Genomic DNA, 53,127 nt, shown 5'->3' on the forward strand with positions numbered 1-53,127 from the left:
AAGGAATGACGCCCTCCTTGTTCTCCAGGATGATCTTGTTTGAGCTCTTCAGCACCGCTTCCATTGTTTCGAGGAAGATGCGTTGACGGGTGACGTCGGGCGCATTGGCATATTCCTGATAGATGGAGATGAAGCGTTGCGCCTCACCCTGAGCCTCGTTCACGACACGGTCCTTGTAGGCGGACGCTTCTTCGCGAACCTGGGCGGCCTGTCCGCGGGCTTGGCCGAGCTTCTGGTTGGCGTATTGGTTCGCCTCTTCCACGAAACGGTCTTCGTCCTGTTCGGCGCGCTGCACTTCTTCGAAGGCATCGGCCACTTCACGCGGCGGCGCCGCATCCTCGATCGGCACCGCATTGATGGAAATGCCGGAACCGTAGGTGTCCATCGTGCCCTGGATGATGCCTCGCACCTCGGTCGAGATGTCTTCGCGGTTGTCGCGGAAAATGTCCTGCGCCGGACGGCGGCCGACAACTTCGCGCATGGCGCTTTCTGCGACCTGCTGCAGCGTCGAAGCGGGGCTTTCCAGGTTGAAGAGATAGGCCTTGGGATCGGTCACCGTGAACAGCACGGAAAACTGCACGTTGACGATGTTGGAGTCGCCCGTCAGCATCCAGCCGGCATTGGAGCTCGAACCCCGCGCCGCGCCGATATTCTGCTGCTGCTCCGTGACCTTGACGATCTCGACGGACTCCAGCGGCCAGAGATGGAAATGCAGGCCCGGCATGGAGATCTCGTCCTTCGGACGGCCAAAACGCAACTCGACGCCGCGCTCGTCCGGCTGGACCGTATAGACAGACTGGAATGCAAGAAACGCCACGACGATAAGGAGCACGATGACGAAGGCGCCGCCGTTGAATCCGCCGGGCATTACGCCACGCAAGCGATCCTGGCTGCGCCGGATGATGTCCTCCAGATCAGGTGGACCACCGCTGCCTCCCCCGCCGCGTGGGCGGTTCGGTCCCTGCCCCCAGGGTCCTTGATTATTACCGCCACCGCCGCCCCACGGGCCGCCGCCGCCATTCTGATTGCTCCAGGGCATCAAAACCTCTTTGTTCGTACCACTCCCATGCCGCGACGATACCGCGTGACGGCAGCCGGGCCATGCCGTTATAGGTATCCCGCGCCCCGCTTTCAACGCAGCTTCAATAACTTCCCGTTGTTCGGTAACGAAATGTCTCAGTTTGTCGCGCTTCGGCGCCGATAGGTGACGAAATGCGTCGCATAGTTGTCCTTCTCGCCAGCCGGGACAGCAACCTCTTCCACCTTTTCGAAAACCTGCGGATCTATGTCCGGAAAGAAAGTATCGCCGTCTGAGATGTCCGCGTCGACATGCGTGACGTACAGCTTTTCCGCGAGTTTGATCGCCTGCGTATAGATTTCACCACCCCCCAGCACGTACACCTCATCGGCGCCTATCTCAGCCGCCTTCTCCTCGGCCATGCGCAGGCCACTAGAGAATGAGGGCGCGACCGCAACGCCGTCGTGCCGAAACTCCTGATTTCGGGTCACCACCACATGCGGACGTCCGGGCAGCGGCTTTCCGCCGAAGGAATCGAAAGTCTTGCGTCCGACGATGACGGGTTTGCCGAGCGTGAGCGCCTTGAACCGTTTGAGATCGGTGGAGAGCCTCCATGGCATATCGCCATCACGCCCGATTACTCCATTGCGGGAGACTGCAACGACAATGACAAGGCGTGGTTTTGCCATATAGGCCACTTTCAAAAGGCCGGCGAGAGCGCCGATTGGCAACAAGGACGCCCAGCCGTATTGAAGCCTGCCCTTATGCGCAACAGGTTTTGAAGATGAAAATCCGGTTTTCAGACGCTATTGTCCGCGATGTCCGGGCAGGAGTATCGGCCGGGGGCCCGGCACTGAGTAGGGGCTACCCCCTTCAACAAAGAAAAGTCCGGTCGGTCTTGAGATGATACATCACGCCATCGTCCCACGGCGCAGCCTCCCTGAGTTTCGCGAGGCTTTCCCAGTCCATGGAGCCGGCGGCCCAGAAGTGGATGGTTTCGACACCCGCCTGTTTTGCGCGCGATTTGGCGAGCTCGAAAAGCTGGCGGGCCACACCGTGTTTGTCGACGAGGCTGACTGCCGCAAAGATCGGAACTTCCAGCTGAGACCCGCGTACCGGATGCTCCCGGGTGAAGACGTAACAAAGCCCGCGGATATAGCCGCGCGAATCCGTCACGGTCAGCCAGTCGTGACGGGAGGCGGCGGTTGCCGTCAGGGCCTTCCACTCCTCCAGATCGATACCCGGAATTACATGCTGAATGACTGCGTAGGCGCGATGCACATCCGCCGCATCGAGCCCTCCCACATCGTATTCCATCTTCATCTTGCCGTTCCGCCAAATGCTGAACCCAGGCCTTCGCCTGTTGTTCTCAATTTCGCAGATCCAGGGACATCGGCATTGATCGGCGTCAACGGATAGCAATCCTCTCCTCATTGCGTTGCGTCAATGAAACCACGGCAAAGTTGAGGACAATCGCCGCCGGACTTTATCTTTTTGCAAAGGAGCAATTGATGGCAAGAACCATGAAAGCCGCGATAGTGCATCAATTCGGCAAGCCTCTTGCCATCGAATGCGTGCCGGTACCCGTTCCCGGCCCCGGCGAAATGCTGGTGAAGGTCATGGCCTGCGGTGTCTGCCACACGGATCTTCATGCCGCCGACGGCGATTGGCCGGTCAAGCCGACGCCTCCCTTCATCCCCGGGCATGAAGCTGCCGGCATCGTGGTCGAACTCGGCCCGGGCGTCACCGGTTTCAAGGAGGGCGATGCCGTCGGCGTTGCCTGGCTGCATGATGCCTGCCTCCGCTGCGAATATTGCGAAACCGGCTGGGAGACCCTTTGCGAGCATCAGCACAATACCGGCTATAGCTGCAACGGCGGGTTCGCGGAATATGTGATTGCCGATGCGGCCTTTGCCGCGCGATTGCCGCAGAACGTCGATTTTGCTTCTATTTCCCCGATCCTTTGCGCCGGTGTCACGACCTATAAAGGTCTCAAGGAAACCGAAGCCAGGCCGGGTGAATGGGTCGCAATCTCGGGTATCGGCGGTCTCGGTCACGTCGCCGTCCAATATGCCAAGGCAATGGGTCTGAAGGTTGCAGCGCTCGATGTCAGCGCCGACAAGCTCCAACTTGCCCGCAACTTAGGCGCCGATCTCGCCGTCGATGCTCGTGCCCTCACCGCCGTCGAGGAGGTCATGACCGCCACCGGCGGCGGCGCCCATGGCGTGCTGGTGACGGCGGTCTCGCCGCCGGCGTTTTCTCAGGCGATCCGCATGGTGCGACGCAAGGGCACCGTCAGCCTCGTGGGGCTGCCGCCCGGCGAATTCCCCACGCCGATCTTCGACGTGGTCTTGAAGCGCATCACGGTCCGTGGCTCGATCGTTGGAACGCGGCGTGACCTCGACGAGGCCATCGCCTTCGCGACCGAAGGCAAAGTCAGGACGGAAATCCACAAGGCGCCAATCGAGGACATCAACGACATCTTCACCCGCCTGAAGGATGGCAAGATCGAAGGGCGGATGGTGCTCGATTTCTCTTCCGCGGGTTGATCGAATGTGGGCGCCGGTTCAGGAGCCGGCGCCTTTTTCAGCGGCAAATGAGCTCGACGACCTCCTCCAGCGGCAGGGATGCATCGACATGCCGCCAGGAGATATCCGACGGTTTGCGGGCAAGTTGTGCTTCCAATACGCCGGCATCCGCATCCGACGGGCCGCCGACGCGGCTGCGTACTCGCTGCAGGAGGATTGCCGGAACGGCATCCAACCAGACACCCAGGAAATCCGCGCCGGCTGCGGCGCCTTCTATCAGCTTGCGGTTGGCCGGGTTGTCGAAAACGGCATCCGCCACCACGCAGCCGCCCTGCTCCAGAATGAGTTGGGAATGCCGCGCCATCTCCTGGTAGACTTTCCGCGAAACCTCCGGATCGTAGGCAGAAACAGGCAATCTCGTTTCCACCGAAACCCCGTAGAGGGCTTTGCGGATGCGGTCGCTTTCAAGAATCCGTGCGCCTGCGGGTGCTCCGACTCTCGCCGCCAGGCGGTCGGCCACGGCCGTCTTGCCGGAACCGCTCAAGCCGCCGATCGCAATCAGGCGGGCCGGCCTGTCCTGTAGCAGGACGTCGATCATATCGAAGTAGGATTTTGCCTCCGCCGTCAACCTGGAGAGATCCTGCCCCGGCTCTTCGGCCTGCGTCGCGGTGACATGCGCGCGGACGGCTGCCCGGATGGCCATGAAGAAAGGCAGCAGGCAGAAACCTTCCGCATCGCCGGTTTCGTCGAGATAACGGTTCATCGTGAGGTTGGCGAGTTCCGGGAAACCCCGGTGCCACATATCCATCAGAAGGAAGGCCAGATCGTAGAGCACGTCGATGGTGGCAATCTGCGCATTGAACTCGATGCAGTCGAAGAGGCGCGGCTCGCCCTCCAACAGGCACAGATTGCGCAGATGAAGGTCTCCATGGCAGCGGCGGACCTTGCCGGCGGCCGCCCTTCTGTCCAGCAATGCAGCGTGACGCCGCAATCGTGACCGGAACGCCTCGCCGACCGAGGCCAGCGCGGTCCTGTCGAAGACCCGGCTGGTGGCGAAACCCGCGTCGTTGATGTCCAGAACGGCTGCGATATTGTCGGCGCCGCCGCCGGCAGCAACCACCGGCGCCTTTGCGTGGTAGACGGCGATCATGCGCGCGGCGGCGCTCATGAGTCCGGGCGTCAGTTTTCCGGATACCGCCATGCGGTCGAAAAGGTTCTCCTGCTCGAAACGAACCATCTCGACGACGCAATCCACCGGGTCCCCGTCGCCGTCCCACTCGAGCGAACCGTCAGCCGCAGATGTGATCCGGCGAACTCCCAGGTAGAGGTTGGGTGCTGTCTCGCCATTCAGAGCGACCTCCTTGCGGCAGGCCTCTTCGCGGATTGCAGCGGTGGAAAAATCCACATAGGGAAGCTTCAGCGCCTTCTTCAGCTTGTATGCCCGTTCGCCGACCAGCACGACCACCGAAATATGCGTTTCGATCACCTCGACCGGACCTGTCAGGCCATAGGTGGCCGGATCTGTCAGGAAGGCGATCGTGCCGCTCTGATCTTCTGTCATCATCGTGCATTCCCTCACAGAATCGCTTCATCCAAAGAAGCCGTGCGACCCGACGCCACCTTTCATGGGTCAACTGCGAGGCTCCGCTTGCTCTACCAAGACTTCAGCGCCCGCAGCGTCGGGGTCTTCTTGAAGATATGTTCGTCCATCCGGGCGAGAAGGCTGTCAAGCAGGCTGACTGCCTCACCAACGGCAGGTCCCTTATTGAGCATGACGCATTCCGCGCGGGCAGCCATGGCTGCGTCGGTCATCTCGCCGCGGGATGGCAGGCCGTCTTTTACCAGATCCTCTAGAACCTGCGTCGCCCAGACCGTCGGCACGAAGGCGGCCTCGCAGATCCAGAGGATTTCCTCCTGCATTTCCGCCACCCGCTCGAAGCCGATCTCGGCGGCAAGATCGCCGCGGGCAATCATCACGCCGAAGGGGCGATTGCGGCAACGGGCACGTGCGATCAATGCCGGCAGATTTGTGACCGCTTGCGGCTGCTCGATCTTGGCGATGAGGCCAAGCGCATGCTCGCGCGGAGGATGTTCGCCAAGCGCCTCCTCCAGGAGGTCGATGTCGTCGGCACGGCTCACAAAGGAATAGCCGAGCATATCGGCATGGCGAATGATGGTGGCGAGATCGCTTTGATCCTTGGCGGTCAAGGGAGACAGACCAAGCGCCGTATCCGGCAGGTTCAGTCCTTTCTCTGCCTTCAACTTGGCACCGCCCGTTTTTGTATGCGTTATCCGAACGAGTGCCTCGCCGTCGCCAACGCTTTCGATCACGCCTTCCAGCTTGCCGTCATCATAGCGGATCCGGTCGCCGACCGAAACGCGTGTGACGATCTCGGGCAGCGAGACAGCCGCGCAGAAAGCGACCTCGGGCGTTGCGTAAGGCGTGCCCTTCGCCACCAACCGCAACAGATCGCCTGTCTCGATCCGCGATCCCTTTTCCGTCGCGACGGCTTCCGTGCGGATTTTCGGGCCTGCTATATCCATCAAGATCGTCAGGCGGCGACCGATGTCGGTTCCAGCGGCGTGCACGTGTCGTGCCATCTCCGTCCAGGCCTGCTCATCGTCATGGGCGCAGTTGATCCGCGCCACATCCATTCCGCGCCTGGCAAGATCGAGGATAAAGTCCGGCCGGCTCGCGGCCTCGCTTGGAAGCGTTACCATAATACGCCCTCGCCGGTTGGCGCGGGGCGGCCCGAAAAGCTCGTCCGTCGCCTGCGCCAGAAGATTTTCGCCCCGGAAGAACTCGCCCTCCGACGGCGACGCAAATTGCGGGTCGACGCCGCGCATCGCCGCAAGCGCAGCCAGAACGGCATCGATCGTCGGCAAGACCCGGCTCTCCAAGCGACCGAGCGAGGACAACCCCCGCCGCATCAGCTTTCTCTGCAGCGGCCTCAGATCATGGTGACGCAGCGAAAGATAGTGGCAGAGGTTTTCCAGCCCCGCCCGCTTGTCCCCGGCCAGTGGGTCTTCGCCCAGCAATCCGCCCAACATCGGTGCCCCTTGTTTGGCTATGTCGTGGCGCAGCGCAGACAGTTCTTCAGACAGATCGGCCAGGTCATCAGGCCTGGGAGCATTTTCCACCGCATGCTGCAGCATCGCTGTTCTCCTTTGGATGATTTCCTGCAGCCTGCATCGCGAAGAAAATTCTTCATGACGGCCGGCCGCGCCTTGCGCTGCGTCAAGGAAGCCGTGAACCCGGCATGCGACACAAAGGCCAAAGCCAGCCTCGCCTGGCGAATTCTTCGTTGGGGCCGGTAACATGCTTGCCAAACAGCCGATCTATTTTGCCGAAGCCGACGCGGCGGGACTGGTCGGAGGCGCCCGCGTTCCTATCCTTCTGACAAATCGCGCCGAGCCGGCCGAGGTTCGCACTGCATCGGCAGCTCTTGTGGCGCTCATGGCGGCCGGAAATCGCAAGACAATGGATATCCCATGACCGACAAACTCCTCCTGACCTTCAATGCCGGTTCATCGACGGTGAAGATCGGCATCTTCAGGTTGGACGGCCATGGGGCCGCTCGTGTCGGCAAGGCGGTCGTCGATTTTGCAGATCAGCCCCCGGTGCTGCATCTCAAGGAAGGTCCGGAGCAATTTGAACTGCCTTTGAAGGGCGAGGCCGGCGACGATCTTGCGGAACTCATCGGCGAAGTCTTCCGGGAACTCGGCAAGCATTTCGATCTCGAGGCCGTTATGGCCGCAGGCCACCGGATCGTCCACGGCGGCGATATATTCGACGGGCCGGTGGAACTGGAAGCAGAAACGCTCGAAAGCATCAGGAAGCTGACTGAGCTCGCGCCGTTGCATCAGCCCCAGGCACTTAGGCTTATCAGGGCCGTGAGGCATCTCCGCCCGTCGCTTTTCCAGACCGGCTCCTTCGATACGACCTTTCACGCGAGCCAGCCTGACCTCGTTCGGCGTCTGGCCATTCCGCGAGCCTATCACGACCGGGGCATCAAGCGGTACGGGTTCCACGGTCTTTCCTACCGTCACGTGAAGGGCGCTCTCGTGAAAAAGGCTCCCGACATTGCCGATGGCAAGGTGGTCATCGCGCATCTCGGCAGCGGCGCCAGCCTTTGCGCCATAGAAAACGGTGCGAGCCGCGATTCCAGCATGGGCTTTTCAACGCTCGACGGCGTTCCGATGGCGACACGTCCGGGCTGGCTTGATCCGGGCGTCCTGCTGCATTTCCTTGGCCCACTCGGCAAGTCTGTCCGGGAAGTCGAGGAAATTCTCTATCACCATTGCGGTCTTCTCGGCGTCTCCGGTGTCAGCGGCGACATCCGCGAACTTATCAATGACGGCGGCAGGGAGGCGCGCGAAGCGGTCGATCTCTTCATATTCAGGATCGCCGGAGAAATCTGCCGCCTGGCCTCGACGCTCGGAGGGTTGGACGGCCTCGTATTCACCGCCGGCATCGGCGAAAACCAGCCGATTATCCGCGAACGCGTCGCCGACCGACTGCTCTGGTTGGGTGTCGAACTCGATGCCGCAGCCAACGGCAGGAACGCCTCTAAAATCAGTACCCCAACAAGCCATGTCGCAGTCCATGTCATTCCGACGGACGAAGAACAGATGATCGCCGACGAATGTCTTTCTGTTCTGAAAGCGAACGATCGCGTGCCGGCCTAACGGCCCAGCCCAAGGAGAAGTCGATGCAGCTTAACGTGCCCCTTCCCACACAGCCCGAGATCGGCCCGCAAGAGCTGGCGCTGCTGGACCGCTATTGGCGCGCCGCCAATTATCTTTCCGTGGGGCAGATCTATCTGCTCGACAATCCCCTTCTGCGCGAGCCGCTGAAGCCCGAACACATCAAGCCTCGCCTGCTCGGCCACTGGGGCACGACGCCCGGCCTCAACTTCATCTATACCCACCTCAACCGCGTCATCCGTCACCGCGATATCGGCATGATCTATGTCTGCGGCCCCGGACACGGCGGGCCTGGCATGGTCGCCAGCACCTATCTCGAAGGCAGCTACAGCGAGATCTATCCGGATATCGGCCAAGACGCCGAGGGCATGAAAAGGCTCTTCAGGCAGTTTTCCTTTCCAGGCGGCATTCCGAGCCACGCGGCGCCTGAAACACCCGGCTCCACCCACGAAGGGGGCGAGCTCGGCTATGCGCTGGTGCATGCCTACGGCGCCGCCTTCGACAACCCCGATCTCGTCGTCGCCTGCGTCGTCGGCGACGGCGAGGCCGAGACCGGACCGCTTGCGGCAAGCTGGCAGTCGAACAAATTCATTAATCCGGCTCGCGATGGCGCGGTTCTGCCGATCCTGCATCTTAACGGCTACAAGATCGCCAATCCGACCGTGCTGTCGCGGATGAGCGACGAAGACCTCGACCATCTCTTCCGCGGCCATGGCTACGAGCCTTTCTTCGTCGAAGGGCACGAGCCGGAAAAGATGCACAGGCAGATGGCTGCCGTACTCGATCAGGCATTCGACCGCATCAGGACGATCCAGAGCGAAGCCCGCGAAGGCAAGGCCGGCGACCAGTGCCCGCGCTGGCCGATGATCGTGCTGCGCAGCCCCAAGGGCTGGACGGGGCCAAAGGAGGTGGACGGCAAGAAGGTCGAGGACTTCTGGCGGGCCCACCAGGTACCCGTCGCCAATTGCCGCGGGGACGCCGGGCACCGCAAAATCCTCGAAGACTGGATGCGGAGCTACAATCCGGACGATCTGTTCGATGCGGACGGGCGACTGAAGGAGGAGTTGAGGGCGCTGGCACCGAAAGGCGAACGCCGGATGGGCGCCAACCCGCACGCCAATGGCGGTCTCCTGCGCAAGGAGCTCGCCCTGCCGGAGATCCGCGATTACGCGGTGCCGGTGACCGAGCGCGGCGCGCTGATGGTGCAGACAACGGAGATCCTCGGCAAATACCTGCGCGACGTGCTGAAGCTCAACGACGCCCACTCGAATTTCCGCATCTTCGGCCCCGACGAAACGGAGTCCAACCGGCTAGGAGCCGTCTTCGAGGCCACAGATCGTGTCTGGATGGAGAGGATCGAGCCTTATGACGTGCACCTTGCGCGCGACGGCCGGGTGATGGAGGTGCTCTCGGAACATCTTTGCCAGGGCTGGTTGGAAGGCTACCTGCTGACCGGCCGGCACGGCTTCTTCTCCTGCTACGAAGCCTTCATCCATATCGTCGATTCGATGTTCAACCAGCACGCCAAGTGGCTGAAGGTTTCCCGGGAACTGCCCTGGAGAAAGCCGATCTCTTCGCTTAACTACCTGCTGACCTCGCATGTCTGGCGGCAGGACCATAACGGCTTTTCCCATCAGGACCCCGGTTTCGTCGATCTCGTCGCCAACAAGAAAGCGGATATCGTGCGCATCTACCTGCCGCCGGATGCCAATACCCTTTTGTGGGTCGGAGACCATTGCCTGAGGACCTGGGACCGCATCAACGTCATCGTTGCCGGCAAGCAGCCGGAGCCGCAATGGCTGACGATGGACGAGGCCGTTGCGCATTGCGAGGCCGGAGCCGGTATCTGGGCCTGGGCCGGTAACGAGGACGGCGCAGTCGCGCCCGACGTCGTCATGGCATGCGCCGGCGACGTCCCGACCATGGAAACGCTCGCGGCCGTCGCCCTCCTGCGGGAGGCGATACCGGAACTCAAGATCCGCGTGGTCAATGTCGTCGACCTGATGGCCCTGCAATCGAAGGAACACCACCCGCACGGCCTTGCCGACGAGGAATTCGACCGCCTCTTCACCACCGACCGGCCGGTGATCTTTGCCTATCACGGCTATCCTTATCTCATCCACCGGATGACCTATAAGCGCATCAACCACGGCAATATCCACGTCCGCGGTTTCGTGGAGGAAGGTACCACGACCACGCCCTTCGACATGACCGTGTTGAACGAACTCGACCGGTACCATCTTGCGATCGAGGCGATCGAACGCGTCCCGGGCCTCAAGGCGAAAGCAGGTCACGTCGTGGAAGTCCTGCAGGCCAAGCTTGACGAACACCATCACTATGTCAGGGAATACGGCGAAGACATGCCGGAGATCCAGAACTGGAGATGGAAACGTTAGGCGGCGCATCCGAATTGATGGATGTCAATGGCCGGTGATTTGCGTCAGGTATTGTCTTCAGAAAAGCCGCTCGGACCCGCCACGGGTTCGAGGTCGGTTTTTGCTGGAGCCCTTATATGTCCGTCCCGTCTCTGCGATTCAGTGATCCTCCTCTCCATGAAAGCTGCTTACGGGGATTATCGGCCGAGGAGGCGGAGGCGCGGCTCGCCGAGCATGGCCAGAACCTATTGCCGGCCCCGCAAGCACCGTCGCTGTGGGTCATTTTCCTGCGCCAGTTCCGCAGCCCGCTGATCTATATTCTGCTGCTGGCAGCCGCCGTATCCCTGGCGGCGGGCGAAGCGGAAGATGCCGCCTTTATCGGCGCCGTGCTCCTCCTGAACGGTATCATAGGAACCATGCAGGAATACTCCGCGGGCCGCGCCGCAGCGGCGCTTCGCGCGCTTGAACAGCCGTATGCCGTTGTTTTCAGGGACGGCCAGGTGCAGGAAATCGAAGCACGCCTTCTCGTCCACGGCGATCTTGTGCAGCTCGAGGCGGGCGGAAGGGTTCCGGCCGATGTCTCGCTGGTCGAAGCCAGTGATCTTCTCTGTGACGAATCGCTGCTGACCGGCGAGTCCCTTCCCGCGCGAAAGAGACTTCCCCTGCCGGGCACGCCGCCCGAAGGTCGGGAGGCCGCGATGGCATTCGCGGGAACCCTGATTACGCGCGGTCGCGGCAAAGGCGTCGTCACCGCGACGGGACTTTCCACCGAGATCGGGCGGATCGCTTCCGAGATCAGCAAGGCGTCCATCTCGCAACCGCCGCTGATGATCCGGCTTGCCCGCTTTTCGAATATCATCGCCTGGACGGTGGGGATTGCCTCAATCGTGCTCGTGGCCGTCGGGCTTTTGCGCGGCATGGCCTGGAGCGACCTGTTCCTGATGTCCGTCGGCCTCGCCGTCAGCGCCATTCCGGAAGGGTTGCCGATCGCCATATCGATTGCGCTCGCAATCAGCATGCGTCGCATGGCCAGGCGAAATGTCATCGTCCGACGAATGCCGGCGGTCGAGTCGCTTGGATCCTGCACGATGATCGCAACCGACAAGACCGGAACATTGACCCTGAACGACCTGACGGTGACGGATATCCGCCTGCCCGACGGCACCGACCTGCTGCTGGATGCCGGACAGGATCTCGACGCATGCGAGATCCGGGGCTCCGATCTGAGTTCTTCCGAAGCACGCAACCGGGCCGCGAGACTGCTGCAGGCGGCATTGTTACCGAACGAAGGCTCGCTCTCACGCGATGGCGACGGCTGGAAAGGCGTCGGCGATACGGTCGACGTCGCGCTGCTGGCGGCCGCCCATAAAGGCGGTCTTACCCAGGATACGATGGTGGAAACCTATCCCCTCGTCGGCCGCATTCCCTACGAGCCGGATCTCAAATATGCGGCGTCCTTCCATCGAAGCGGCGAACGCATTCGCATTTTCGTCAAGGGCTCGGCTGAAATCCTGATTGACATGGCCGATCGGATGGATACGGGCAAAGGCGTCGTGCCGATCGAACGTCTAACGCTTCTACGGCAGAAGGAAAAAATGGCGGAGCGCGGCCTGCGCGTACTCGCCTTTGCCGAAGGAGAAATCCGAAGCGGCGCGGACGAGACCTTTGGCCACCACCACCTCGTCGATCTTGTTTTCCTTGGTCTGGCAGGTATGCAGGACCCCATCCGTCCGGAAGTTCCCCAGGCGATCCGCGACTGCCACGCGGCGGGAGTCCAGGTCGCAATGGTGACAGGCGACGATCCGAAAACGGCAGCGGCCATCGCCGCCGAAGCCGGATTGGCTTTCAGGCAGGATCAGGTGACGACGGGTGAAGAGGTAGATCGCGCCGAAGCGGCGGGACAGGCCGCCCTCGACGAGTTGACGCGCCGCGTCCGGATTTACGCCCGCGTCGCCCCGGCCCAGAAGCTGTCGATCGTCCTTTCGCTGGCGCGCAACGGCCATTTCGTTGCCGTCACGGGAGATGGCGTCAACGACGCGCCGGCGCTCAAACATGCCCATGTCGGCGTGGCAATGGGCCGGAAGGGTACGGAGGTCGCCAAAGAGAGCGCCGACATCGTCGTCACGGACGACAACTTCGCCTCCATCGTCAGCGGGATCCGCGAGGGTCGCACCGCCTATTCGAATATCCGCAAAGTTATCCTGATGCTGGTCGCCACGGGTGCGGCCGAAATCCTGCTCTTCCTGCTGGCGATCCCGCTCGGCCTGCCGATGCCGCTGCTGCCGGTGCAGCTCCTGTGGCTCAATCTCGTTACAAACGGCATCCAGGACGTCGCACTGGCCGGAGAGAAGCCGGAGGGAGACGAGCTCGCCCGGCCGCCGCGGCGCCCGAAGGAGCCGACATTCGACCGCCTGATGATCCGCCGCATCCTCCTGTCCACCCTCGTGATCGGCGGTGGCGGTTTCGCCGCCTTCTATTGGCTTCTCGAACAGGGATACGAAGTGTCCGCAGCGCGCAACATGCTGCTTCTGCTTTTCGTCATGTTCGAGAATGTTCAGACCTTTACCTGCCGATCGGAACGACGCTCGATTTTCTCGTTCAACTTTTTCGGCAATCCGCTGCTCATCTTGACCGTCGTCGCAGCGCAGGCCCTGCATATCTCGGCGATGTATATCCCCTGGTTTCGGGATACGCTCGAGCTTGCCCCGATATCCCTTTCCGAATGGGCCTTGATGCTGCTTGCCGCATCGTCAATCCTGCTGGTGAGCGAACTGGACAAATGGCGTTGCCGCAAGGCAGCATGAGCGCTCGATCGTCCGGGAGTTGCATCTGATGCCGAAGCGCAGCGCAGGTCTCTTGATATTTCGACGACAGGGTGAGGATCTACAGGTTCTCCTGGTGCATCCGGGAGGACCGTTCTGGGCGCGCAAGGACGATGGCGCCTGGTCCATTCCGAAGGGCCTTGTGGAAGACGGCGAGGACGAACTTGGCGCCGCCATCCGCGAGGCGGCGGAGGAAATCGGAACCACCATCGAGGGCTCCTTCGAGCGACTGGGGGAATACAGGCAACCCGGCGGCAAGAGGGTTCTGGTCTGGGCAGTCGAAGCCGATCCCCCGATCGATGAAGGCCACCTGGTCAGCAATCTGTTCTCGCTGGAATGGCCACCGCGCTCGGGTGTCTTTAGACAATTCCCGGAGGTGGACCGGGCCGGCTGGTTTTCCATTGCCGAGGCAAGGCAGAAAATCTTGAAAGGACAGGAGCCGATCCTCAACGATTTCATGGATCCGGCCACGACCGCTCGGCAACATTGATCCGCATCAATGTCGTCTGGATGGTGACGGGCGATCAGATAGCACCGCAAGACGAAGCCGAGAGCGTCGACAACAGCAATCATACTCAAGGCTTTCGCGCCTGCCGCAAACCCCAGATGTCCGATGGAGCCATACAGTGAATCGCACCGGGAAAATTGCCATCGTCCTCGCCATTGTCGGGTTGGCCGCAGGTTCTGCCTGGAAATATCTACAGGACCGCAGCGCCGAACAAGCGCTGCGCGGTATCGCCAGCGGCAATGGACGCATTGAAGCCACGGAGATCGATATAGCCGCACGGACAGCCGGCCGCCTTTCGGACGTGCTCGTCAAGGAAGGCGATTTTGTCGAAGTCGGGCAGATTCTGGCCCGGATGGATATCGAACAGCTGACCGCCGAGAAACGGGAGGCCGAGGCGCAGCTTTCAAGGGCGAGGATCGGCATCGACACGGCCCGAAGCTTCGTCACCCAAAGGGAAGCAGAAAAGGAGGCCGCGGCCGCGGCCGTTGCACAAAACGAGGTGGAACTCCAGTCGGCTCGAAAGAGGCTTGCCCGCAGCGAGCAGCTTTCCCGCAGCGGCTCGGTCTCGGAGCAGGTTCTTGACGACGACCGCGCTCGCGTCGACACATCGGTCGCAACCGTCGCAGCCGCTAGGGCGAGGCTTGCGGCAACCGACGCAGCCATCGGTTCGGCCAGATCCCAGGTGATTGACGCAGAAGCATCAGTCGAAGCGGCGCAGGCGACGATCGCCAGGATCGAGGCGGACCTGCGCGATTGCGAACTCAAGGCGCCGCGCAGCGGCCGGATCCAATACCTGGTCGCCCGGCCCGGCGAAGTTGTCGCCGCCGGCGGACGGGTTCTCAACATGCTGGATATCGGTGATGTCTACATGACCTTCTTCCTGCCGACTGCCGAGGCCGGGCGGACCGCCATCGGCAGCGAGGCGCGCATCGTTCTCGACGCCGCACCCCAATACGTCATCCCGGCCAGGATATCCTTCGTTTCGGACATCGCGCAGTTCACGCCCAAGACGGTCGAGACGGAGGAGGAGCGTCAGAAGCTGATGTTCCGCCTGCGCGCCCAGGTCCCGCGGGAACTCCTGCAGAAATACGTGGCGCAGGTGAAGACCGGACTTCCGGGTCGGACCTATGTCAAAATCGATTCCAACGCCGCATGGCCGGCCGCGCTAGCTCAACCGCTTACGCCTTGATTTGGAGCAGTCAGCCATGGTTGATCCCGCGGAACCAGCCTTCGTCGCTCGTCTGATGGGCGTCAGCCACACCTACGGCACTACCCTCGCGCTCGACGGGATATCGCTGGATATACCGCAAGGGCGGATGGCCGGCTTCATCGGCCCGGACGGGGTCGGCAAGTCGACGCTTCTTTCGCTGATCGCCGGCGCTCGTTCGATCCAGCGGGGCGATGTCCAGGCGCTGGGCGGCGATATGCGCGCCGGCCGCCACCGCCGCCGCGTCTGCCCGGCCATCGCCTATATGCCGCAGGGCCTCGGCCGCAATCTTTATCCAACCCTGTCGGTCTTCGAAAACGCCGACTTTTTCGGAAGCCTGTTCGGCCAGAACAAGGCCGAACGCCAACAGCGCATCCGCACGCTCCTGAAGCGCACGGGCCTTGCCGGATTCGAGGATCGGCCTGCCGGCAAGCTTTCCGGTGGCATGAAACAGAAGCTCAGCCTCTGCTGCGCTCTCCTCCATGATCCTGATCTCCTTATTCTCGACGAACCCACAACCGGCGTCGATCCGCTGTCGCGGCGTCAATTCTGGAACCTGATCGACGACATCCGGGCAGCGCGGCCGCAGATCAGCGTCATTGTCGCAACCGCCTATATGGAAGAGGCCGCACGCTTCGACTGGCTGGCAGCCATGGATTCGGGAAAAGTCCTCGCAACCGGCTCTCCACAGGAGATCCTGGCGCACACAGGCGCCGCTACACTCGATGACGCCTTCATTGCACTGATGCCCGAGGACAAGCGATCTGCGCATCACGCGGTGGAACTTCAGCCGCCGCCCTCGTTTGATGAGGCGGATTTTGCCATCGAGGCGCAGGATCTGACCATGCGTTTCGGCGCCTTCACCGCCGTCGACAATGTCAGCTTCCGTATCCGTCGCGGCGAGATCTTCGGCTTTCTCGGCTCCAACGGATGCGGCAAATCCACCACCATGAAAATGCTGACCGGGCTGTTGCCGGCAAGCGAAGGCACGGCCAAGCTGTTCGGCAGGCAAGTCGACCCGCGGGACATGGATATCCGCAGACGGGTTGGCTACATGTCGCAGGCATTTTCACTCTATACCGAGCTGACGGTGCGACAGAACCTCGACCTGCATGCGCGCATCTTCCGGCTCCCGCCCGAGACAATTCCGACGCGCATCGAAGAAATGGGGCGACGGTTCCAGCTGCTGGAAGTCATGGATACGCTGCCCGACGCGCTACCGCTCGGTATCCGGCAGCGGCTGTCGCTCGCCGTCGCCCTAGTCCATTCGCCCGAGGTTCTGATCTTGGACGAACCGACGTCCGGGGTCGATCCGATCGCCAGAGATCAGCTCTGGGCAATGCTGATCGAACTCTCCCGCAAGGAGAAAGTGACGATTTTCATCTCCACCCACTTCATGAACGAGGCAGAGCGCTGCGATCGCATCTCGCTGATGCATGCCGGCAAGGTATTGGTGAGCGATACACCCGCCGCAATCCAGGAGAACCGCCAGGCGGCCACGCTTGAAGAGGCCTTCATCGGTTATCTCGAAGACGCCACGATGGAGACACCCGACGTGGTGGCGACGGAATCGGAGGAAGGCTCCGACACGCCGGTGCCTGCCGCCCCGCCGCATCGACGGCTTTTCGACCTGCGCCGGATCTTGAGTTTCAGCCGCCGTGAAGCCCTTGAGCTGCGCCGCGATCCGATCCGCGCCACACTGGCGCTGATCGGCAGCGTGATCCTGATGTTCGTCGTCGGTTACGGCATCAACATGGATGTGCAGAACCTGACCTTCGCCGTGCTCGACCGAGACGATACGGTCGCCAGTCGGGACTACGTCGCCAATATTGCCGGTTCCCGCTACTTCATCGAAGAGCCGCCACTTCAAGACTATGCCGATCTCGACGGGCGCATGCGAGGGGGAAGGCTGAAACTTGCAATCGAGATACCGGCAGGTTTTGCCGAACGCGTCGCGCGGGGCAACGACGTGGAGATCGGAGCGTGGATCGACGGGGCGATGCCGCAACGGGCCGAGACCATTCGCGGCTACGTCCAGGGAATGCATGCGGCCTGGCTTGCCCGGCATATGCGGGAAACCTACGGTGACGCGGCGGCTGCGTCGTTCTCGATCGAAACCCGCTTTCGCTACAATCCCGGCATCGAGAGCCTGGTTGCCATGGTGCCTGCCGTCATACCGTTATTGCTGCTGTTGATCCCGGCGATGCTCACGGCCTTGTCCGTCGTTCGGGAAAAGGAACTCGGTTCGATCGTCAATTTCTACGTGACGCCGGTCACCAGGCTCGAATTTCTTTTGGGCAAGCAGATTCCGTATCTCGTCCTCGGCTTGGCGAATGCCGCCCTGCTCTGGCTGTTCGCCGTCCTCGTCTTTCAGGTGCCCTTTACCGGCAGCCTGCTGACATTTGCGGCCGCCGCCCTGCTCTACGTCGCCTTTTCCACCGCCTTCGGCCTCCTGGTTTCCAGTTTCATATCGAGCCAGATCGCCGCGATATTCGGAACAACGCTGATGACTATCATTCCGGCGGTTCAGTTTTCCGGCATGATCGACCCGGTCTCATCGCTGCAGGGTCTCGGCGCGCTGATCGGCAAGATCTACCCGACCACCTATTTCAACATCATCTCGCGCGGCACTTTTTCAAAGGGACTGGCGTTCGAAAACCTCGGCAGCGCCTTCCTGCCGCTCGTCGTCGCAGGCCCTCTGCTCATCGCTGCGGCAACCGTCTTTCTCAAGAAGCAGGCAAGGTGAAGCATGCGGCCCGGAACAATCTTTTATCTCGGGATGAAGGAACTGCAGGGACTGGTGCGCGATCCGATCCTCATCGGACTGATCATCTATGCCTTTACCATCGCCGTCTATACCGAAGCAGAGTCGGTACCCGAAACCCTGAACAATGCCCCAATCGCCCTCGTCGACGAAGACAATTCGCCGCTCTCGCGACGGATCGGCGATTCCTTCCTGAGCCCCTATTTCAAGCAACCGGTCATGATCACGGCGGGCGAAATGGATGCGCGCATGGATGCCGGCACCGATACTTTCGCGCTCGACATCCCGCCGAATTTCCAGAGCGACCTCATCGCGGGCAAGGCACCGGTCATCCAGCTCAATGTCGACGCCACGCGGATGACCCAGGCCTTTTCCGGCTCCGGCTACCTGCAAAGCATCGTGACTACGGAAGTCTCGGATTTTGCACGTGCGAGCACTGTCGAGCAGGCCCCCAACGTCGAGCTCACGCTTCGGTCCCGCTTCAATCCGGAGCTGAACCAGAGGTGGTTTGCGTCGGTGATGAGCATCATCGACAACGTGACCATGCTGTCGATCATCCTGACCGGCACCGCCCTTATCCGCGAGCGCGAACACGGCACGATCGAGCATCTCTTGGTCATGCCGGTGACGCCGATCGAGATCATGCTGTCAAAGGTTTGGTCGATGGGCATCGTTGTCTTCTGCGCCACGTTGTTTTCGCTGATCGTCATCGTACAGCTCATGTTGCAGGTTCCGATCGAGGGGTCGCTGGCGCTCTTCATGGCGGGAGCGGCGCTGCATCTTCTCGCAACCACCGCCATGGGGATCGCGCTTGCGACGATCGCGGGATCGATGCCGCAGTTCGGGCTTCTGATCATGCTCGTCCTCCTGCCGCTGCAAATCCTTTCGGGAGCGACGACCCCACGCGAAAGCATGCCGGCAATGATCCAGACGATCATGCTCGCGGCCCCCAACACACATTTCGTCCTGATGGCGCAGGCAATCCTCTATCGCGGCGCCAGCCTATCCGTCGTTTGGCCGCAGCTCATCTGGCTTGCGGGGATTGCAACGATCCTGTTCACGTTTTCGCTGCGCGGCTTCCGCCGTTCGCTGAAGTAACCGCACCTGCCTGCGTCCGCATCTGGGATCTCAAACCGCGACCGGCGCCTCGATGGCGGGATGCGGATCGTATCCCGTCACCTCAAAGTCCTCGATGCGGTATCCATCAATGCTATCCGGCCGCCGCAGCAGGCTAAGCTTCGGAAACGGCCTCGGCTCTCTCTCAAGCAAGGTGTTCGCCATGTCGATATGATCGAGATAGAGGTGAACATCGCCCCCGACCCAGACCAGTTCGCCAGGCACCATATCCACCTGCTGCGCGACCATAGCGAGCAGGGCCGCCTGCTGGCAGACGTTGAAGGGGTTTCCGAGCCCCATGTCGCTCGATCTCTGAAGAACGAGAAGCGAAACCTTTGGGCGCCCCTCGCCCATGCCGGAAACGTAGAACTGGTACGTCATGTGGCAAGGCGGCAATGCCATCTGGTCCAGTTCTGGAACATTCCAGGCATGGAACAGCATCCGGCGGCTTGACGGATTCTTTCGAAGCGTTTCAATCACTCCCGAGATCTGGTCGTATTCCTTGCCGTCTGCGCCCTTCCAGCGACGCCACTGCTTGCCGTAGACAGGGCCGAGATCGCCCCATTCTTCAGCAAAAGCGTCGTCGGCCAGAATCTTGTCCTCAAAATCCTTCTGCGAAATCTCGGAGCCCGTTGCCTTGCGATATGCGGCGAGCGGCCAGTCGGTCCAGATGCGCACGTTTTCCTTCAGAAGCGACTGGATGTTGGTCTGTCCCGTCAGGAACCACAACATCTCCTTCACCGCGGTCTTCCAGAACACCTTTTTTGTCGAATAGACGGGAAACGTTCCGTCCGACAGGTCGAAACGCATCATCGCGCCGAACATGGAGAGCGTGCCGACACCCGTGCGGTCGATCCGCTTGTCCCCCTTTTCGAGAAGGTGGGTCAGTACATCGAGATACTGGTATTCCGGGTGTCTCAACGTCAAGGCGATGTCCTTTCGCGATGATCCACCGCCATGCGTCCGTTCGCGCGAGGGCCGGTGAGAACCGCCGATTCTTTAGCCAGAGATCTACATACTAGCACGGCAAGCCGGGGCCAATCTCGTTGCACCGCTTTCCCCGGCATTTCACCAGAGGCCTAATATGGTTCACCTGGGCACGTAATTGCGCCAGTTGTGCTTCTCGGAGAAGTTCAGAACCTCGCGGATCTTGCGGTTGCTGATCGGAGCTTCGAATTCGTCCAGCTCGCGCGTGATCGGCGTATTGGCGGCCCATCGCTCAAGGAATGGCCGCGTCGGCTCCCAGGCGGTGATCGTGTCGTTGACGGCGTTGAAGACCTGGAAGCCGAGGCCGTCCTTTTCGACGCAGAGATGGACGATCTGGCCGAGATCGCGGGCGTCGATATAGCTCCACGCATTGCGTTTGCGGGACGGCGGATCCGCAAGGAAGGCGGGAAAGCGGGCATAGTCTTCCGGCGAGATCACGTTGCCGATCCTCAGCGCATAGATATCCGCGCCGTAGCGCATGGAAAAGGCGCGTGCCGTCTTCTCGTTGACGACCTTGGAAAGACCATAGCTGTCCATCGGGTCGACGTCATAATCTTCCGTCAGCGGAAAGGAGCGATAATCCTTGTCTCCCTCGGCAAAGCAGACGCCGTAGGTCGTTTCACTGGAGGCGATGATCACTTTGCGGATGCCGAGTTTCATCGCCGCTTCGATGACATTGTAGGTCGATATCGTGTTGGCCGCGAATGTCGTATTGTCCGGCCGCATCAAGATTCTGGGAACCGCCGCGAAGTGCACCACCGCATCGACCGGCGCCGGCCCCTTCCCGGTCTGAAGCCCTTCGAACCCGAAATGCATGGAAAGCGCGTTGAAGGTCTCACCGCTGTCCGTCAGGTCGGTGATAAGGGTATTGACGCCCGGGCAATCCAGCGGCACGAGATCCAGGTTGAAGACCTCGTGTCCTTCGCCGACCAGATAAGGCACCGCATGCCGCCCGGCCTTGCCGCTGCCCCCGGTGAATACGATCCGCTTGCCCATGATGCCGCCTCCTCAAATCCCGTCCGGCCCGCCGCGTCTGTCGACATCGCCTGCCTGCTGCGACGAGGCATAGTCGAAACGACGTAACCAGTCCGATGATGAAGCATGGCACCGCCTGCCCGTCAATGTCGATCGCGGCAGCCGATTGCCGCTCCGCTTCGCAAGGAAGTGCGGTCAAGCGCTTCCCTTGGGCGTTGCCCGAACGAAAACGTGCCTCACGAACTTCACAAATCGACGAGGAGGAGCGCGCTCCATCGCTTGCCTCCCTGTAGGTTATCGGCCTGTTGAGTCCTGTTCAGCCAATCGCGAATCGGGCAGAAAAAGACCATTCCTCAGCCCGGAGCCTCGACATGCGTTTCCGCCACGCCCTTGCCGTCATCGCCTCTTTCGTGATCGCGGGGCCAGCTTTTCCGCAGGACCATCCTTCGGCCTTCGTCGGTTCGTGGGAGGTGGAAACAGGCAGCGCGGCCGGCAAATGCAACGTCGAACTCAAAAGCACGAGTTTCGCAGGCAAGCTCTCCGCCCGCAGCATCATGTGCCTGGGCCCTTTGGGCTTCCTGAACGGATGGACGCCGAGCCGAGAAGGCGTCACGCTGCTCGACGCCGGCGGCAGGGAGATCGGCAGCTTCGGACCGTCCCGCGGCAACCTCGTCGGACGTCTGAGCGACGGCAGCATTGTCACCATGAGACCGACGAGCGGCCAGCGTTTCGGCGGCAGGCGCGACGATGATCGCTGGCGGCCCGGCCGGGACGGAAACGATCGCGCGGACTGCTATCTGCGCGAAGATACCGGCCGTTGCGCCGATCCCGCCGACATTCCGCCGCCGCGGGAACGCCGTCTCGTCCGCTCGATCGGTCCGCTCAATGTCCGCAGGCAGGAAGATATGAGCAGTCCGGTCGTGACCCACACCGAGGCGGGCGAATGTTTCACCGTCTACGGCTGCCGCGATACCCGGTGGGGGCCCCGTTGCGAAGTCCGCTGGGGCAAGAACCAGATCGGCTATACGGTCAAGTATTTCGAGAAGAACGGGAAAAACTATATCGGGTTTCTGAACCGCTGCTGAAAACCCGGCCGCTTTCCCACGCCGTCGTCTGTTTCGAGGGGCCGGTCTTCATCACCACGATGGGCCGTGGGGAGGATTGCGGCGCGAGACGCGAAAAGTCTCAGCAGTGCGCAACCAATGCGAAGCATTGCCCGCCGATGCTTTGCCCGACCCTCCTATCCCGCCTTTGACTGTGTTGCCGTGCCACACAAACGACGTGAAATGGTGGTTGGAGAAGGCGGCGGTTGACAAGCATCAAGGCTCTGGCGATCCTCACAGATATGAGCGGGATGTATCGAATCACATCTAAAGCGATGGCACTGATGTTCCGACTGGTGATGATCTTGTCACTGGCTGGCTACAGCTTTTCTGCCGTCAGCGCCGCGATGCATCCGGAAAGCTCCGCCCAGATCGCGCAGATCGAAGAGGTCTATTCCTCTCACCATGGCGACGACCACGTCGCGATGGCCGATACCGATCACCACGGCAACCAGCACGACCACAGCAGCCCGGAGAAGTCCAAGAACTCCTGCTGCAAGGATTATTGCGGCATTGCGGCCATCACATGCTCCGGCTCTTCGTTGAGCCATCCGCGCGTGGTTTCCATTCGCGAGTTCATCAACGACACGGACCCCCGGGGCCAGCCGCCGAGCCTGCATCGTCCGCCCAACATCTGAGAACGCGCACCCGCACGGGCGGGTATAGCCGTGCTGCGAGCCTTATCGGTCGACAGCGCGATCATGCATTCATTCTCGGAATTTCATTATGAAGCACCTGTTTCTGGTGGTCGCAATGCCGCTGTTCGTCAGCGGATGCGCAGCCACCCTTCCAGAGGTCGTCGCCTCCACGGATCATCCTGATTCCGCAACGGATATCAGGCCTGTACGTTATCAAAATCCGGTTGGCGCCTACATCCATCGCCTGCCTCTCGACCCTAAACCCTGGCGTGGTCTCAATGATGCGCAAGCTCCGAAGGGAGGCGCATAATGATGCCTCGGACGATCAGGCTGATCTCCTCCATCGTGTTTCCGCTGGTTACGGCGGGCTGTGTGACGACCGACTACGCGGTCAGCGATGCCGGGTTCACCAACGCTTCTCTGAAGAGCAGCGAAGCGACCGGCAAACAGACTGTCTGGGTGCAAAACCAGCAGCAGGCGCAAGCGGTTCGGGAGCGCGTGAAAACGCTGATGGCGAAGAAGACCATCGACGTGGAGACCGCCGTCCAGGTGGCGCTCCTCAACAACAAGGGCCTGCAGGCGGCTTATGCCGATCTCGGCGACAGCGCAGTCGACGCATGGCAGACGCAACTGTCGGTCTTTCCGACCTTCTCCGTCGGCCTTTCGGGCGTCGGCACGCCCGGCCTCGAAGCCTATCGCGTGCTGGAAGGGGCGATCGCCGCCAACATACTGGCGCTTGCCACCTTCGACAAAAACATCAGGCTTGCCGACACCCGCTTCCGGCAGGCCCAACTCAATGCCGCGCTCGCGGCGATCTCGCTGGCTGCGGAAACCCGCCGCGCCTGGGTCAACGCCGTCGCCGCCTGGGAGAATGTTGCCTATCTCAACCAGGCGAAAGCTGCGGCCGATGCCTCATCCGAACTCGCCAAGAAAATCGGCGAAGCCGGATCGCTGACGAAGGCCGATCAAGCCCGGGAGCACGTCTTTTATGCCGAGCTGACCGGCGAGACGGCCAAGGCGCGGCTGGAAGCAAAGCTTGCCAAGGAGGAACTGATCCGGCTGATGGGCCTGTCGGGGACAGCCATCGATTTTCAAATCCCGAATCGCCTGCCCTCGCTGCCGAAGGCGTTGATCAAGCGTGACGATATTGAAGCGGAAGCCATCCACAAGCGGATGGACTTGCAGGTGGCGCGCCTGGAGCTTCAGGCAACCGCGCAGTCCTACAAGCTGGAGGACGTAACCCGTATCGTCACCGACATCGAGCTTGCGGGCACTTACGAAAAGGAACGCGAGCGCGAAGACGGCAGGATCCTGTCGGACGTCTCGAAGACCGCTTCGCTGGAGTTCACGATCCCGATCTTCGACTCCGGCCAGGCGCGGCTGCGAAAGGGCGAACTCGCTTATATGCGGGCCGCCAACCGGTTGGCCGAGCTCGCGGTCAACGTCCGCTCGGAAGCCCGCTCGGCCTACCTTGCATACAAGTCGAACTACGATATCGCGCGCCACTACCGGAACAACGTGCTGCCGTTGCGCAATGCCATCGAGGAACAATCGCTCCTCACCTACAACGGCATGATCACCAGCACATTCGAACTGATCGCCGACACGCGCGAGAAGATCGACTCCACCATCCTCGCCGTCAACGCCAAGCGTGACTTCTGGCTCGCCGAAGCGAACCTCGCCCCCGTCATCTACGGCGGCAGCACAGGTTCGGCCTCGGCGCAAACCGAGGTTGCGTCCGCTGAAGAAGCGACACGTGGCGGTCATTGAGAAAGGAAACGAGAATGTTCAATAGAAGACAACTTCTTGGAGCAGGTGCCGCCGGTGCCGCGCTCGTCTCCTCCCAGACATGGGGCCAGACTGCGAATATGGGTCTGCCGGAGGCGGCCGTCATGGACACCGCCGCAACCCAGACGCCGGTGCGTCCATCCGTCGGACCGGACTATAATCCGGTCGTCACCCTGAACGGGTGGACCCTGCCCTTCCGCATGAACAACGGCGTCAAGGAATTCCATCTCGTCGCCGAACCGGTCGAACGCGAGATGGCGGAAGGCATGACCGCCTACCTCTGGGGCTATAACGGCCAGTCGCCGGGCCCGACCATCGAGGCGGTCGAAGGCGATCGGGTCCGCATCTTCGTGACCAACAAGCTGCCGGAGCACACGACGGTCCACTGGCACGGCATGATCCTTCCGTCGGGCATGGACGGCGTCGGCGGTCTGTCGCAGCCGCACATTCCGGTCGGCAAAACCTTCGTCTACGAGTTCGACCTCGTGAAGTCCGGCACCTTCATGTACCACCCCCACTCGGACGAGATGGTCCAGATGGCGATGGGCATGATGGGTTTCTTCGTCGTTCATCCGAAGGACCCGAAGTTCATGCCTGTCGACCGCGACTTCGTCTTCCTGCTGAGCGCCTACGACATCGATCCCGGCACCTATGTGCCACGCGTCATGGAGATGACCGACTTCAACCTCTGGACCTGGAACAGCCGCGTCTTTCCAGGCATCGATCCGCTGGTCGTTTCCAAGAACGACAAGGTCCGCGTCCGCGTCGGAAACCTGACCATGACCAACCACCCGATCCACATGCATGGCTACGATTTCGAAGTGACCTGCACCGACGGCGGCTGGGTCCGGCCCGAGGCGCGCTGGCCGGAGGTCAGCATCGATATTCCGGTCGGGGCGATGCGGGCCTACGAGTTCGACGCAAAACATGTCGGCGATTGGGCGATCCATTGCCACAAGTCGCACCATACGATGAACGCGATGGGTCACGACATTCCCACCTTCATCGGCGTCGACAAGAAGGAGGTCGCCAAGAAGATCAGGCAGTTCCGTCCCGAATATATGCCGATGGGCACCGCCGGCATGGCGGATATGGGTGAAATGTCGATGGAAATACCGGAAAACACCGTTCCGATGATGACCGGATGGGGTCCGCACGGCCCCATCGAGATGGGCGGCATGTTTTCCGTGGTGAAGGTTCGCGAGGGTATCTCGGCGGGCGATTACACCGATCCGGGCTGGTACGAGAACCCGCCCGGCACACAGGCCTGGGAGTGGACGGGAAGTCTTCCCGACGCGCCAAAGGCAAAAGACGCAAAGACTTCGATCATGCCGGGACACCCCGATCACGGCTGATTGCCAACTTTCGAAACAAATAAAGGACCTGATCATGAAAACTGCAATTCTCGGCCTATTGCTGGCCACCCTTGCTACGCCCGTTCTGGCATCCGGCAGTCATGCTGGCGGTCATGGCGAAATGGCCGTTGGCGAACCGGGCGACAAATCGAAGGTCAGCCAGACCATCCGCGTCAGCATGAAGGAGACGCCGGACGGCAAGATGATCTTCACCCCGAACGACTTCAAAGTCCGCAAGGGCCAGACCATCCGCTTCACCATCAAGAACGAAGGCGAACTCGATCATGAATTCGTCCTCGACCAGGAAGACAAGGTGATGGAGCACAAGGCAGTCATGGAGAAATTTCCGGACATGGAACATGACGACCCGAATGCGGTCCGCCTTGCTCCCGGCAAGTCCGGCGAGATCGTCTGGAAATTCACGAACGACGGCGTCTTCAAGATCGCCTGCCTCGTTCCCGGCCACTACGACGCCGGAATGCACGGCGACGTCACCGTCGCCAAGAAGTAAGGAGTAATCCATGAAAACCGTTTTCAAACTTGCTCTCGTTACAGCGCTCGCCCTGACCTCGGTGTCTGCCGCGTTCGCCCAGGAATTCACCAAGGGGACGGTCAAGAAGGTCGATGCCAAGGCCAAGAAGGTCACGCTCATCCACGAGGAGTTGAAGAGCCTCGAAATGCCCGCCATGACCATGGTCTTCAACGTCTCCGACGACGCATTGCTGGCAAAGCTTAAGCAAGGCGCGAACATCCAGTTCGTGGCGGAACGCGTCAACGGCAAGCTGACCGTCACCCAGGTGAAGTGACAACGACGCCCCGCTTCCCCGGAAGCGGGGCCTCCCCTCAAGAGACGGGTTGAAGGCACAAGGCCTTCCACAGGTCCTCTTTCCAGTCGCCCATCACGGGTGGGTCATGCAGCCTGTAAACCGTAGCGCCGATCAATACCGTTCGTGGCGCCTGACACCGGATGCGCATGAGGTGGGTGCCGTTGTCGACAAAGATGGGTTCGCCGCCGGTCTTGTGCTCGGTCAACCCGATTGCGACGTCGTAATCATATTCGATATCTTCCGATATCGCCGCCGACGTGATCGTGAGGCTCACGGTCCGGCTGTCGGGGAACTGCGCAATGTGAAACGGCTGACGTTCCTGGGCTTCCAGACCCGAGGCCACGATGACGAATGCTACCACAGATAAGCAGAGACGGCCCATCGGCCCCTCCCAAGGCACGATACTTTAATAGTTTAGCATCGATTGGACTGGCGGGACAGCGATTGTCAGATACTGCGACGGCGGGTTGTTATTTGCACGAAGAAACCGGCGGATTGCGCCGATCCTGCCCGCCTGCCCATATCCCTGTTGACCAGCGGCAAAAGTGACCGATGGCCGATTTATAGGAGCCTTCACGCTTGTCACCCCTTTTCACCGGGGGTGGAAACGCCTATATCACGGTTGCCGGACTTCGGTCCGGCTATGGCAATAAACGGTCGGTGTAATAAACCTATTGGACCCGGGGGCGGTACCCGGCGCCTCCACCAAAAACCGGTCGGTCGCATGGGAAATCGCTGCGGACCGGCTTTTGATGGGGGCGAAATAGGATCGACAAGGGTGTAAAGATCGAACTTTTGCTCGGCATGATACCACCGTTATCGGGTCAAAAAGTGTAGTTGCAAACGACAACAACGCTAAGGGTTATGCTCTCGCTGCCTAATGGCGGTGCGGGAAATCCGAACTAAGTCCTTGGAGGTAGCACTTTAAGGCGGGGTCCGAAGGCACCTGGCAACAGAAGCCTTCACCTTCACGCCTCAGTCGAATATTATGAACTCTGACTCGGAAAACTTGGACGGGACTTCCCCGTGCCGAGCCGACATGGCATAACACGTCTGACTAACAGACGAGAGAAATGGAAAGACAGGACCGTATGGGGCAGGATCACATCCGTTACGACATTCTGGCACAGGACGCCTTGCGCGGCGTCATCCGCAAGGTTTTGTCAGAGGTTGCGGCGACCAGCCGGCTGCCGGGTGATCATCACTTCTTCATCACCTTCCTGACCGGTGCGCCGGGGGTGCGGATTTCGCAGCATCTGAAGTCGAAATATCCCGAACAGATGACCATTGTGATCCAGCACCAGTTCTGGGATCTCAAGGTCTCGGATACGCAGTTCGAAGTCGGCCTTTCCTTTTCTGATACGCCGGAACGTCTCGTCGTGCCTTTCAATGCCATCCGCGGCTTTTACGACCCCTCGGTGAATTTCGAACTGGAATTCGAGGTGCCGCTCGCCGATGAAGACGACGAGACCTCCGCAGAGATCACCGCGATCCCGGTCGAGGCCGTTTCGAAACCAGCCGACGGGGAAGCCTCGGCCAAGCCGAAGACGGACGAGGAAAAGAAGCCCGGTTCCGTCGTTTCGCTCGATTCATTCCGCAAGAAGCAATAGCGGGGAGGCGCTGCCCATGAGCGCCGACATCGTCAACCTGCGCCAGTTCCGCAAGGACAAGGCGAGGCTCGAAAAAGAGAAGGAGGCGGAGCAGAACCGCCTCACATTCGGCCGCGCCAAGGCGGAAAAATCACTCACCAATGCGCGGAACGAGAAGGCCGAGAAGACCCTTGATCAGGGCCGGCTGGACCAGCCGCCACGCGGCGATGAAGGCCCTCCGGACCATTAACCTCCCGCTAACCAACACCCGGCCCATGCGCTTGACGTTACAAGCGTCGCAGTCTGTATAGGCGAACCTCGTACCGTCTATCCCGGAGAGCTTCGTGATCCGAAAACATTCCGCGACGCTTCACGGTCATCGCACCAGCTTTTCTCTTGAAGACGAATTCTGGCTGGAATTGAAGGCGATCGCTGCGCAGCGGGGCATTAGCCTCGCCAGCCTCATCGCCGAGATCGACGACCAGCGCTCACCCGAAAGCAACCTCTCCTCGGCCTTGCGGCTGCACGTTTTGAAGTGGCTGAAGGCGCCGCGACGTTAGCAGCGCTCCCACCGGCTATCGTTGAACGCCGGGCAGGCCCGGCAAATCGGACGGCGGCATTGCGGGGAGGTTCTCCCGAAGCATGTCTTCGGTGGGCGAGACGATGAACGGCGTCCGGTCGATCTGCCGCTGCCGCTCTTCCTCGGCGGCGCGGGCCGCGGCTTCGGTCGCCTGTCGCTGACGCTCCTCTTCGGCGGCCCGCTGGCGCGCCCGCTCCTCGGCGGCCGCCTTTTCGCGTGCTAGCTGCCGTTCTGCGGCCTGGAAATTGTAGAGCGCCACTTCACGGCGAAGCCGCTGTTTCTCAAGAACGCTCGCCTGCAGCGTCTCGACGCGCCGCCGCTCCTGCTCGAACGCGCGCTGGGACAGGAAGTTGCCGATCGCGGTGATGTCGATCCGTTTGGTCGGCCGCGTCAGCCGGCCGGAATAGTCGAGCCGAACGGTCGGATCGCCGCCGGCGAGCGCCTCCTCGCCGGCATCGTAGGTGATGGCGAGGTCCGCCGACAGGGCGTCCTCCAGAAAATCGAAGCGGCCCTCGCCGGCGAGCTTCGTTGTGCCTACGGCCGCAACAACGTTCTGCGCTCTCGCCTCTCCCGCCGTAATCGTCATCGGAATGGTGAGACTGCCGATCCTGGCATTTCCCTGATGCACAAGACCAGTGACGATGGGCCGAACCTTCTCCTCCGTCACCTCGCCGCCGAGCTTGTCCACCTGCGCCATCAAGGGCTTCATCGCGTCGGAATTGAGACCGGCAACGGTCAGATCGCGGAGCCTCAATTCGGCCGAACCGCTCACGCCACCGAGCAATTCGGCGAAGCTTCTGCCGGTCGATTCCGCAGAAAGATCGAAGTCCAACTTTCCTGTTGCGACCGGCTTTTCCTCGACTGCCCAGACGAGCGGCCCAAGATCGGCATTCTCCGCCGACGCCTGGGCCTGCAAAAGTCCTATCCCGTCTCCGGTGGACATCATCAGGCGACCCGCAAGCCTGCCCCCCTGCCAGGCGCCTGCCGCGTTCTCGACGACGATGCCGCCGCTGCGATGGGTGATCCGGCCGGAAAAATCCGCAACGTCACCCAAGGCATCGGTGCGGAATGCGCCAGCCTTCACATCGAGAGCGATGTCCAGGTCGCCGAAGATCGGCCGCGCAAAAGGTTTTGACGAAAGTCCCCCAGTCTGCGGATTGCCGAGCGGGCCGAAGATTGCCTCTCCCAACCACGCAAGATCGAGGGTATCGACCTGGAGCGTACCGATCGCCGGCATTCCCGGCGCCTTGCGGTCCACCGTGATGCCACCGCTCATCGAGTTGCCGTCGACGTCGCCCCTGATCGCGGCGACTTCGACGGCGCCGGGCGTCATGCTGATATCCGCATCCAGAGTGACCGGCAAACCGGTCCCAAACTGCGGCAGGCCGATGCCGTTCATCAGCAGATAGGGTTCCAGATCGACGCTTTTCAACGTCACATGGCCGCGGCCCTCCCCGAAGCTCTGATCACGGATGTCCACGTCACCAGCCAGGTACAAGGAGGTCTTGCCGGTCTCGAAGGCGAGATCCGCTTTCGCAAGTCCCTCGGGACCTTGCCTGAGGTCGAGTGAGAGCCGCCCCGGACCATCGCCATCGAAAGGCAGAGGTTCCAGCCCCGCCTGCCCGAAAAGCACCATCGGTTCGGTATTCTCGAGAGATGCATTGAGCGTCAGCGCCGTATCGCCGGTAAGGTCGAAGAGACCCGAAAGCGTCAAGGCACCCAGGACCGCGCTGCCGTTCGATGTTCCGCTGACACTCACATCCACGCCGCCCGTCTCGCCGCCCACGGTCAGATTAGCAACCAAACTCGTATTGGCGAACCACGTGGAGTTCCGGGAAAGCCGTTGCAAAACCGGATGCGGCGGCAGCCGGTCGCGCAGCATGGCAAGGAATGCCGCGGGATCGGCGGAATGGAAATTCAAGGTGCCGTTGCCGGAATAGGAGAGCAGGGAGCCTTCCACCCGGCCCTTGGCCGAGATCGTCGCACCTTCGAGATTGCCGACCGTCAGCCGCTCCAGCGACAGCGCTCCGCCCGCCACCGTAAAGGCGGTGTCGACATTGTTTGCGGCGACGCCGAAGGCGGTGAATCGGTCCGCCTTGAGCGTCGCGGCAACCTTGTGATCCAGGACGTCCCGTCCCGCATCCTCACCGGTCACCAGCGAGGCAAGCGCACGCATGGCATCGATATCAATCTCGTTGCCGGCAAGGCTGACGGAAAGGTTCGGCGTCTGGTCATTGGGCGACTGACGCTCCAGCCGGCCCTTGAGCGTTGCCGGACCGATCGCCAGTTCGAGATTATCGAAGCGCTGCAGCTCCGGCGTCAGATTGACCGCCGCTGAAAAACCCGTCGAGCGGAGCTGGCGGATCTCCGGTGCGACATTGCCCGACAGCCAGTCCGCAAGCCCGGACGGCTGGTTGGAGGCGACGAGCATGTTCCCGACAAAGGAAATCCGGTCGCGCAGAAGAAGATTGCCCTTCGCTTCGAGATGCGTGCGGCCCGGCAAGGTCGCCACGACATTGTCGACCGTCCAGCCCCGTCCCGCCGGGCGGATATCGAGCTTGATATCGCGGATGGTGGTGTCGTTTGCCACGATCGCCGGCAGCCTGAGACTGGCCCGCCCCGGCACCTGCGGGATCGGGATCGATGCGGCCATGCGGATGAAATTGTTGATGCGGCGTTGCGCCGAGGCCGCCGGGTCGCGGCCGGTCTTTGCCCGGACGCCCTCACCCAGCCGGTTGACATCGATCTGCTGGCCATCGGCCGTCAGCAGGAATTCCGGCTTCTGGCCGGTGTCGAGCGTCGCCTCGCCGGTGACGACGTAAGGATTGTCGAGGGCGCCGACCTCCAGCCGGTATTGCGGGATACGGATGCGATCATTGGTAAGCTCGAAGCCGCCCTTCACCCGCGGCCCAGGTGGCGGTGCGATCACAGGTTCGGTCTCGTCTTCCTCCTGCAGGACATCGAGGGTGAAATTGCCGTTATAGGCCGGTCTATTGTCCGCGAGCGTCAGTTCGCCGTCGAGATTGATCTCGACCGGCTGTGCGTCCGGCCACAAACGCAGGCGCAGCGGCATCCGCTTGGCCGCGACATCCGCGGTGCCGCTGGAGACGTTGAACCGCGCCTCGTAACCATCCAGCGCTGCATTGCCCTCGCCCCGCCAGGGGCCATTCAGCGAGGCTGCGGAAAGATCGGCTGAGAGATCGGTTATCTGCCGCGAGCGGCCGGACTGTTCATCGATCAAATCGATCTCGCCGCCCGTCACGTGGATGCCTTCGATCACGACGGTTCGTGCGGGAATAGCGGCGCGACTGCCGCGCATCCAGTCGAGCGTACCGTCCTGCAGAAGGCGGATGCGGGCCTTGGGTTCTTCGATGCGCATGTCGAAGATCCTGGCCTCGCCGGAGAGAAACGGCGCCAGCTCCATATCCATGGAAAACCGCGCCACCTGCACCAGCGGCTGGCCGTCCGTATCCGCACCCACCCGCACGTCGTGAAGGGTGACGGAGGGAAACGGCAATATACGCGCATCGACGGCGCCGTGGACGGAAACCTTCTTCCCGAGGATGCGGCTCGCCTGCTCCTCGAAACCGACGCGGAAGCTGGACCAGTCGACAAAGAACGGCGCCAGCAGTGCCGTGAACAGCGCCACCACCACCAATCCGCCGAATGCCAAAAGGATGCGACCGAGCAACAGGTATCTCCGTGATCTCGACTAGAAGAGTAGTTCCATCGGGTGCTTAAGCAAGTCAAGCTTCAGGGAGCGTGTCATTCGCCATTCCGGAAGATCTTGCCGGGATTGAAGATATTGTCGGGGTCGAGGCTCTTCTTGATGGAGCGCATCAGGCCCACGGCACTTCCCAATTCCTCCTCCAGGAAGGCCATCTTGCCCTGGCCGATGCCGTGTTCGCCGGTGCAGGTTCCATCCATGGCGAGCGCCCTCCGGTTGAGACGCTCGATGAAGGCCTCCACCTTTTCGACGGAAGCCTGTTGCTTGCCGTCGAAGAGCACCAGCACATGGAAATTGCCATCCCCGGCATGGCCGACGATCGGCGCGAGCAAGCCCTGTTCGGCAATGTCCGCCTGGGTTTCGGCAACACATTCGGCAAGCCTCGAGATCGGCACGCAGACATCGGTCGACAGACCATCGAGTTCCGGCGCCAGAGCCCGGCTCGCCCAATAGGCATTGTGCCGGGCGTCCCAGAGTTTTGCGCGCTCCTCGACATTGGCGGTCCAGCGGAACTCGTCGCCGCCGCACTCGGCCGCAATCTCCGAGAACTGTTCCGATTGCAGGGCGACGGTTTCTTCCGTGCCGTGGAATTCGAGGAAGAGCGTCGGCTTTTCCGGATAGGAGAGTTTGGAATAGGCATTGCAGGCGCGCATCTGCACGTCGTCGAGCAGCTCGATGCGGGCAACGGGAATGCCCATCTGGACGGTCATAATGACCGCGTCGCAGGCGGCTTTCACGCTTGGAAAGGCGCAGACCCCGCCGCCCACCTTTTCCGGAATGCCCTGCAGGCGCAAGGTAACGGAGGTGATGACGCCGAGCGTTCCTTCCGAGCCGACGAAAAGCCGCGTCAGATCGTAGCCTGCGGAGGATTTTTTGGCGCGCTGTGCCGTGCGGATCTCTTCGCCATCGGCGGTGACGACCGTGAGCGAAAGGACATTGTCCTTCATGGTGCCGTAGCGGACCGCATTCGTGCCGGACGCCCGTGTCGCCGTCATACCGCCGATCGTGGCATTGGCGCCGGGATCGATCGGAAAGAACAGGCCCGTGTCGCGAAGCTCCCGGTTCAGTTCTTCACGCGTGATGCCCGGCTCTACCGTAACGTCAAGGTCGGCCGAGCTAACCCGAAGAACCTTGTTCATGCAACTGAAATCAATTGAAATTCCGCCGGACGGCGCATTGACCTGGCCTTCCAGGGAAGAGCCGATGCCGAACGGGATGATCGGTACCCGATGCGCCGCGCAGGCTTTTACGACCGCCCTCACATCCTCTGCGGTTTCTGCAAAGACGACGCCGTCCGGCAACTGCGCCGGAAGATAGGTGGTCGTGTGCGCGTGCTGCTCCCGAAAGGACTGCCCGGTCTGGAAACGCTCGCCGAGGGACTGTTTCAGGATGCCGAGGACAGTCTTGATACCTTCCTCGTTGCGAAGGCCCGCCTTCACGTCCTTGACCGCCATGCTCAACTCCCACCGATTTCAGAGATTGGTTAGGCGACGGGTCCTGCTTTGTCCAGAAGAATAGCATCGGGAGATGGTCTGCGGAGACAGACTCCTCCCTTGGTGATGCTCGGATTTTTCGTTCGGACGGGGCGCTGGGAGCTGCCTCGTAAGTTTTAGTTTAGGCGGCACCTCTCAGCGCCCCGTTCGGCGGTTTTTATCCGCGACTCCGGTCCCTCTGCAGTGGCCTTTCCGGATGGTGTTCGTTTGACCCGCAGCACCCGTCCGGACCAACTTACCGGCAAGGGTTACTGTGGGCCGCCGCCGGACTTTCCGGATCCTCGGCGATCCTCGGATCAAGTCCGAGGACGAGGTCGGACGGACTTCAAACAGTCCGGCGAAACCATCCTTCGGGCCACCATGTGTGCCGCACAGGCACGCCCGGCGCGCTCTTTCGGGCCTCAAGAGACGAAGGCTCGGTCCGTGTGCCTTCACCTCTCCCCGTGTCGCCGGAGGGAGACCATTTTCCGCAGACCCCGATGATGAAGGTTTACGTCGTCCCTCCGCCACCAGCGCCGGCCCCGCCTCGCCGGAACGCCTTCCGGTGTATCCGATGCGGGACGGGGAATTGTAGGCATGAGGTGAGAAGGCGGGGATAAACGCCTTCGGAATTTCTCCTAACCGATTGATTTTTGGTGAGGCGGAGGCGCGCAACTTCCCCAGCCTGTCACCGGCCGGAGACCCAGGTGGGCAGATGTCGCGGCCCCGTGCCCTTTCTACTCGGCGGCGAGCAGCGGGCGTTCCTTGTCCTTCTGGTCCTCGTTGGCCATTTCTTCCTTGTGCCGGACAGCATGCGCAAGTTCCTGGTGGAACCGCTGTTCCTCCTGGACATGAGGTTTGGCAAAGCGGGCGACCAGGAGATAGGCGACAGGGGTGATGAACAGCGTGACAGCGGTGGCGAGACCGAGGCCGCCAACGATGACCCAGCCGAGCGCAATTCGTGCTTCTGCGCCGGCACCCTGAGCCAGCACCAGCGGAACGCCGCCGATAATCGTTGCGATCATCGTCATCATCACCGGACGCAGTCGTGTGGCGCAGGCCTCTTCGATCGCCTCGCGGACGCCGGCCCCGCGATCGCGAAGCTGGTTGGCGAATTCCACGATCAGGATACCGTTCTTCGCCATGACACCGACCAGCAGGACAAGGCCGATCTGGCTGTAAACGTTAAGGCTCGATCCGGTGAGCACGAGCGCGATCGCCGCGCAAGCCAGGCCCAGCGGCACGGTCGACATGATGATGATCGACGACAGCACGCTTTCGAACTGGGCAGCCAATACCAGGAAAATGATCGCGATCGCAAAGCCGAAGGTCAGCAGCATCGCATTGGAGTTTTCGCCGAGCGTCTTGGCTTCAGCCATCGGGATAAGGCGCACACCGGCCGGCAGCAGCGGCTGAGCAAGCGCTGTCACCTCTTTCACGGCATCCCCAAGCGCCACCCCGTTGGCGAGGTTGGAGGAGATGGAGACGGAGGCGAGCTGCTGCTCGCGGTTAAGCTGCGGTGCGACCGCCCCTTCCTTCAACGTCGCAATGGTCGACATCGGGACGATCTTTCCGTCGCCGGCCTTCAGGAAGATGTTCTCGAGATCCGTCGGATCGTCGACAGGCCGGGTGGTCGAGGTCAGCTTAACCGGAAGAGCGTCGCCTCCGACGAAGACATCCACCACCGAGCGTCCCTCGAGCAGCGCCTGCATGGCAGTGGACAGGCCGGTGATATCGATGCCGAGATCGGAAGCCCGCTCGCGGTCGATCGAGACCGACAGCTGTGCCTGGGTCGGCTCATTGGTGAGACGCGGCGTATCGAACAGCCGGCTCTGCTCCATCTGCGACACGAGCTTCTGGGCGGTGGAGGTCAGGACATTGTAGTCATTGCCGACCAGCGCCATCTGCAATCCGTTGCCGGCGCCGCGGATCTTCAGGCTGTTCGATTGCATGGCGAAACCACGCAGCGCCGGAACGCGTTGCGCCGCTGCGTTGATGTCGGAGGCAATCTCGTCCTGGCTCCGCGTCCGCTCATCCCACGGCGCCAGCGTCAGCACCATGAAGCCGCTGTTTGTGCTGCTGCCGAAGCCGGAAATCGAGAAGATATTGGTGATTTCGCCGGATTGGCGAAGCGGCTGCAGATTTTCCTCGATCCGCTGCATCTGGTCGCGGGTGAAGTCCAGGCTGACGCCTTGCGGCGCCGTCACCCGCAGCATGACGGAGGCGCGGTCCTCGCGCGGCGTCAGCTCGCTCTTGACGAGACCGAAGACATTGTAGGCCGCAACCGCGAAGATCACCGAAAAGACAATGACGACGAGGGGCGCATTGAGGCAGGCCCTCAGCGCCCGGGCATAGAGACCGGCAAACGCATTGCCGAACGAGCCGAGAAGTCCGTGATGCTCCTTGATCGGCTTCGTCAGCATGCGCGAGGCCAGCATCGGGCAGAGCGTCAAAGCGGTGACGGACGAGAGCGCCACCGAAAAGGCAAGCACGAAGCCGAATTCCTTGAACAGGCCGCCGATCTGGCCCGGCAAGAAGGAGAGCGGGATGAAGACGGCGGCAAGCGTTGCAGTCGTCGCGATGACCGCGAAGAAAACCTCCTGGGTGCCGAGCACCGCCGCCGCACGCGGACCCATGCCCTCGGCCCGTCGGCGGACGATGTTTTCCAGAACCACGATGGCATCGTCGACCACGAGACCGGTCGCCAGCACCACGGCGAGCAGCGTAAGGATATTGATCGAGAAGCCGACCAGGTAGATCGCCACAAGCGTGCCGATCAGTGCCACCGGCATGGTGAGCGCCGGGATGAGCGTCGCCCGCCAATCCTGCAGGAACAGGAAGATAACCACGACGACGACGACCGCTGAAAGGATCAGCGCAATTTCCACCTCGTGCAATGCCCCCTTGATGAAGGTCGCATCATCGCTGCTGACGGCGATGCGCGTGCCTTCCGGCAGAGTTTTTTGCATCTCCGCAACGGCATTCCTGACGCCTTCGGAAATGTTGAGGGTGTTCGACTGCGCCTGGCGGATGATGCCGAGGCCGACGCCCTGCACCCCGTTCGAGCGCAGCACGGTGGTGCCGTCATCGGGGCCGAGCGAGACGGTCGCCACGTCGCGGATCCGCACGTTCGGCGCGATCAGGACATTCTCGAAATCCCGCGGCGTCGTAAGGTTTGCGGTGGCACGCACGACGATGTCCTGAGTGGTGCTTTCGATCGATCCCGCCGGCACGTCGAGTGCGGCGCTGTCCAGCGCCTTGGAAACGTCGGCCACCGTCAGGCCCCGGCCGGCCAGCGCCGCCTGATCGACGTCGACGCGGAACACCTTGTCCTGGTCGCCGTAGAGCTCCACGTCGGCAACGCCTTCGACGGCGGCGAGCCGGTCGACGATCTCGTTGTTGACGAGCTGGGTGAGGTCATCCATCGACAACTTCGACGAGGTGACCGCCAGACGCATGATCGCCTCGGAATCGGCATCCGCTTTGACGATGCGCGGCTCGTCGGCGTCGTCGGGCAACTGGTTGACGACGCGGCCGACGGCATCCCGGACATCGTTTGCGGCATCGGAAAGATCGACGGAGTCGGAAAATTCCATGGTCACGCGGCTGGAGCCGAATTGCGACTGCGAGGAGAGCGCCTTTAAGCCGCTGACGCGGGCGACCGCGCCCTCGATGACCTGGGTGACCTCCTGGTCCATGGTCTGCGGCGAGGCGCCGTCATAGTCCGTCCGGACGGTAATGACCGGCTGATCGACATCCGGCAGTTCGCGCACTTCGACGCCGGCGAGCGCGGCAAGGCCCGCAACCACCAGGAGCGTGTTCAGAACCGCGGCGAGGATCGGCCGGCGGATGAAAAGTGCGGTGAAGGATTCACCGGCCTTTTCCGCACTTTTGTGTTCTGCGCTCTCGTCGCCAGCGCCTGGAAGTTCGATCCTCATTGGCGCGCCACCTCTGCCGTTTCCGGAGCTCCGGGGACGCGGACCGGCGCCCCTTCCCTCACGCGCTGCAGTCCTTCCGTCACCACCCGGTCGCCTTCCTTCAGGTCGGATTCGACAAGCACCGTATCGGGATTGCGCTGAACGACACGCACGCGGGTCTTGACCGACTTGTTGTCCTTGACCTGCCAGACATAGGAACCTTCGCCATCCCACTGGACGGCGAGCGGATCGACGGCGGGGTAGGTTTCACCTGGAAAGCGCATGCCGACGCTGAAGGCCATGCCTGCGCGCAGCACATCGCCCGGATTTTCGACCCGGGCGCGAATGCGCATGGTGCGGCTTGCCGGATCGACACGGTTGTCGATCGCCTCCACCTTGCCGGTGAAGACCTGGCCCGGGCGGGCAATCGAAGTCGCCTCGACCGGCTGGCCTGGCTCGATCGCGACGGCAAAACGTTCCGGAGCCCAGAAATCGACGAGGATCGCCGACCGGTCGTCGATGGTGACGACGCTGGTCTGGGTGGTGACATTGTCGCCGATATTGACCGCCACGATGCCGGTTATGCCGTCGATGGGTGCGACAATATCGCGACGCTTGAGATTGAGCTCGGCAGTGGAGAGCGCGAGCTTGGCCGCTTCCTCCGCGATCTGCGCATCCAGCACATCGAGGCGGGAAACCGATTGCAGGTTGCGGTAGGAGGCGGATTTTTCCTGCGCGCTTCGCAGGGCAACCTGGGCCTTGTCGCGCTCGATCACCTGCTCGTCGTCGTCGAGCCGGGCGAGAACCTGGCCCTTCACGACCTTCTGACCCGACGTCACCCTAATCTCACCGACCGTGCCGGTCGCCTGCGGCATCACGACGACCGACTGGATCGCCTCGCCGCTGCCGATCGCCGAAAGCCGGTCGTTGACCGTGCCAATGGTGACGGGCTGCACGGCGACGAGCGTCGCCCGATTGCCGCCCTGGCCACCTTGTCCGCCCTGACCGCCCTGGGCTGCTTGCGTGCGTTGACCGCCGGCCGCCGGTGCAGCAGCCCCGCCTGCCGGCTGCGGACGAATGGCGGCGACGACCTGCCCCGGCACTCCGTATCTTGTCAGCGTCTCTCCCGCGCTCGGAACCATGAAGACCCACAGGCCGAGGGCAAGGACGATGACACAAAGACACAGAAGGAGTTGTTTCCAAATCCGCATTCAATACTCCGGCAAGGCAGGCGGGATGCAAGTCGTGCGCCAAGTATCCTTTTTTGCGTGTGCACAAGCAATGGAAGAATGCCGACCTTACGGAAATGTAACCTCACGGGATTTCACGCTTTTGTTAGATCGGATGCATACATGGACTGCCAGTATCCAGTGCCGATCGAAACCTCCACCGCCGTGTCACCACAATTTGGCCCTCTCCCGCGCAGAGACTGGGAATAAAAGAGGAACATTTTCTGGTCTTTCGGGTCCGAATCATTACATTGGCCGCATGAGTAACAGTTTCGACGATATTCCGTTCTTCGACGAGGAACCGGCACCGCGCAAAGCGACCGCTCCTCAAGGAAACGGCGGGCTAGGCATTGCCGCCCGCGCCATGGCGGCCCGCGACCAGTCCCGCGCGGCACCCGACTATCTCTCCGGCCTCAATCCCGAGCAGCGCGAGGCGGTGGAGACCGTCGACGGGCCGGTTCTGGTGCTCGCCGGCGCCGGTACCGGCAAGACCCGCGTGCTGACCACCCGCATCGCCCATATCCTTGCGACCGGCCGCGCCTTCCCGAGCCAGATTCTTGCCGTCACCTTCACCAACAAGGCGGCGCGCGAGATGAAGGAGCGGATCGGCGTTTTGGTCGGCGGCGCGGTCGAGGGCATGCCCTGGCTCGGCACCTTCCACTCGATCGGCGTCAAGCTGCTCCGCCGCCACGCGGAACTTGCCGGCCTCCGCTCCGACTTCACCATTCTCGACACCGACGACGTGATCCGGCTGATCAAGCAGCTGATCCAGGCCGAGGGGCTGGACGACAAGCGCTGGCCGGCCCGCCAGTTCGCGGGCATGATCGACACCTGGAAGAACAAGGGCCTGCTGCCCGCCGACATTCCCGAAGGCGACGCACGCGCCTTTGCCAACGGCAAGGGCCGCGAGCTTTACGCCGCCTACCAGGCGCGGCTGAAGACGCTGAATGCCTGCGACTTCGGCGATCTGCTGCTGCATCCGATCGCGCTCTTCCGGCAGAACCCCGACATCCTGAAGGACTACCACAACCGGTTCCGCTATATCCTGGTGGACGAATACCAGGATACCAATACGGCGCAATATATGTGGCTGCGGCTGCTCGCGCAGCGACCGAAGGGCGTGGCGCAGAACGTCTGCTGCGTCGGTGACGACGACCAGTCGATCTATGGATGGCGCGGCGCGGAAGTGGACAATATCCTGCGCTTCGAAAAGGATTTTCCGGGCGCCAGGGTGATCAAGCTGGAGCGCAACTACCGCTCCACCGAACATATCCTCGGCGCCGCCGGCCATCTGATCGCCCATAACGAAGGCCGGCTCGGCAAGACGCTCTTCACCGACCGGGTGAACCCGGACGACGAGAAGGTGATGGTGCATGCCGCATGGGATTCGGAGGAAGAGGCGCGCGCCGTCGGCGAGGAGATCGAACGGCTTCAGCGCGGCGATTCCGACGGCAAGAAACATGCGCTGAACGACATGGCGATCCTGGTGCGCGCCTCTTTCCAGATGCGCGAGTTCGAAGACCGGTTCGTGACGCTCGGCCTCAACTACCGGGTCATCGGCGGCCCGCGCTTCTACGAACGGCTCGAAATCCGCGATGCCATGGCCTATTTCCGCCTCGTCTGCCAGCCGGCCGACGATCTGGCCTTCGAACGGATCGTCAATACGCCCAAACGCGGCCTCGGCGACACGACCGTGCGCTACCTGCACGACTATGCCCGCGCCCGCGACGTGCCGATGCTTGCCGCCTCCACCGAGATCATCGAGACGGACGAACTGAAGCCGAAGGCGCGCAAGGCGCTGTTCGACGTGGTGCAGAGTTTCAGGAACTGGCAGACGCGCCTCGAAACCACGCCGCATACCGAGCTTGCCGAACAGATCCTCGAAGAGTCCGGCTATACGGATATGTGGAAGAACGACAAGTCGGCGGAAGCGCCGGGGCGGCTCGAAAACCTCAAGGAACTCGTCCGCTCGATGGAAGCCTTCGAGTCGATGCGCGGGTTCCTCGAACACGTCTCGCTTGTCATGGATGCCGAGCAGAACGAGGACATGGATGCCGTCTCGATCATGACGCTGCATTCGGCCAAGGGGCTCGAATTCGACACGGTTTTCCTGCCCGGCTGGGAGGAAGGGCTTTTCCCTCACCAGCGGGCGCTCGACGAAGGCGGCCGCTCGGGGCTGGAGGAGGAACGCCGCCTCGCCTATGTGGGTATCACCCGCGCCAAGCACCGCTGCCACATCTGGTTCGTCTCGAACCGCCGCATCCATGGCCTCTGGCAATCCACCATGCCGTCGCGCTTCCTCGACGAACTGCCGCAGGCGCATGTGGATGTCGCGGTGGCCGAGAGCAATTACGGCGGCTACGGCGGGCGCGGCGGCTACGGCCAGTCGCGCTTCGACAAGGCCGATCCCTTCGCCAATTCCTATTCGACGCCGGGCTGGAAACGCGCTCAAGCGAACAAGACCGACGCCACCCGCGACAACTGGGGCACCCGCTCCGGCCACGCGGTCGAACGCATCGGCTACGGCGAAAGCGGCCCGCGCGGCCGCACGATCGAAGGCGAAATGGTGGCGAAATCCGTGGCCGACACGCCGTCCCAATTCTCCGTCGGCGACCGCGTCTTCCACATCAAATTCGGGAATGGGAATATCTCGGCCATCGAAGGCAACAAGCTGACGATCGATTTCGATCGGGCGGGTCAGAAGCGGGTGCTTGAGGGGTTTGTGGAGCGGGTGTGACATTCCGATCAAGGAACATCGATGCGGGCGCATAGCCTAAATCACTTCAAATCGATAATGGCTGGCAAGTTCTTTGTAGCGCCGGCGGACAAGAACTACTTCTTGGCTCGGTGGGCAAGAATCCACGGATTTGGCGATGAATTTTACTGGCAAAGCTTACAGGCTATCGAAAAATATCTAAAAGCCTCACTTGTAGTGAATGATATAACAGCAAAAAGATATGGTCATCAGATAACTCGACTGTTCGAAAAGCATCTCGATTTATTTGAAAATGAAACAATTAGAAAATTCAAGAAGCCTAAAGACGTTCACTCACGATATTGGGATAATGAAACTGTTCCATCCTTCATAAAAAGGATTAATATTCAAGGTGATCCTGACAGTAGATATGGAATGGTGTCATGGTACCACACACCAAATGACCTTTTCAAACTGGATCAATTAGTCTTCAGAATACGGAGACTCACCGTCGGACTTGATTGGATCATCGGATTAGATTGGGAGGTTGACGAAGAATTTTCGAAATATAACGGAAATACTTTGCGCAAGCTGATCGTTGACTACCCGTATCATCAGATCAGACCCGTTATAAACTTGCCAAGGTATCCCACAAATTTGGCTGGAAACGCTCTCTCTGATGTCCTTCATGCTTGGAATTTCAGCTTCGTCCGGGATCTCGAAGATCTCGAGAAGCCCGCACCGTCGACGGTAGCTCCAAGTATAGGACCATTTGAAAATTCGTACATATATCTCTTATGGGAATATATTCATCATGAGGGTTCCAAGGATGACCCTTACATAGTTGATGGCATAAAATGGCTCACTGGACATGTTTCCCTAGGCAAACCAACTGAGGACGCCTTCATCTCCCGCCTCGCCCAATTGGCTAGAATGCAGAAGCCGCCCAGCTTTAATGGAGAGGATGGGTAGCGTCTAAAACCTCCTCAAGATGCCTAGGCAACCCCACCCTGCCCCTCCGCACTTCGCTGATCGGCGGCACGGGGGTGTCCATCGCGAGTGCCGTCATGCCGGTGTAGGATTTGGCGGCGGGGGCGGAAAAGCCGAGGGAGCGGAAGGTTTCTTCCCATTTGTCGCGCGGCGTGGTGACGACCTTGACGGGGCGTTCGAGCCGTTCTGCAAAGGCGGCCGCGACATCGGCTGGGGTGTAGCGCTCGGGGCCTTCGACATGGAGCAGCCGGGTTTCGCCGGCCGGCTCGGTCATCAGGTCGGCGGCGGCCTCTCCCAGATCCTGCGGCGCCACCATCGGCAGGCGGAAATCGGCCGGGAAGAAGCTGTGAAGCACGCCGTCCGTCTTCGCCGTTTCGAGGCTCATCTCCCAGTTGGTCATGTAATAGGCGGCGCGCAGGATGCTTGCCGGGATCGGCTGGCGCTTCAGGCCCTCCTCCAACTCATAGAGCGTGCCGAGATCGCCGATATGTTCGCCCTTGCGGGCGCCGTAGGTGGAATGGCCGACGATCTTTTCGAGGCCGGAGCCTTCGATCGCCGCGAGGATCGAAGCGATCGTCTTCTTTTCCTCGGCATCGGTATCGGTCTTCGGCGAGGCCGACGGGTTGAGGATGTAGAGCCGCCTGCCCTGAGCGAAAATCTTCTGGAGAGCTTTGGTGTCGTGAACGTCCGCGACCCCCACTTCGGCGCCGAGCTGCCGCAACCTTTCCGCCTTGTCGGCATGGCGAGCAACGACCGTGACCGCTTCGCCGCGCGCAAGAAGAGCTTTTGCGGTCGCCGAACCCGCACGGCCCGTTCCGCCGAGAATGATGTGCATCACTGCCTCCTGATGTTTACAACGAGAAATCGCTGGAACGTGTCATTGTTCCTCCGTGCTTGCGGCTTTGCCTCTGCCCGGCTACCTCTCTTTCGGCACGGCGTCGAGGAGGCAGCATGTATCTCACCAATCACGACCTGATCGAGCTTACCGCCTGGCGGCAGAAGCTGCATGCGATGCCGGAGGTGTCCGGCCAGGAGATCGCGACGGCTGCCGAAGTGCAGGCATTTCTGGCCGGGACGAGCCCGGACCGGGTGATCTCCGGCCTTGGCGGTACCGGCGTGGCTGTCATCTACGACAGCGGCGCGCCCGGGCCGGTGCTACTCTTCCGTGCCGAGCTCGACGCGCTGCCGATCGAGGAGACGGGCACGCCCGTGCACCGATCGCGATTGCCCGGCAAGGGACATATGTGCGGCCATGACGGGCATATGGCGACGCTGGCGGCGCTCGGGCGCCATTTCGGCCGGCAGCGACCGGCGCGAGGGCGGGTCATCCTGCTCTTCCAGCCGGCGGAGGAGACCGGCGCAGGTGCCGCCGCGGTGATCGCCGACGAGCGGTTCGCCGAGCTTTCGCCGGACTACAGCTTTTCGCTCCACAACATGCCGGGCCTGCCGCTCGGCCATGCCTGGCTGAAGGACGGGGTGGTGAACTGCGCCTCGCGCGGCTTGAAGATCAGCCTGTCAGGCCGAACGGCGCATGCCTCCGCGCCGGAAACGGGCATTTCCCCGGTGCCGGCGGTGGCGAAGCTGATGCCGGCGCTGACGGGCTTGAGCGGCGGAAGGATCGCAACCGAAGATCTGGTGCTCGCGACAGTGACGCATGCGTCAGTCGGCGAGCCCGCCTTCGGCATCGCGCCGGGTCACGCGGAAATCTGGGTGACGCTCAGGACGATGACGGACGGCAAGATGCAGGCCCTGGTGGATGCCGCCGAGGCGCTGGTCGGCCAAGCTGCAGCGGAAGGAGGCCTGGAATACGGTTTCGAATACCACGACATTTTCAGCCATTGCGAGAACCACCCGGAGGCCGCCGCATTGCTGAGGGCCGCGATGGAGGCGGAAGGCGTATCGCACGAGCCGGGAGAAGCCTTCCGGGCTTCGGAGGATTTCGGCCGGTTCGCGGGCGTGTCGAAATCGGCGATGTTCTTTCTCGGCGCCGGCGAGCGCCATCCGGCGCTCCACAATCCCGACTACGACTTTCCCGACGACCTGATCCCGATCGGGGCCAAGGTATTCCTACGGGTGGCGCGGGATATTCTCGGATGAGCGACGCCGATCAGGCGTCGCTGCCGCTGAAGAGCTTGGCGATGAAGTTGTCGCCGCCGCCACCGCTGCCCGGGCGCTTGCCGTCCCACTTGGGCACGATCACCATATGGGTGATTTCGCCGCGCTGGAACGCCTTCAGGAAGCGGTCATAGTCGGCAAAGGCCACGCAGCCGTGCGAGTCGCCGCGCACACGCAGCAGAAAGCTGTGCGCCAAAAGCCCGGTGCGGTTCTGCGGATGCCTGCCGTCGACGGATGTCAGGCGGATCGCGGCCACGCCATGGAAGAGCTTTTCGCGCATGGAGAGCTTGTAGGTGCCGGGCGGCGTCGGGCCGCGCATCTTCACATGCGTGAATTTCGGGTTGTCGCGCATGCTGCCGATGCCTGAATGCGCTTCGAGCTTCGTGCCGTTCGGCATGTGAACGACGGCATTGCTGATGTCGTAGATCGCAACCTTGGTGCCGATACCCGGCCATTTCGGCGCAGGACCCGGACGCGCAGGCGTGTCGCGCAGGGGATTGTCGGGCTTGGCGAAGGCAAGCGCCGTCGGCTTGTCGTCCTCGGCAGGCTGCGCCGGCTTCTGCGGCGCGACGGCGGCAATCGCAGCCAGCGCGCTCGGCTTGGCCGGCCGGCCCGGGAAGGCAGACGACGGGCGGATGACCGGAAGTGGGCCAGCCTTCGGAAGCGCATGGGCTTCGGCGGGCGCCGGCTCGTCGGTCGCCTCGACGGCGGCCTCTTCCAAGGTGTCGGCATTGTCTTCGACAGCCGTTTCCTCGAGCGCGGCCATCTCGACCGGCTTCATGTCCTTCAGTTGTGCAACGGAGGTGGCAGGCGCGACATCCTGGATGAGGTCAGGCATGACCTCGTCGCCGCGCGGGGCAACCACGACCAGGCTTTCCATCGCCGGTGCCAGCGCCGCGCGGATGGCCTCGGCGCCAGGGCGCCGGTTTGCCAGCGCTGCGAACTGCCGTTCGCTCTCGGCGTGACGGTTGGCCTTGGCGAGCAAGGCGCCCAGCATCTGCCTGGCGCTGGAGCGATCCGGCTTCCGCGCTTCGAGCGCCGCAACATCGGCGCCGTCGAGACGTCTGCTCTTCGGGCTGGCCGGAGAACCGTCGGAAAGACGGGAAAATTTGGAAACATCGATCTCGCGCGCGGCTGGCGCCGCGGGCGCAACAGCAGGAGCAATTGGCTTGGCGAGGGCAATCTCGAACTTGACATCCGCCGTGGATTTGACTGCCGTCGCCATGGTGGCCACCGAAGCGCCGACAAGCGCCACCATCGTCAGCCCGAGGCCGACTGCGACATTCGTCAGGAGAGAGCGGGATTTCTTGCGGCGCTGCGGCGCCTTGCGTGCCTGTTTGCCATTCGCGGAAGCCTGGACCGTACGCGCCATCACTTGTTACCCGAACCGTTACCCACACGGGCGGAGAACACTTGCGCGTCGCCGCCGATACAACCGAGGCAGGACACAGCTGAAGATGTGTACCGGTCCATGCCTGAGGACTGCCGGTGAGAATGAACGATTATGGTAACCAATGTCTTTACGCCCGCCCCGATTTGGTTTCGGTGGTGCACATAAAAGCGCATGCCGCCAGAAGTTTAGCCGAAATATGGCGTTAAGGTGTTTGTGGTATGCGAAACTGTGACAGTCAATACTTCGGCCACTGCAGGAGGGGCCAAATCCACAGCCAGTGTTGCCTTATTGCCGCATGGCAGCCACAATCTGTGCCGTATCGGCCAGGATCGAATCACCCATAAACGCAATATTTTCCATGGCGCGCTCAGCAGCTTCCGCATGACCTGCTCCGCAGGCATCGCGGATGACGATCGGGACAAGCCCCAGATCGCATCCGTGACGGACGGTCGGATCGATGCCGATTTCGGTGGCGACGCCGCAGATCGCAAACGATGTCAGGCCGAGATCACGCAGGATGATCGCCAGCGGCGTGCCTTCGAAGGCGGAAAAGGTGATCTTGTCGAGAACCGCCTCGTCGGCGGTCGGTTCCAGTTCCGGGGCGATAGCAAAGCCCGGCGAATCGCGCAGGAACCACGGATGCACGGCATCCGGATCCTCGGTCCGCTGCCAGGCCATCGCCTGGCGCATCTGGAACTGCCCCATCAGCGGCTTCGGCATCGACAGGTGCCGAAAAAAGATGACCGGGAAGCCGGCCGCACGCGCCGCGTCCAAAACCGTCTTCACCTTGGCCGTGATGGCCGCCCCATCCTTGAGCTGGTGCAGGATACCGACCTGCATGTCGTAGACGACGAGCGCCATCCGGTCCGGGCGACAGAAATCCTCAAGCGTCCTGCCAATCTTCTGCGCCATCGGCTACCCTCCCGTTTTTTGTTCCGGAGGACTCAATAGCAAAGAAACGGAAGAGGCGCGACAGGGATAGACGCCGGTCAACCGGCGCGTTGTCTCCGCCGGTCAGACCCGAGCAGCAATCCGGTACGTCAACAAGACCTCCCGGATTGCCAAAAGCAAGGATGATGTCAGCCGTTGACGACCATCCGCTTCTCGTCGCGGCCGCTCTTCATCCTCTCTGCGAGGAGGAAGGCGAGTTCGAGTGCCTGGTCCGCGTTGAGGCGCGGGTCGCAGTGGGTGTGATAGCGGTCGTGCAGATCCTCAGCCGTGACGGCGCGGGCGCCGCCCGTGCATTCGGTCACGTCCTTGCCGGTCATCTCGACATGGATGCCGCCCGGATGGGTGCCTTCGGCACGATGGATCTGGAAGAAGCTCTCGACTTCCGACAGGACGCGCTCGAAGGGCCGCGTCTTGTAGTTGTTCAAGGTGATCGTGTTGCCGTGCATCGGATCGCAGGACCAGACGACCTTCCTGCCTTCCCGCTCGACGGCGCGGATGAGCTTCGGCAGGCTGTCGGCGACCTTGTCGTAGCCGAACCGGCAGATGAGCGTCAGGCGACCGGCCTCGTTGGTCGGATTTAGGGCATCGATCAGCTCGATCAGATTGTCGGGCTGAAGCGACGGGCCGCATTTCAAGCCGATCGGGTTCTTGATGCCGCGGAAATATTCCACATGCGCGTGATCGAGCTGGCGGGTGCGGTCGCCGATCCAGATCATGTGACCGGATGTGGCGTACCAGTCGCCGGAGGTCGAATCGACGCGGGTGAGTGCTTCTTCATAACCAAGCAGCAACGCTTCATGGCTGGTGAAGAAGTCGGTTTCGCGCAGGCTCGGATTGTTCTCGGAAGAGATTCCGATCGCCTGCATGAAGTCCATGGTTTCGCTGATGCGATCGGCGAGCTTGCGGTACCGTTCACCCTGCGGGCTGTCCTTTACGAAGCCCAGCATCCATTTGTGGACGTTTTCCAGGTTTGCGTATCCGCCCATCGCGAAAGCGCGCAGGAGGTTCAGCGTCGCGGCCGACTGACGGTAGGCGTCGAGCTGGCGCTCCGGGTTCGGCGTGCGTGCGTCCTTCGTGAACTCGATGCCGTTGATGATGTCGCCGCGGTAGGACGGCAGTTCGACATCGCCCTGCTTTTCGATGTTCGACGAACGTGGCTTGGCGAACTGTCCGGCGATGCGGCCGACCTTCACGACAGGCAATTGCGCGCCGAAAGTCAGCACGACGGCCATCTGCAGGAAGGAGCGGAAGAAGTCGCGGATATTGTCGGCGCCGTGTTCGGCAAAGCTTTCGGCGCAATCGCCGCCCTGCAGGAGGAAGGCGTTGCCTTCCGCGACGTTTGCGAGCTGCTTCTTCAGGCGGCGGGCTTCACCGGCAAAAACGAGCGGCGGAAAGGTCGCGAGCTGAGCTTCCGTCGCCGCCAGCGCGGCCGCGTCCGGATAATCGGGGACCTGCTGGATCGGTTTCTGCCGCCAACTGTTCGGGGTCCAATTCTGTGCCATCTCACTCACCTGTTACGGCCCGGCACCGAAGGCCGGGCGACCGCCCGTTAAAATAGGGGCGGCTTATAAACCTTAATAGAGGGTTTGCATAGCCGCCCTCGGCCCTAGAGCATCTCCGTCTTTCTGCTCGCCACCGACATGCTCTATCTTTTCGTTTTGATGCGCTTCCGGACGGAAAAACCGCTTCGCACTTTTCCTGGAACCGCTCTAGATACGCTCGCCGTTCCTGACCCGGTAGCTCGGATTATACATCGTGACGAGCTCTTCGGCTGCCGTCGGATGCACGGCCATTGTACGATCGAAATCGTCCTTGGTCACGCCCGCTTTCAGGGAGATACCAAGAAGCTGCGCCATTTCGCCTGCGTCGTGCCCGAGCACATGCGCGCCGACGACCTTGCGGCTTGCCGCATCGACGATGAGCTTCATGATCATCTTTTCCGCCCGCCCGGAAAGCGTCGCCTTCATCGGTCGGAACTCGGCGCGATAGACTTCCAGTTCCGGGTAACGCTTCGCCGCCGCCTCTTCCGACAGGCCGACCGTGCCGATTTCCGGCTGTGAGAAGACGGCGGTCGCGATCAGATCATGGTCCGGGGTCGTTGGATTGTCCTTGTAAGCGGTCTCGATGAAGCACATGGCTTCGTGGATCGCCACCGGCGTCAGCTGTACCCGGTCGGTGACATCGCCAAGCGCATAGATATTCGGGACGCTCGTGCGGGAATATTCATCGACGACGATTGCGCCGCGTTCATCCATCTCGACGCCGGCCGCTTCGAGCCCGAGGCCGGTGGTGTTCGGATCCCGGCCAAGCGCCAGCATCACGGTGTCGACCGCTATGGTTTCGCCGCAGAGCGTCCTTGCCACGAGGCCGCCGGCCGGCGCCTTGGTCACCTCCTCGATGACATCCGTCAGAACGATGCGGATGCCCTTTTCGACCATCGCCTTGTGCAGGCCCTGGCGCATGTCCTGGTCGAACCGCGACAGGATTTCCTTGCCCCGGTAGATGAGCGTGGTGTCGACGCCGAGACCGTGGAAGATGTTGGCGAATTCGACGGCGATATACCCGCCGCCCGCAATCAGGATCGAGCGTGGGAGCTCTGGCAGATCGAAGGCCTCGTTCGAGGAAATGCAGAGCTCGTGTCCGGGCAAGGCGACGTGCGGATTGGGCGCTCCGCCGGTTGCAATGACGATCTTTTCAGCCGTCACGGTCCTGCCGGTCTTTACCAGCCGGACGGTATGGGCATCGACCAGTTCGGCGCGAGTTTCGAGAATCTCGGCGCCATTGTTTTCCAGCCCGCGACGATAGAGACCCTCGAGGCGCGCGATTTCCTTATCCTTGGCAGCGATGAGTTTTTTCCAGTCGAAGGTGCTTTCTCCGACCTGCCAGCCGTATCCGGCCGCATCCTCAAAATGCTCATGATACTGCGAGGCGTAGACGAACAGCTTTTTGGGAACGCAACCGCGAATAACGCAGGTTCCGCCGAACCGGTATTCTTCGGCGATCGCGACGCGCTTGCCGAGAGAGGCGGCGATGCGCCCTGCCCTGACCCCGCCTGATCCGCCACCGATTACAAACAGATCATAGTCATAGGCGGTCATCGGCAATCTCCTTGAGCAGGCGGCGGGATGGCTCCCATATAAGTTCCCGCTCTGAAAAGCAAAAGCCCGGATCGCTCCGGGCTTCGACAAAATCATCAACCGGCGAGAAGCCCTCAGGGCTTCGGAGCGGGTGCCGGGGCAGGCTTGGCGGCGGGTGCCGGAGCAGGCTTTGCCGGGGCAGCAGCCGGAGCGGCGGGTTTGGCCGGTGCTGCAGCTGGAGCAGCCGGCTTGGCGGGAGCTGCCGGCTTTGCCGGTACGGGCGCCGCTGCCTGTGCTTCGGGCTGCACCGGTTCGACAACCGGCGCCTGGATTGGCGTTGCGTCGATGATACCGCGCAGCTTTTCGGTGCTCTGGTTGGTCAGATCTCTCGAAATGCCGTTTGCCCAGATTTCCGCGGCCTTGGCCATTTCGCGGGACACGAGCGGCTGGGCGGTGAGAAGCTTCTTGCCGCCTTCGGTGTTGAAGAAGGCCGCGATCGCCTTCAGTTCGTCGATCGAGAAGCTCTTTGCGTAGATGGTCGCTGCTTCCTTTTCGAGGTCGGCGCGACGCGGCGCCAGCGCCAGCGCCTGTTCGTCGACAACGCTGCCAATCTGTTCCTGGAAGTTCGGAGAGGCCTGAATATACTGCGCCTTCAGCCGCTCAGCGAGGTTCGGCAGGATATTGTCGTAACGATCCGTGACGTTCAGCGAAGCGATCGCCTCCCGTGCAGCGGCGAGCTGGGCCTCCGACACTTCTTGCGCGCGGGCGGATACCGTAAGGGCGCCGGAGAAGAGAACCGCCAATGCGGCGGCACGGCCGAGAACAGCGAATCTGATCATAAGTTGGTTGCTCCTAGTTTACTTCGCCTTAAGCGTCCGCGCTCCTGCCGGACCGGCAATGATCGCAAAGGACGCCATATGGATGAACAGCCCGTGTTCCACGACACCGGGAATGGAATTCAGCTCTCTCGAGAGAGCCTCTGCATCAGGAATGCGGCCAAAAGATGCGTCGAAAATATGGTGGCCACCATCCGTCATGAAGGTATCGTCGCCCGATTTGCGGAGCTTCAGCTCGCCGCTGAGGCCAAGCTTTGCCGCCACTTTTTCGATCGCGATACGGGTCGCAGCCTCACCGAAAGGATTGACCTCGATCGGCAGAGGAAAGGCGCCGAGCGTCTCGACGAGCTTGCTCTCGTCGGCAATGACGATCATGCGGCCCGATGCTGCCGCGACGATCTTCTCGCGCAGCAATGCTCCGCCGCCACCCTTGATGAGGGTCAGGTTTTCATCGACCTCGTCGGCCCCGTCGATGGTCAGATCGAGTTCGGGAAGCTCGTCGAGCGATTTCAGCGGGATCCCCAGCTCGACGCAAAGCCTGGCCGTCCGTTCGGAAGTCGGAACGCCTTCGACCTTCAATCCCTCATGGACCTTTTCGGCTAGCAGCCTCACGAATTCCTCGGCTGTCGAACCAGTACCGATGCCGAGCCTCATGCCGTCTTCGACATACGCCAGTGCAGCCTCGGCCGCCTTGACCTTCATTTCCCGGGCGTCCATCCGCCACAAGCTCCCCGCTGTTTTCGCCGAGAGGCTGTTTACACGCCTCCTCCCGCAAGCGAAAGTCCCCCTGCCCGGTTTTGGACCGGCTTTTAAGGCGGGCGCGAATCTCGCATATTTGCTTTTCGCAACCGCATTCCTTAAGGCGGGCAATGTCCCGACACCATTTGCGAGGTTTCATTGACCGCTCCACTCGTCATTTTCGACCTCGACGGCACGCTGATCGATACTGCGCCCGACCTGATCGACAGCCTCAATCATACGATCACCGGGGCCGGACTCGCCCCTGTCACCTTCGATGATCTGACGCATCTTGTCGGCCAGGGCGGACGGGTGATGATCCGGCGGGCCTTCGATCTCAGGAAAACGCCTATCGACGAGCGGGAAACCGACCGGCTGTTTGCCTATTTCATCGACCACTACAAGAACCATCTGCCGGGCAAGAGCCGCCCCTATCCGGGCATCATCGAATGCCTCGACCGGCTGGCGGATGCCGGGATGCGGCTTGCGATCTGCACCAACAAGATCGAGCAGCTTGCGTTTCCGCTGATGGAGCGTCTGGATTTGTCGAGGCGGTTCGCGGTGATGACGGGCGGCGATACGTTTTCGGTCCGCAAGCCGGACGGCCGTCATATCCTCGGCACGATCGAGCGGGCCGGCGGCGAACCCGCGCTCAGCGTGATGGTCGGGGACAGTGTCAACGACATCATGGCGGCCCAGAATGCGGGGGTTTCCTCGATCGCGGTCGATTTCGGCTATTCGGACGTGCCCGTCCAAACCCTCAATCCGGATCACGTCATCAGCGCCTATGACGACCTGACGGCGGATGTGGTGCATGCCCTGATCGGCGCCGACACCAAGCGCGCGGCCCCGGCCAAACAAGCGGTCAAATAAAAAGCAACGGTGTTAGGTGTCAATCGCGTTAGCGTGGTGTTCCCGCATTCTTGCGTTGAGGATGATGATCATCTTTCGCATGACGGCGACGAGCGCGACTTTGCCGGGTTTTCCTTTCGATTTCAGCTTTTCGAAGAAAGCTCTGATGTCGGGATCGAAGCGGATTGCCGGCAGGGCTGCGATGTAGAGGGCATCGCGAACCGGTTTTCGACCGCCGGCAATCATGC

At 61.7% G+C, this 53,127-nt stretch carries 42 protein-coding genes, 1 other RNA gene and 1 pseudogene (1 of these 44 only partly in view); 24 read left to right on the forward strand and 20 right to left on the reverse strand.

Annotated elements, in window-relative coordinates; translation table 11 throughout:
- The 3 genes from hflK to C5L12_RS19960 form a co-directional block, all read right to left on the reverse strand.
- Positions 1 to 1,039, reverse strand: partial view of an FtsH protease activity modulator HflK gene (gene hflK / locus C5L12_RS19950; protein ID WP_105373812.1) — the 5' portion only. 56 nt of this gene lie to the left of the window's left edge; the window shows 1,039 of its 1,095 coding nt (coding positions 1-1,039); it begins with the start codon at positions 1,037 to 1,039; its stop codon lies beyond the left edge, outside the window.
- 137 nt (positions 1,040 to 1,176) lie between these two features.
- Positions 1,177 to 1,707 (reverse strand): dihydrofolate reductase, encoded by a 531-nt coding sequence (locus tag C5L12_RS19955; protein WP_105373813.1) that lies wholly within the window; start codon positions 1,705 to 1,707, stop codon positions 1,177 to 1,179.
- Between the two features lie 184 nt (positions 1,708 to 1,891).
- Positions 1,892 to 2,341: a hypothetical protein gene (locus C5L12_RS19960; protein ID WP_105373814.1), complete on the reverse strand. Its 450-nt coding sequence runs from the start codon at positions 2,339 to 2,341 to the stop codon at positions 1,892 to 1,894.
- A gap of 188 nt (positions 2,342 to 2,529) precedes the next feature.
- On the opposite strand from C5L12_RS19960, the gene adhP reads away from it, so the two are divergent.
- A complete protein-coding gene (adhP, locus tag C5L12_RS19965) occupies positions 2,530 to 3,567 on the forward strand; it encodes an alcohol dehydrogenase AdhP (protein ID WP_105373858.1) in 1,038 nt (345 codons plus the stop codon).
- Between the two features lie 37 nt (positions 3,568 to 3,604).
- Here adhP and C5L12_RS19970 read toward each other — a convergent pair whose 3' ends face one another.
- Together C5L12_RS19970 and C5L12_RS19975 are read right to left on the reverse strand one after the other, a co-directional pair.
- Positions 3,605 to 5,110 carry a bifunctional aminoglycoside phosphotransferase/ATP-binding protein gene (locus tag C5L12_RS19970; RefSeq protein WP_105373815.1) on the reverse strand — a complete coding sequence of 502 codons (1,506 nt, stop codon included), beginning with the start codon at positions 5,108 to 5,110 and terminating at the stop codon, positions 3,605 to 3,607.
- Positions 5,111 to 5,199: 89 nt separating this feature from the next.
- Positions 5,200 to 6,702: a pyruvate kinase gene (locus C5L12_RS19975; protein ID WP_105373816.1), complete on the reverse strand. Its 1,503-nt coding sequence runs from the start codon at positions 6,700 to 6,702 to the stop codon at positions 5,200 to 5,202.
- Positions 6,703 to 6,865: 163 nt separating this feature from the next.
- On the opposite strand from C5L12_RS19975, the gene C5L12_RS19980 reads away from it, so the two are divergent.
- From C5L12_RS19980 to C5L12_RS20015, 8 genes are all read left to right on the forward strand, one after another.
- Positions 6,866 to 7,042 carry a hypothetical protein gene (locus C5L12_RS19980; RefSeq protein ID WP_342588637.1) on the forward strand — a complete coding sequence of 59 codons (177 nt, stop codon included), beginning with the start codon at positions 6,866 to 6,868 and terminating at the stop codon, positions 7,040 to 7,042.
- Positions 7,039 to 8,235 carry an acetate/propionate family kinase gene (locus tag C5L12_RS19985; RefSeq protein ID WP_105373817.1) on the forward strand — a complete coding sequence of 399 codons (1,197 nt, stop codon included), beginning with the start codon at positions 7,039 to 7,041 and terminating at the stop codon, positions 8,233 to 8,235. Before C5L12_RS19980 ends, C5L12_RS19985 begins: the two co-directional genes overlap by 4 nt.
- Before the next feature lie 23 nt (positions 8,236 to 8,258).
- Positions 8,259 to 10,649, forward strand: a complete 2,391-nt coding sequence (locus C5L12_RS19990; RefSeq protein ID WP_105373818.1) for a phosphoketolase family protein — start codon at positions 8,259 to 8,261, stop codon at positions 10,647 to 10,649.
- A 116-nt stretch (positions 10,650 to 10,765) separates the two neighbouring features.
- Entirely contained in the window at positions 10,766 to 13,432 is a 2,667-nt protein-coding gene (locus tag C5L12_RS19995; protein ID WP_105373819.1) for a cation-translocating P-type ATPase, read from the forward strand.
- Positions 13,433 to 13,460: 28 nt separating this feature from the next.
- Positions 13,461 to 13,940, forward strand: coding sequence for an NUDIX hydrolase (locus C5L12_RS20000; RefSeq protein WP_105373820.1), 480 nt, complete (start codon positions 13,461 to 13,463; stop codon positions 13,938 to 13,940).
- 136 nt (positions 13,941 to 14,076) lie between these two features.
- Positions 14,077 to 15,147: an HlyD family secretion protein gene (locus tag C5L12_RS20005; RefSeq protein ID WP_105373821.1), complete on the forward strand. Its 1,071-nt coding sequence runs from the start codon at positions 14,077 to 14,079 to the stop codon at positions 15,145 to 15,147.
- Positions 15,148 to 15,163: 16 nt separating this feature from the next.
- Entirely contained in the window at positions 15,164 to 17,911 is a 2,748-nt protein-coding gene (gene rbbA, locus C5L12_RS20010; RefSeq protein WP_105373822.1) for a ribosome-associated ATPase/putative transporter RbbA, read from the forward strand.
- 3 nt (positions 17,912 to 17,914) lie between these two features.
- A complete protein-coding gene (locus C5L12_RS20015; RefSeq protein ID WP_105373823.1) occupies positions 17,915 to 19,027 on the forward strand; it encodes an ABC transporter permease in 1,113 nt (370 codons plus the stop codon).
- 30 nt (positions 19,028 to 19,057) lie between these two features.
- Here the strand turns inward: C5L12_RS20015 and thyA are convergent, their stop codons facing one another.
- A complete protein-coding gene (thyA, locus tag C5L12_RS20020) occupies positions 19,058 to 19,972 on the reverse strand; it encodes a thymidylate synthase (RefSeq protein ID WP_105373824.1) in 915 nt (304 codons plus the stop codon).
- 162 nt (positions 19,973 to 20,134) lie between these two features.
- A complete protein-coding gene (locus tag C5L12_RS20025) occupies positions 20,135 to 21,028 on the reverse strand; it encodes an NAD-dependent epimerase/dehydratase family protein (RefSeq protein WP_105373825.1) in 894 nt (297 codons plus the stop codon).
- A gap of 350 nt (positions 21,029 to 21,378) precedes the next feature.
- Between C5L12_RS20025 and C5L12_RS20030 the strand changes: the two genes are divergently transcribed.
- From C5L12_RS20030 to C5L12_RS20060, 7 genes are all read left to right on the forward strand, one after another.
- The gene (locus tag C5L12_RS20030; RefSeq protein ID WP_105373826.1) at positions 21,379 to 22,092 is read left to right on the forward strand and encodes an AprI/Inh family metalloprotease inhibitor; all 714 of its coding nucleotides are present in this window, start codon (positions 21,379 to 21,381) and stop codon (positions 22,090 to 22,092) included.
- A 224-nt stretch (positions 22,093 to 22,316) separates the two neighbouring features.
- Positions 22,317 to 22,748, forward strand: coding sequence for a hypothetical protein (locus tag C5L12_RS20035; protein ID WP_105373827.1), 432 nt, complete (start codon positions 22,317 to 22,319; stop codon positions 22,746 to 22,748).
- A gap of 88 nt (positions 22,749 to 22,836) precedes the next feature.
- A complete protein-coding gene (locus C5L12_RS28460) occupies positions 22,837 to 23,058 on the forward strand; it encodes a hypothetical protein (RefSeq protein WP_105373828.1) in 222 nt (73 codons plus the stop codon).
- A complete protein-coding gene (locus C5L12_RS20045; RefSeq protein ID WP_105373829.1) occupies positions 23,058 to 24,518 on the forward strand; it encodes a TolC family protein in 1,461 nt (486 codons plus the stop codon). The genes C5L12_RS28460 and C5L12_RS20045 overlap by 1 nt, the downstream gene beginning before the upstream one ends.
- A 14-nt stretch (positions 24,519 to 24,532) precedes the next feature.
- Entirely contained in the window at positions 24,533 to 25,891 is a 1,359-nt protein-coding gene (locus C5L12_RS20050; RefSeq protein WP_105373830.1) for a multicopper oxidase family protein, read from the forward strand.
- A gap of 34 nt (positions 25,892 to 25,925) precedes the next feature.
- Positions 25,926 to 26,402 (forward strand): cupredoxin domain-containing protein, encoded by a 477-nt coding sequence (locus C5L12_RS20055; protein WP_105373831.1) that lies wholly within the window; start codon positions 25,926 to 25,928, stop codon positions 26,400 to 26,402.
- Between the two features lie 10 nt (positions 26,403 to 26,412).
- Positions 26,413 to 26,697: a copper-binding protein gene (locus C5L12_RS20060; protein ID WP_105373832.1), complete on the forward strand. Its 285-nt coding sequence runs from the start codon at positions 26,413 to 26,415 to the stop codon at positions 26,695 to 26,697.
- 37 nt (positions 26,698 to 26,734) lie between these two features.
- Here the strand turns inward: C5L12_RS20060 and C5L12_RS20065 are convergent, their stop codons facing one another.
- Positions 26,735 to 27,100, reverse strand: coding sequence for a hypothetical protein (locus tag C5L12_RS20065; protein WP_105373833.1), 366 nt, complete (start codon positions 27,098 to 27,100; stop codon positions 26,735 to 26,737).
- A gap of 203 nt (positions 27,101 to 27,303) precedes the next feature.
- On the opposite strand from C5L12_RS20065, the gene ssrA reads away from it, so the two are divergent.
- The 4 genes from ssrA to C5L12_RS20085 all read left to right on the forward strand — a co-directional run bounded on the left by ssrA (position 27,304) and on the right by C5L12_RS20085 (position 28,867).
- Positions 27,304 to 27,685: a transfer-messenger RNA gene (gene ssrA / locus C5L12_RS20070) on the forward strand.
- A 124-nt stretch (positions 27,686 to 27,809) separates the two neighbouring features.
- Positions 27,810 to 28,328 carry an SspB family protein gene (locus tag C5L12_RS20075; protein ID WP_105373834.1) on the forward strand — a complete coding sequence of 173 codons (519 nt, stop codon included), beginning with the start codon at positions 27,810 to 27,812 and terminating at the stop codon, positions 28,326 to 28,328.
- 16 nt (positions 28,329 to 28,344) lie between these two features.
- Positions 28,345 to 28,557 carry a DUF4169 family protein gene (locus C5L12_RS20080; protein ID WP_105373835.1) on the forward strand — a complete coding sequence of 71 codons (213 nt, stop codon included), beginning with the start codon at positions 28,345 to 28,347 and terminating at the stop codon, positions 28,555 to 28,557.
- Between the two features lie 94 nt (positions 28,558 to 28,651).
- Positions 28,652 to 28,867 carry a ribbon-helix-helix domain-containing protein gene (locus C5L12_RS20085; protein ID WP_105373836.1) on the forward strand — a complete coding sequence of 72 codons (216 nt, stop codon included), beginning with the start codon at positions 28,652 to 28,654 and terminating at the stop codon, positions 28,865 to 28,867.
- Positions 28,868 to 28,882: 15 nt separating this feature from the next.
- Here C5L12_RS20085 and C5L12_RS20090 read toward each other — a convergent pair whose 3' ends face one another.
- The 4 genes from C5L12_RS20090 to C5L12_RS20105 form a co-directional block, all read right to left on the reverse strand.
- Complete coding sequence (locus tag C5L12_RS20090; RefSeq protein WP_105373837.1) at positions 28,883 to 32,578, reverse strand: AsmA family protein; 3,696 nt, start codon at positions 32,576 to 32,578, stop codon at positions 28,883 to 28,885.
- Between the two features lie 74 nt (positions 32,579 to 32,652).
- Positions 32,653 to 34,068 (reverse strand): FAD-binding oxidoreductase, encoded by a 1,416-nt coding sequence (locus C5L12_RS20095; protein ID WP_105373838.1) that lies wholly within the window; start codon positions 34,066 to 34,068, stop codon positions 32,653 to 32,655.
- Positions 34,069 to 34,823: 755 nt separating this feature from the next.
- Positions 34,824 to 38,024 carry an efflux RND transporter permease subunit gene (locus tag C5L12_RS20100; RefSeq protein ID WP_245422977.1) on the reverse strand — a complete coding sequence of 1,067 codons (3,201 nt, stop codon included), beginning with the start codon at positions 38,022 to 38,024 and terminating at the stop codon, positions 34,824 to 34,826.
- Positions 38,021 to 39,214, reverse strand: a complete 1,194-nt coding sequence (locus C5L12_RS20105; RefSeq protein ID WP_105373839.1) for an efflux RND transporter periplasmic adaptor subunit — start codon at positions 39,212 to 39,214, stop codon at positions 38,021 to 38,023. Before C5L12_RS20105 ends, C5L12_RS20100 begins: the two co-directional genes overlap by 4 nt.
- 277 nt (positions 39,215 to 39,491) lie before the next feature.
- On the opposite strand from C5L12_RS20105, the gene C5L12_RS20110 reads away from it, so the two are divergent.
- Both C5L12_RS20110 and C5L12_RS20115 read left to right on the forward strand, forming a co-directional pair.
- Positions 39,492 to 41,969, forward strand: a complete 2,478-nt coding sequence (locus C5L12_RS20110) for an ATP-dependent helicase (RefSeq protein WP_105373840.1) — start codon at positions 39,492 to 39,494, stop codon at positions 41,967 to 41,969.
- Between the two features lie 57 nt (positions 41,970 to 42,026).
- Complete coding sequence (locus tag C5L12_RS20115) at positions 42,027 to 42,899, forward strand: HEPN domain-containing protein (protein ID WP_157949090.1); 873 nt, start codon at positions 42,027 to 42,029, stop codon at positions 42,897 to 42,899.
- On the opposite strand, the gene C5L12_RS20120 is transcribed toward C5L12_RS20115, so the two are convergent.
- Complete coding sequence (locus C5L12_RS20120; protein ID WP_105373842.1) at positions 42,880 to 43,752, reverse strand: NmrA family NAD(P)-binding protein; 873 nt, start codon at positions 43,750 to 43,752, stop codon at positions 42,880 to 42,882. The genes C5L12_RS20115 and C5L12_RS20120 overlap by 20 nt on opposite strands.
- A gap of 116 nt (positions 43,753 to 43,868) precedes the next feature.
- On the opposite strand from C5L12_RS20120, the gene C5L12_RS20125 reads away from it, so the two are divergent.
- A complete protein-coding gene (locus C5L12_RS20125) occupies positions 43,869 to 45,014 on the forward strand; it encodes an amidohydrolase (protein WP_105373843.1) in 1,146 nt (381 codons plus the stop codon).
- Between the two features lie 10 nt (positions 45,015 to 45,024).
- Here the strand turns inward: C5L12_RS20125 and C5L12_RS20130 are convergent, their stop codons facing one another.
- From C5L12_RS20130 to rpiA, 6 genes are all read right to left on the reverse strand, one after another.
- Positions 45,025 to 46,404: a DUF2778 domain-containing protein gene (locus C5L12_RS20130; protein ID WP_105373844.1), complete on the reverse strand. Its 1,380-nt coding sequence runs from the start codon at positions 46,402 to 46,404 to the stop codon at positions 45,025 to 45,027.
- Positions 46,405 to 46,710: 306 nt separating this feature from the next.
- Complete coding sequence (locus C5L12_RS20135) at positions 46,711 to 47,337, reverse strand: cysteine hydrolase family protein (protein WP_105373845.1); 627 nt, start codon at positions 47,335 to 47,337, stop codon at positions 46,711 to 46,713.
- 167 nt (positions 47,338 to 47,504) lie between these two features.
- Positions 47,505 to 48,878: a class II 3-deoxy-7-phosphoheptulonate synthase gene (locus C5L12_RS20140; RefSeq protein ID WP_105373846.1), complete on the reverse strand. Its 1,374-nt coding sequence runs from the start codon at positions 48,876 to 48,878 to the stop codon at positions 47,505 to 47,507.
- A gap of 207 nt (positions 48,879 to 49,085) precedes the next feature.
- Positions 49,086 to 50,474, reverse strand: a complete 1,389-nt coding sequence (gene gor, locus C5L12_RS20145) for a glutathione-disulfide reductase (RefSeq protein WP_105373847.1) — start codon at positions 50,472 to 50,474, stop codon at positions 49,086 to 49,088.
- 113 nt (positions 50,475 to 50,587) lie between these two features.
- On the reverse strand, positions 50,588 to 51,292 hold the full coding sequence (locus tag C5L12_RS20150) for a DUF2059 domain-containing protein (protein WP_105373848.1): 705 nt from the start codon (positions 51,290 to 51,292) through the stop codon (positions 50,588 to 50,590).
- An 18-nt stretch (positions 51,293 to 51,310) separates the two neighbouring features.
- A complete protein-coding gene (gene rpiA, locus C5L12_RS20155) occupies positions 51,311 to 52,006 on the reverse strand; it encodes a ribose-5-phosphate isomerase RpiA (protein ID WP_105373849.1) in 696 nt (231 codons plus the stop codon).
- A 180-nt stretch (positions 52,007 to 52,186) separates the two neighbouring features.
- Between rpiA and C5L12_RS20160 the strand changes: the two genes are divergently transcribed.
- Positions 52,187 to 52,900 carry an HAD family hydrolase gene (locus C5L12_RS20160; protein ID WP_105373850.1) on the forward strand — a complete coding sequence of 238 codons (714 nt, stop codon included), beginning with the start codon at positions 52,187 to 52,189 and terminating at the stop codon, positions 52,898 to 52,900.
- 12 nt (positions 52,901 to 52,912) lie between these two features.
- Here C5L12_RS20160 and C5L12_RS20165 read toward each other — a convergent pair.
- A pseudogene (locus tag C5L12_RS20165) lies at positions 52,913 to 53,127 on the reverse strand (IS110 family transposase); the annotation flags it as partial.

This window comes from Neorhizobium huautlense (genome assembly GCF_002968575.1).
Classification (GTDB): Bacteria; Pseudomonadota; Alphaproteobacteria; order Rhizobiales; family Rhizobiaceae; genus Neorhizobium; species Neorhizobium huautlense.

Excerpts from the sequence above, each read along its gene's own strand:
- C5L12_RS19955 (WP_105373813.1), bottom strand. The coding sequence starts at position 1,707 with ATGGCAAAACCACGCCTTGTCATTGTCGTTGCAGTCTCCCGCAATGGA.
- C5L12_RS19960 (WP_105373814.1), bottom strand. The coding sequence starts at position 2,341 with ATGAAGATGGAATACGATGTGGGAGGGCTCGATGCGGCGGATGTGCAT.
- adhP (WP_105373858.1), top strand. The coding sequence starts at position 2,530 with ATGGCAAGAACCATGAAAGCCGCGATAGTGCATCAATTCGGCAAGCCT.
- C5L12_RS19970 (WP_105373815.1), bottom strand. The coding sequence starts at position 5,110 with ATGATGACAGAAGATCAGAGCGGCACGATCGCCTTCCTGACAGATCCG.
- C5L12_RS19975 (WP_105373816.1), bottom strand. The coding sequence starts at position 6,702 with ATGCTGCAGCATGCGGTGGAAAATGCTCCCAGGCCTGATGACCTGGCC.
- C5L12_RS19980 (WP_342588637.1), top strand. The coding sequence starts at position 6,866 with ATGCTTGCCAAACAGCCGATCTATTTTGCCGAAGCCGACGCGGCGGGA.
- C5L12_RS19985 (WP_105373817.1), top strand. The coding sequence starts at position 7,039 with ATGACCGACAAACTCCTCCTGACCTTCAATGCCGGTTCATCGACGGTG.
- C5L12_RS19990 (WP_105373818.1), top strand. The coding sequence starts at position 8,259 with ATGCAGCTTAACGTGCCCCTTCCCACACAGCCCGAGATCGGCCCGCAA.
- C5L12_RS19995 (WP_105373819.1), top strand. The coding sequence starts at position 10,766 with ATGTCCGTCCCGTCTCTGCGATTCAGTGATCCTCCTCTCCATGAAAGC.
- C5L12_RS20000 (WP_105373820.1), top strand. The coding sequence starts at position 13,461 with ATGCCGAAGCGCAGCGCAGGTCTCTTGATATTTCGACGACAGGGTGAG.
- rbbA (WP_105373822.1), top strand. The coding sequence starts at position 15,164 with ATGGTTGATCCCGCGGAACCAGCCTTCGTCGCTCGTCTGATGGGCGTC.
- C5L12_RS20015 (WP_105373823.1), top strand. The coding sequence starts at position 17,915 with ATGCGGCCCGGAACAATCTTTTATCTCGGGATGAAGGAACTGCAGGGA.
- C5L12_RS20025 (WP_105373825.1), bottom strand. The coding sequence starts at position 21,028 with ATGGGCAAGCGGATCGTATTCACCGGGGGCAGCGGCAAGGCCGGGCGG.
- C5L12_RS20030 (WP_105373826.1), top strand. The coding sequence starts at position 21,379 with ATGCGTTTCCGCCACGCCCTTGCCGTCATCGCCTCTTTCGTGATCGCG.
- C5L12_RS28460 (WP_105373828.1), top strand. The coding sequence starts at position 22,837 with ATGAAGCACCTGTTTCTGGTGGTCGCAATGCCGCTGTTCGTCAGCGGA.
- C5L12_RS20045 (WP_105373829.1), top strand. The coding sequence starts at position 23,058 with ATGATGCCTCGGACGATCAGGCTGATCTCCTCCATCGTGTTTCCGCTG.
- C5L12_RS20050 (WP_105373830.1), top strand. The coding sequence starts at position 24,533 with ATGTTCAATAGAAGACAACTTCTTGGAGCAGGTGCCGCCGGTGCCGCG.
- C5L12_RS20055 (WP_105373831.1), top strand. The coding sequence starts at position 25,926 with ATGAAAACTGCAATTCTCGGCCTATTGCTGGCCACCCTTGCTACGCCC.
- C5L12_RS20060 (WP_105373832.1), top strand. The coding sequence starts at position 26,413 with ATGAAAACCGTTTTCAAACTTGCTCTCGTTACAGCGCTCGCCCTGACC.
- C5L12_RS20065 (WP_105373833.1), bottom strand. The coding sequence starts at position 27,100 with ATGGGCCGTCTCTGCTTATCTGTGGTAGCATTCGTCATCGTGGCCTCG.
- C5L12_RS20075 (WP_105373834.1), top strand. The coding sequence starts at position 27,810 with ATGGGGCAGGATCACATCCGTTACGACATTCTGGCACAGGACGCCTTG.
- C5L12_RS20080 (WP_105373835.1), top strand. The coding sequence starts at position 28,345 with ATGAGCGCCGACATCGTCAACCTGCGCCAGTTCCGCAAGGACAAGGCG.
- C5L12_RS20095 (WP_105373838.1), bottom strand. The coding sequence starts at position 34,068 with ATGGCGGTCAAGGACGTGAAGGCGGGCCTTCGCAACGAGGAAGGTATC.
- C5L12_RS20100 (WP_245422977.1), bottom strand. The coding sequence starts at position 38,024 with ATGAGGATCGAACTTCCAGGCGCTGGCGACGAGAGCGCAGAACACAAA.
- C5L12_RS20105 (WP_105373839.1), bottom strand. The coding sequence starts at position 39,214 with ATGCGGATTTGGAAACAACTCCTTCTGTGTCTTTGTGTCATCGTCCTT.
- C5L12_RS20110 (WP_105373840.1), top strand. The coding sequence starts at position 39,492 with ATGAGTAACAGTTTCGACGATATTCCGTTCTTCGACGAGGAACCGGCA.
- C5L12_RS20115 (WP_157949090.1), top strand. The coding sequence starts at position 42,027 with ATGGCTGGCAAGTTCTTTGTAGCGCCGGCGGACAAGAACTACTTCTTG.
- C5L12_RS20120 (WP_105373842.1), bottom strand. The coding sequence starts at position 43,752 with ATGCACATCATTCTCGGCGGAACGGGCCGTGCGGGTTCGGCGACCGCA.
- C5L12_RS20125 (WP_105373843.1), top strand. The coding sequence starts at position 43,869 with ATGTATCTCACCAATCACGACCTGATCGAGCTTACCGCCTGGCGGCAG.
- C5L12_RS20130 (WP_105373844.1), bottom strand. The coding sequence starts at position 46,404 with ATGGCGCGTACGGTCCAGGCTTCCGCGAATGGCAAACAGGCACGCAAG.
- C5L12_RS20135 (WP_105373845.1), bottom strand. The coding sequence starts at position 47,337 with ATGGCGCAGAAGATTGGCAGGACGCTTGAGGATTTCTGTCGCCCGGAC.
- C5L12_RS20140 (WP_105373846.1), bottom strand. The coding sequence starts at position 48,878 with ATGGCACAGAATTGGACCCCGAACAGTTGGCGGCAGAAACCGATCCAG.
- gor (WP_105373847.1), bottom strand. The coding sequence starts at position 50,474 with ATGACCGCCTATGACTATGATCTGTTTGTAATCGGTGGCGGATCAGGC.
- C5L12_RS20150 (WP_105373848.1), bottom strand. The coding sequence starts at position 51,292 with ATGATCAGATTCGCTGTTCTCGGCCGTGCCGCCGCATTGGCGGTTCTC.
- rpiA (WP_105373849.1), bottom strand. The coding sequence starts at position 52,006 with ATGGACGCCCGGGAAATGAAGGTCAAGGCGGCCGAGGCTGCACTGGCG.